This is a genomic window from Streptomyces sp. NBC_01551 (genome assembly GCF_026339935.1).
Classification (GTDB): Bacteria; Actinomycetota; Actinomycetes; order Streptomycetales; family Streptomycetaceae; genus Streptomyces.
The window spans coordinates 5,217,466-5,275,136 of sequence record NZ_JAPEPX010000001.1; the positions used below are offsets into that span (position 1 = coordinate 5,217,466).

Annotated in this window: 45 protein-coding genes and 1 pseudogene (2 of these 46 only partly in view); 25 read left to right on the forward strand and 21 right to left on the reverse strand. The window is 71.5% G+C overall.

The features are described 5' to 3' along the window. The 3 genes in view from OG982_RS23630 to OG982_RS23640 are tightly spaced (at most 56 nt apart) and all read left to right on the forward strand, a layout consistent with a single transcriptional unit that may run on beyond the window. A protein-coding gene (locus OG982_RS23630) for a proline racemase family protein (RefSeq protein WP_266783580.1) crosses the window boundary here: on the forward strand, positions 1-299 show its 3' end. 727 nt of this gene lie to the left of the window's left edge; only the last 299 of its 1,026 coding nucleotides appear in the window; its start codon lies beyond the left edge, outside the window; it ends in the stop codon at positions 297-299. After that, the gene (locus OG982_RS23635) at positions 296-1,240 is read left to right on the forward strand and encodes an ornithine cyclodeaminase family protein (RefSeq protein WP_323139274.1); all 945 of its coding nucleotides are present in this window, start codon (positions 296-298) and stop codon (positions 1,238-1,240) included. The genes OG982_RS23630 and OG982_RS23635 overlap by 4 nt, the downstream gene beginning before the upstream one ends. A 56-nt stretch (positions 1,241-1,296) precedes the next feature. Next, a complete protein-coding gene (locus tag OG982_RS23640; RefSeq protein ID WP_266783578.1) occupies positions 1,297-2,007 on the forward strand; it encodes a GntR family transcriptional regulator in 711 nt (236 codons plus the stop codon). A 42-nt stretch (positions 2,008-2,049) separates the two neighbouring features. Here OG982_RS23640 and OG982_RS23645 read toward each other — a convergent pair whose 3' ends face one another. Together OG982_RS23645 and OG982_RS23650 are read right to left on the reverse strand one after the other, a co-directional pair. Beyond that, entirely contained in the window at positions 2,050-2,409 is a 360-nt protein-coding gene (locus OG982_RS23645; protein ID WP_266783576.1) for a hypothetical protein, read from the reverse strand. Continuing rightward, on the reverse strand, positions 2,406-3,128 hold the full coding sequence (locus OG982_RS23650) for a DUF6232 family protein (RefSeq protein WP_266783574.1): 723 nt from the start codon (positions 3,126-3,128) through the stop codon (positions 2,406-2,408). The genes OG982_RS23645 and OG982_RS23650 overlap by 4 nt, the downstream gene beginning before the upstream one ends. A gap of 217 nt (positions 3,129-3,345) precedes the next feature. Between OG982_RS23650 and OG982_RS23655 the strand changes: the two genes are divergently transcribed. The 5 genes from OG982_RS23655 (at position 3,346) to OG982_RS23675 (ending at position 9,199) form a co-directional block, all read left to right on the forward strand. Next, positions 3,346-5,097, forward strand: a complete 1,752-nt coding sequence (locus OG982_RS23655; RefSeq protein ID WP_266783572.1) for an ABC transporter substrate-binding protein — start codon at positions 3,346-3,348, stop codon at positions 5,095-5,097. Between the two features lie 22 nt (positions 5,098-5,119). Beyond that, complete coding sequence (locus OG982_RS23660) at positions 5,120-6,124, forward strand: ABC transporter permease (protein WP_266783570.1); 1,005 nt, start codon at positions 5,120-5,122, stop codon at positions 6,122-6,124. Continuing rightward, on the forward strand, positions 6,121-7,107 hold the full coding sequence (locus tag OG982_RS23665) for an ABC transporter permease (protein WP_266783568.1): 987 nt from the start codon (positions 6,121-6,123) through the stop codon (positions 7,105-7,107). Before OG982_RS23660 ends, OG982_RS23665 begins: the two co-directional genes overlap by 4 nt. Next, the gene (locus OG982_RS23670) at positions 7,107-8,180 is read left to right on the forward strand and encodes an ABC transporter ATP-binding protein (protein ID WP_266783566.1); all 1,074 of its coding nucleotides are present in this window, start codon (positions 7,107-7,109) and stop codon (positions 8,178-8,180) included. Before OG982_RS23665 ends, OG982_RS23670 begins: the two co-directional genes overlap by 1 nt. A 101-nt stretch (positions 8,181-8,281) precedes the next feature. Further along, positions 8,282-9,199: an ABC transporter ATP-binding protein gene (locus OG982_RS23675; RefSeq protein ID WP_266791758.1), complete on the forward strand. Its 918-nt coding sequence runs from the start codon at positions 8,282-8,284 to the stop codon at positions 9,197-9,199. 77 nt (positions 9,200-9,276) lie between these two features. Here OG982_RS23675 and OG982_RS23680 read toward each other — a convergent pair whose 3' ends face one another. Beyond that, positions 9,277-11,352 carry a prolyl oligopeptidase family serine peptidase gene (locus OG982_RS23680; protein WP_266783564.1) on the reverse strand — a complete coding sequence of 692 codons (2,076 nt, stop codon included), beginning with the start codon at positions 11,350-11,352 and terminating at the stop codon, positions 9,277-9,279. 108 nt (positions 11,353-11,460) lie between these two features. On the opposite strand from OG982_RS23680, the gene OG982_RS23685 reads away from it, so the two are divergent. Continuing rightward, entirely contained in the window at positions 11,461-13,008 is a 1,548-nt protein-coding gene (locus OG982_RS23685; RefSeq protein ID WP_266949215.1) for an MFS transporter, read from the forward strand. On the opposite strand, the gene OG982_RS23690 is transcribed toward OG982_RS23685, so the two are convergent. The 7 genes from OG982_RS23690 to OG982_RS23720 all read right to left on the reverse strand — a co-directional run bounded on the left by OG982_RS23690 (position 12,944) and on the right by OG982_RS23720 (position 21,122). Continuing rightward, positions 12,944-13,579, reverse strand: a complete 636-nt coding sequence (locus OG982_RS23690) for a hypothetical protein (RefSeq protein WP_266783560.1) — start codon at positions 13,577-13,579, stop codon at positions 12,944-12,946. The two genes, OG982_RS23685 and OG982_RS23690, sit on opposite strands and share 65 nt — an antisense overlap. Positions 13,580-13,603: 24 nt before the next feature. Then, entirely contained in the window at positions 13,604-15,013 is a 1,410-nt protein-coding gene (locus tag OG982_RS23695; RefSeq protein WP_266783558.1) for a cytochrome P450, read from the reverse strand. A gap of 98 nt (positions 15,014-15,111) precedes the next feature. Next, positions 15,112-15,780: an excalibur calcium-binding domain-containing protein gene (locus OG982_RS23700; protein ID WP_266949217.1), complete on the reverse strand. Its 669-nt coding sequence runs from the start codon at positions 15,778-15,780 to the stop codon at positions 15,112-15,114. A 79-nt stretch (positions 15,781-15,859) separates the two neighbouring features. Next, positions 15,860-16,348, reverse strand: a complete 489-nt coding sequence (locus tag OG982_RS23705) for an NUDIX domain-containing protein (protein WP_266783554.1) — start codon at positions 16,346-16,348, stop codon at positions 15,860-15,862. 9 nt (positions 16,349-16,357) lie between these two features. After that, positions 16,358-17,176, reverse strand: a complete 819-nt coding sequence (locus OG982_RS23710; RefSeq protein WP_266783552.1) for a dienelactone hydrolase family protein — start codon at positions 17,174-17,176, stop codon at positions 16,358-16,360. A 156-nt stretch (positions 17,177-17,332) separates the two neighbouring features. Further along, entirely contained in the window at positions 17,333-18,862 is a 1,530-nt protein-coding gene (locus tag OG982_RS23715; protein ID WP_266783550.1) for a UDP-N-acetylglucosamine 1-carboxyvinyltransferase, read from the reverse strand. A 334-nt stretch (positions 18,863-19,196) separates the two neighbouring features. Further along, complete coding sequence (locus tag OG982_RS23720) at positions 19,197-21,122, reverse strand: amidohydrolase (RefSeq protein WP_266783548.1); 1,926 nt, start codon at positions 21,120-21,122, stop codon at positions 19,197-19,199. Between the two features lie 86 nt (positions 21,123-21,208). On the opposite strand from OG982_RS23720, the gene OG982_RS23725 reads away from it, so the two are divergent. The 5 genes from OG982_RS23725 (at position 21,209) to OG982_RS23745 (ending at position 28,879) form a co-directional block, all read left to right on the forward strand. Next, positions 21,209-22,225 (forward strand): LacI family DNA-binding transcriptional regulator, encoded by a 1,017-nt coding sequence (locus OG982_RS23725; RefSeq protein WP_266783546.1) that lies wholly within the window; start codon positions 21,209-21,211, stop codon positions 22,223-22,225. Between the two features lie 246 nt (positions 22,226-22,471). Next, the gene (gene acnA, locus OG982_RS23730) at positions 22,472-25,186 is read left to right on the forward strand and encodes an aconitate hydratase AcnA (protein ID WP_323139275.1); all 2,715 of its coding nucleotides are present in this window, start codon (positions 22,472-22,474) and stop codon (positions 25,184-25,186) included. 344 nt (positions 25,187-25,530) lie between these two features. Beyond that, positions 25,531-26,979: an N-acetylglucosamine/diacetylchitobiose ABC transporter substrate-binding protein gene (gene ngcE, locus OG982_RS23735; RefSeq protein ID WP_266783542.1), complete on the forward strand. Its 1,449-nt coding sequence runs from the start codon at positions 25,531-25,533 to the stop codon at positions 26,977-26,979. A 19-nt stretch (positions 26,980-26,998) separates the two neighbouring features. After that, complete coding sequence (locus tag OG982_RS23740) at positions 26,999-27,943, forward strand: carbohydrate ABC transporter permease (RefSeq protein ID WP_266783541.1); 945 nt, start codon at positions 26,999-27,001, stop codon at positions 27,941-27,943. Positions 27,944-27,955: 12 nt separating this feature from the next. Next, positions 27,956-28,879, forward strand: a complete 924-nt coding sequence (locus OG982_RS23745) for a carbohydrate ABC transporter permease (protein WP_266783540.1) — start codon at positions 27,956-27,958, stop codon at positions 28,877-28,879. A 48-nt stretch (positions 28,880-28,927) separates the two neighbouring features. On the opposite strand, the gene mgtA is transcribed toward OG982_RS23745, so the two are convergent. Next, positions 28,928-31,648, reverse strand: coding sequence for a magnesium-translocating P-type ATPase (gene mgtA / locus OG982_RS23750; RefSeq protein WP_266949220.1), 2,721 nt, complete (start codon positions 31,646-31,648; stop codon positions 28,928-28,930). A gap of 570 nt (positions 31,649-32,218) precedes the next feature. On the opposite strand from mgtA, the gene OG982_RS23755 reads away from it, so the two are divergent. From OG982_RS23755 to OG982_RS23780, 6 genes are all read left to right on the forward strand, one after another. Continuing rightward, positions 32,219-33,433: an ROK family transcriptional regulator gene (locus tag OG982_RS23755; RefSeq protein ID WP_266783536.1), complete on the forward strand. Its 1,215-nt coding sequence runs from the start codon at positions 32,219-32,221 to the stop codon at positions 33,431-33,433. 118 nt (positions 33,434-33,551) lie between these two features. Then, the gene (locus OG982_RS23760; RefSeq protein ID WP_266783534.1) at positions 33,552-34,664 is read left to right on the forward strand and encodes a sugar ABC transporter substrate-binding protein; all 1,113 of its coding nucleotides are present in this window, start codon (positions 33,552-33,554) and stop codon (positions 34,662-34,664) included. Between the two features lie 214 nt (positions 34,665-34,878). Next, positions 34,879-35,667: an ATP-binding cassette domain-containing protein gene (locus tag OG982_RS23765; protein ID WP_266783532.1), complete on the forward strand. Its 789-nt coding sequence runs from the start codon at positions 34,879-34,881 to the stop codon at positions 35,665-35,667. After that, positions 35,664-36,932: a sugar ABC transporter permease gene (locus OG982_RS23770; protein ID WP_266783530.1), complete on the forward strand. Its 1,269-nt coding sequence runs from the start codon at positions 35,664-35,666 to the stop codon at positions 36,930-36,932. The genes OG982_RS23765 and OG982_RS23770 overlap by 4 nt, the downstream gene beginning before the upstream one ends. A 241-nt stretch (positions 36,933-37,173) precedes the next feature. After that, positions 37,174-39,090: a 1-deoxy-D-xylulose-5-phosphate synthase gene (gene dxs, locus OG982_RS23775; protein WP_266783528.1), complete on the forward strand. Its 1,917-nt coding sequence runs from the start codon at positions 37,174-37,176 to the stop codon at positions 39,088-39,090. 128 nt (positions 39,091-39,218) lie between these two features. Further along, positions 39,219-40,706: an amino acid permease gene (locus OG982_RS23780; protein WP_266791756.1), complete on the forward strand. Its 1,488-nt coding sequence runs from the start codon at positions 39,219-39,221 to the stop codon at positions 40,704-40,706. 29 nt (positions 40,707-40,735) lie between these two features. On the opposite strand, the pseudogene OG982_RS23785 reads toward OG982_RS23780, so the two are convergent. Both OG982_RS23785 and OG982_RS23790 read right to left on the reverse strand, forming a co-directional pair. After that, positions 40,736-40,861: pseudogene (locus OG982_RS23785) on the reverse strand (LytR family transcriptional regulator); the annotation flags it as partial. Beyond that, positions 40,831-40,980 carry a hypothetical protein gene (locus OG982_RS23790; protein ID WP_266792352.1) on the reverse strand — a complete coding sequence of 50 codons (150 nt, stop codon included), beginning with the start codon at positions 40,978-40,980 and terminating at the stop codon, positions 40,831-40,833. The pseudogene OG982_RS23785 and the gene OG982_RS23790, both read right to left, overlap by 31 nt. Before the next feature lie 161 nt (positions 40,981-41,141). On the opposite strand from OG982_RS23790, the gene OG982_RS23795 reads away from it, so the two are divergent. Beyond that, complete coding sequence (locus tag OG982_RS23795; protein ID WP_266949221.1) at positions 41,142-42,269, forward strand: hypothetical protein; 1,128 nt, start codon at positions 41,142-41,144, stop codon at positions 42,267-42,269. A 79-nt stretch (positions 42,270-42,348) separates the two neighbouring features. On the opposite strand, the gene OG982_RS23800 is transcribed toward OG982_RS23795, so the two are convergent. The 5 genes from OG982_RS23800 to OG982_RS23820 all read right to left on the reverse strand — a co-directional run bounded on the left by OG982_RS23800 (position 42,349) and on the right by OG982_RS23820 (position 49,096). Then, positions 42,349-44,478, reverse strand: coding sequence for a 3-hydroxyacyl-CoA dehydrogenase NAD-binding domain-containing protein (locus tag OG982_RS23800; protein WP_266949223.1), 2,130 nt, complete (start codon positions 44,476-44,478; stop codon positions 42,349-42,351). Further along, a complete protein-coding gene (locus OG982_RS23805) occupies positions 44,475-45,701 on the reverse strand; it encodes an acetyl-CoA C-acyltransferase (protein ID WP_266783522.1) in 1,227 nt (408 codons plus the stop codon). Before OG982_RS23805 ends, OG982_RS23800 begins: the two co-directional genes overlap by 4 nt. Before the next feature lie 245 nt (positions 45,702-45,946). Beyond that, the gene (locus tag OG982_RS23810) at positions 45,947-47,227 is read right to left on the reverse strand and encodes a ribonuclease D (protein WP_266783520.1); all 1,281 of its coding nucleotides are present in this window, start codon (positions 47,225-47,227) and stop codon (positions 45,947-45,949) included. 123 nt (positions 47,228-47,350) lie between these two features. Next, complete coding sequence (locus tag OG982_RS23815) at positions 47,351-48,013, reverse strand: response regulator transcription factor (RefSeq protein ID WP_007267191.1); 663 nt, start codon at positions 48,011-48,013, stop codon at positions 47,351-47,353. A gap of 426 nt (positions 48,014-48,439) precedes the next feature. Next, positions 48,440-49,096 carry a DUF3000 domain-containing protein gene (locus OG982_RS23820; protein WP_266783518.1) on the reverse strand — a complete coding sequence of 219 codons (657 nt, stop codon included), beginning with the start codon at positions 49,094-49,096 and terminating at the stop codon, positions 48,440-48,442. Between the two features lie 91 nt (positions 49,097-49,187). Between OG982_RS23820 and hemE the strand changes: the two genes are divergently transcribed. Both hemE and OG982_RS23830 read left to right on the forward strand, forming a co-directional pair. Next, positions 49,188-50,252, forward strand: coding sequence for a uroporphyrinogen decarboxylase (hemE, locus tag OG982_RS23825; RefSeq protein WP_266783516.1), 1,065 nt, complete (start codon positions 49,188-49,190; stop codon positions 50,250-50,252). A gap of 358 nt (positions 50,253-50,610) precedes the next feature. Further along, the gene (locus OG982_RS23830; RefSeq protein ID WP_266783514.1) at positions 50,611-52,353 is read left to right on the forward strand and encodes a DnaB-like helicase C-terminal domain-containing protein; all 1,743 of its coding nucleotides are present in this window, start codon (positions 50,611-50,613) and stop codon (positions 52,351-52,353) included. Here the strand turns inward: OG982_RS23830 and OG982_RS23835 are convergent. Together OG982_RS23835 and OG982_RS23840 are read right to left on the reverse strand one after the other, a co-directional pair. Continuing rightward, entirely contained in the window at positions 52,350-53,732 is a 1,383-nt protein-coding gene (locus OG982_RS23835; RefSeq protein ID WP_266783512.1) for an FAD-dependent oxidoreductase, read from the reverse strand. The genes OG982_RS23830 and OG982_RS23835 overlap by 4 nt on opposite strands. Before the next feature lie 58 nt (positions 53,733-53,790). Further along, positions 53,791-54,828 (reverse strand): DUF4349 domain-containing protein, encoded by a 1,038-nt coding sequence (locus tag OG982_RS23840; protein ID WP_266783510.1) that lies wholly within the window; start codon positions 54,826-54,828, stop codon positions 53,791-53,793. A 137-nt stretch (positions 54,829-54,965) separates the two neighbouring features. Here OG982_RS23840 and hemG point away from each other — a divergent pair, with 137 nt between their 5' ends. Both hemG and hemQ read left to right on the forward strand, forming a co-directional pair. Beyond that, on the forward strand, positions 54,966-56,450 hold the full coding sequence (hemG, locus tag OG982_RS23845; RefSeq protein WP_266783508.1) for a protoporphyrinogen oxidase: 1,485 nt from the start codon (positions 54,966-54,968) through the stop codon (positions 56,448-56,450). A gap of 23 nt (positions 56,451-56,473) precedes the next feature. Next, positions 56,474-57,187: a hydrogen peroxide-dependent heme synthase gene (gene hemQ, locus OG982_RS23850; RefSeq protein WP_266783506.1), complete on the forward strand. Its 714-nt coding sequence runs from the start codon at positions 56,474-56,476 to the stop codon at positions 57,185-57,187. A gap of 98 nt (positions 57,188-57,285) precedes the next feature. On the opposite strand, the gene OG982_RS23855 is transcribed toward hemQ, so the two are convergent. Continuing rightward, positions 57,286-57,671, reverse strand: the 3' portion of a protein-coding gene (locus tag OG982_RS23855) for an alpha/beta hydrolase (protein WP_266783504.1). 1,363 nt of this gene lie beyond the right edge of the window; only the last 386 of its 1,749 coding nucleotides appear in the window; its start codon lies beyond the right edge, outside the window; its stop codon occupies positions 57,286-57,288.

Genomic DNA, 57,671 nt, shown 5'->3' on the forward strand with positions numbered 1-57,671 from the left:
CCCCGTTCGGGCCGCACCACCGCAACGTCACCGTCTTCGCCGACGGGCAGGTCGACCGCTCGCCCTGTGGATCCGGCACCTCGGCGCGGCTCGCGCTGCTCGCACAGGACGGCGCTCTCGCGGCGGGGGAGGACCTGCTGCACGAGTCGGTCGTGGGCACCGTCTTCACGGGCCGGGTGGTTCCCGGGGACTCCGCCGACGGGCTGGTCACGGAGGTCACCGGCACCGCGTACCGCACCGGCGAGCACGCCTTCGAGGTCGATCCGCACGACCCGCTCGGCACCGGGTTCCTGCTGTGATCCCGCAGCTGTCGGGCGAGGACATGGCCGGGCTCCTCACCCCGGCCGCGGCGGCCGACGCGCTGGCCGACGCCCTGCGGTCCGGGCTCGACCCGGAGGGCTGCCCGCAGCGCACCACCCTGGACGTGCCCGGCGGGCAGCTGCTGCTGATGCCGGCCGCGACGGGGGCGTACGCGGGCGTGAAGATCGCCGGGGTGGCGCCGGGGAACGCGGCCCTCGGGCTGCCGCGCATCACCGGCTCGTACCTGCTCCTGGACGGCCCCACCCTGCGTCCGCTGGCCCTCCTCGACGGGGCGGCCCTGACCACGCTGCGCACCCCGGCCGTCTCCGCGCTGGCCCTGCGCCACCTGGCTCCGGCCGGGCGGCCGCTGCGGCTGGTGCTGTTCGGGTCGGGGCCGCAGGCGTACGGCCACCTCGAAGCGGTCGCGGCCGTACGGCGGCTCGCCTCGGTCGTGGTGGTGGCCCGGGGCGGCGAGGGCGCGGAGAAACTGGCCGCCCACGCGCGCGGGATGGGCATCGAGGCCCGGGTCGGCGCGGCGGGGGACGTCGCGGACGCCGACCTGGTGGTCTGCTGCACCACGGCCCGCGAACCCCTCTTCGACGGGCGGCTCGTCGCTCCGGGCGCCACCGTCGTCGCCGTCGGCTCGCACGAGCCCGACGCGCGGGAGACGGACACGGCGCTGGTGCGGCGCTCGGCGGTGTACGTGGAGTCCCGCGCGGCCGCGCTGCGCGAGGCCGGTGATCTGCTGGTTCCGGAGGCGGAGGGGGCCATTGGGCCCGGTCATATCAACGGCACTCTCGCTGACCTGGTCGCCGGCCGAATGCCGGCGGGTGGGCCGCCGGGTTGTCCACAGCTCTTCAAGAGCGTGGGCATGGCCTGGGAAGATCTCGCTGTGGCGGTCGCGCTGTTCAAGGCCGCTGGAGCGAGCAGCGAAACGTGACATTGTACGCTGTTCCTCTGCTCGTCGGTGGTGTCGGGGGTGTCGGAGGAAATGCAATGGGTGACCTGAAGCAGCACAGTCTCATCAAGGCCCAGGAACGGCTCCGCGACCAGGTCGGCCACGCCCTCCGAGCAGCGCTGATAGCGGGTGAACTCCGCCCGGGCAACGTCTACTCGGCGCCGGGACTCGCCGCCGAGCTCGGGGTCTCGGCCACGCCGGTGCGCGAGGCCATGCTCGACCTCGCCCGCGAGGGCCTGGTCGAGCCGGTCCGCAACAAGGGCTTCCGGATCACCGAGGTCAGCGAGCGCGACCTGGACCAGTACACCGAACTGCGCACGATGATCGAGGTCCCGACCATCGGCCGGATCACCAAGATCGCCACGGTGGAGCAGCTGGAGGCCCTGCGCCCCATCGCCGAGGAGATCGTCACCAGCGCGCGCGAGCACAACCTCATCGGCTACCTGGAGGCGGACCGCCGCTTCCACCTCAGCCTGTTGGCCCTCGCCGGGAACGACCGCCTGGTCGAGACCGTCGGCGACCTGCGCAAGCGCTCCCGCCTCTACGGCCTGACCGGCCTGGACGAGGCGGGCAAGCTGGTGTCCTCGGCGGAGGAGCACGTCGAACTGCTGGACCTGATGCTGAGCGGCGACGCGGCGGCGGCCGAGGAGTGCATGACGCGCCACCTCGGCCACGTCCGCTCGCTGTGGGCCCAGGGCCGTGACGAACCGGTCGGCCGCACCCCCGGAGGCCTCGGCTCGGGCCTCTAGGGGTACGGCCGACCTCCGTCCGTCAGCCTCCGTCAGCCTCCGTCAGCCGCCGAGGAGCTGGAGCAGGGCGCGGGCGGCGGCGAGGGCGGGCGCGCCGATCTCTCCCATGAGGGCGGCGACGCCGGCGACGGTCCGCAGCGCGTTGCCCCGCTCCGCCGGGGCCGCGGCCGGGTCGGCCGTGATCGCGGGGAGGGCTTCGTCGATGCGCCGCACGTCCGCCTGTGGAGCGTGCGTGCGCAGGTCCGTCAGCAGGTCCACGAGCTCCCGGACGGCCCGCTCCAGCGCGGGGTCGGCCTGCCGGGGGCCGACGGACGTCCCGCCGTGGACGACCATGCCGGTGTTGCCCTCGCCGTCGTGCATGTTCACGACGTTGCCGTAGTAGGTGTTGCCGTCCCCGCTCACGCGTTGCTCATCCCCACGTTGCCGGTGCCGCCGTACATGTTGACGGCGTCGCCGAAGAAGTAGTTGCTCGGGTTGCTGATCGTCAGTCGCTGTACCTGGATGCGCAGTTCCGTGTCCGGGTGCTCGATCGCGTAGGCGATCTGGTGGACGGCCGTGTTGAGGTGCTCCGGCCGGCCGGTGACCAGGGCCGTCGACTGGCCGTTCGACTCGACGGCCAGGACGTAGTGCGAGGAGGCGGTCAGCACGGTGAGCATCTCCGCCACGAAGTAGACGCCGGCGCACACGGCGCCGAACCAGAGGAACGAGATCAGGTTGCTGCCGTAGTTCTGCTCTTCCGGCCTTCGGGCCAGCATCCCGGCGATGGCGGCGAAGAAGGTGAAGCCCATCACCACCAGCAGCGTGAGCGCCGTCCGCCGAACGAAGAGGAACACGGCGTCCTTGCGCCGGGGGTGGAGGACGAACGTGTAGATGCGCGCGACGTTTTCGAGCGGGTACGCCGCGCCCCCCACCCACAGCAGCCTCTTGGTGATGGTGACGTCGAGCGTGGTCGCCAGGCCCGCCCCCGTGGCCGGCGGTGACCCCGGCGGGCCCTGTGGAACGTGCGGCTGCGGCGGTGTCGCCGGCTGGCGCCCCTCCCACGGTCTGCGCGGCTGCGGCTGTGCCGGCGGTGGTGTCGGTGGCTCGGCGGGTGGCCCGGCCGGTGGCTCAGTAGTGTCCATGCTTCCCCCTGAGATGGAACCGCTTCCGAGTGGAGACTCATTAAGCGGCGGCCACCTCAGGCCCGCAAGGCGAAAACCGGCCCCGCGCCAACTCGATGCGGCCGATGGGGTTTTGGACACGGCTGGATAACGGCGTTACCAACCCCTTGTCAGTGCAATTTCACATTACTATGTTACCGGTCACATCATAAAGCGCGGCCCTTCACTGGAGTGACCCATGACCAAGCGCACCCAACTCGCCCTCGCCACCGGCCTGGTGGCGGCTCTCGCACTCGGTGCCTCCGGCTGCTCCGACCCCAAGAAGGGCTCCGCCAAGGGCAACGGCTCCGGTGCGAGCAACCCCGCCGCCGCCAACGACGGCAAGATCCTCGGCGGCACCCCGGTCAAGGGCGGGACCCTGACCGTCCTGTCCAACCAGGACTTCTCCCACCTCGACCCCGCCCGCAACTGGACGATGCCGACGATGGACTTCGGCACCCGCCTCCTCTACCGCACGCTCGTCACCTTCAAGGCCGAGCCCGGCAAGGCCGGCAGCGAGCTGGTCCCCGACCTCGCCACCGACCTCGGCACCTCCTCCGACGGCGGCAAGACCTGGACCTTCACCCTCAAGGAGGGCGTGAAGTACGAGGACGGCTCGCCCATCAAGGCGCAGGACATCAAGTACAACGTCGAGCGCTCCTTCGCCCCCGACCTCACCGGCGGCCCCGACTACGCCGCCCAGTACCTGGCCGGCGGCGAGGGCTACAAGGGCCCCCTCCAGGGGCAGCACCTCGACTCCGTGAAGACCCCCGACGACCGCACGATCGTCTTCGAACTGAAGCGGCCCGTCGCCGAGTTCTCCGCGACCGCCACCCTCCCCACCTTCGCGCCCGTGCCCCAGTCGCAGGAGAAGGGCACCCAGTACGACGCCCGCCCGTTCTCCTCCGGCCCGTACAAGATCGAGACGTACGACCGGGACAAGAAGCTCGTCCTGGTCCGCAACGAGCACTGGGACGCCAAGACCGACCCCGTCCGCAAGGCGTACCCGGACAAGTTCGTGGTCGTCATGGGCCTCAAGGGCGGCCAGATCGACGACCGGATCATCGCGGGCGAAGGCGCCGACGCCTCCGCCGTCCAGTACGCCGACATGCGCCCGGAGAGCGCGCCCAAGGTGCTCCCGAAGCCGGACGTCAAGTCTCGCCTGCTCGCCGAGTCCCAGGGCTGTACCGAGATGCTCCACCTCAACAACTCCCGCGCCCCCTTCGACGACCCCAAGGTCCGCGAGGCCATGCAGTACGCCGTCGACAAGGAGGCCGTGATCACCGCGGGCGGCGGTCCGGCCCTCAACGAGGTCGCCACCGCCTACCTGCCCCCGGCCCTCACCGGCGGCAAGCAGGCCGACACCCTGAAGATCGCGCCGTCGGGCGACCCGGCCAAGGCCAAAGAACTCCTCAAGGCCGCCGGCAAGGACAAGCTCAAGGTCTCCCTCGCCGTCTCCACCGGGGACAAGGGCAAGGCCGAGGCCATCCAGCAGGGCCTGTCCCGGGCCGGCGTCGAGGTCGTCATCGACACCGTCGACCCGGGCGCGTACTACGACGTCATCGGCGACCTCTCCACCACCCCCGACATGACCCTCACCGGCTGGTGCCCCGACTACCCCTCCGGCTCCACCTGGATCCCCTTCGTCTTCGACGGCCGCACCGTCAAGGACAAGGGCAACCAGGGCAACTACAGCCAGTTCCGCGACGACGCGACGATGAAGCGCATCGACGAGATCAACGCCATGGCCGACGCCCGGCAGGCCAACGAGGCCTGGATGAACCTCGACGCCGAGATCATGAAGAAGTCCCCGTCCATCCCGGTCCTGCTGGAGCGCAAGCCGCTGCTCGTCGGCCCCAACATCGCCGGCGCCTTCGGCCACCCGGTGTGGACCGGCACCGTCGACTACGGCACGGTCGGCCTCAAGGACCCCTCGAAGAGCCAGGGCTGAGGCATACGGGAACCCCGACACCATGACCACCACCGCATCCGGTGCCGGCGGCCGGCAGGCCCCGCCCCCGGCTCCGGGCGGGGCACCGGCCCCCGACGCCGTCAAGGGCGGTCGCGCGGAGGCGGCGACCGGCAGCAGCCCCTGGCGGCTCGCCCGGCGGGAACTGCGCCGCCGCCCCGCCGTCCGCGTCAGCCTCTGCGTCGTCCTCCTCTTCGTCCTGATGGCCGCCACCGCCCCCTGGCTGGGCGCGCTCGGCGGCTGGTCCCCCGAGGAGTTCGACAAGAGCGCCGTCGACCCCTACCTCGGGGGCCAGCCCCTCGGCTCCTTCGGCGGGATCAGCCCCGAGCACTGGCTCGGCGTCGAACCCGTCACCGGCCGCGACCTGTTCGCCCGCGTCGTCAGCGGAGCCCAGGTCTCCCTCCTGATCGCGTTCGCCGCCACCGCCATCGTCGTCCTCACCGGCACCGCCGCCGGAATCGCCGCCGGCTACTTCGGCGGCCGCACCGACGCCGCCCTGTCCCGGCTGATGGACCTGACCATGTCCTTCCCCTCGCTGATCTTCATGATCGCGATGCTGTCCGTGGCCAAGGACGTCAACCGGATCGCCCTCATGACCGCCGTCATCGGCGTCTTCGGCTGGCCCGGCGTCGCCCGCGTCGTCCGCGGCCAGACCCTCTCCCTCAAACACCGCGAATACGTCGACGCCGCCCGCGTCGGCGGATCGACCTCCTGGCGGATCCTCACCCGCGACATCCTCCCGGGCGTCAGCGGCCCGGTCATCGCCTACACCACCCTGCTGATCCCCGGCATGATCAGCACCGAGGCCGCGCTCAGCTACCTCGGCGTCGGAGTCCGCCCGCCCACCCCGTCCTGGGGCCAGATGATCGCCGAGTCCGTGGCCTACTACGAGACCGACCCCATGTACTTCGTCATCCCGAGCGTCTTCCTCTTCCTCGCCGTCCTCGCCTTCACCCTGCTCGGCGACGCCCTGCGCGACATCCTCGACCCGAGGGGCGGCCGCACGTGATCGTCTACCTCGCCCGCCGCCTGCTCGCCCTCGCCGGCGTGCTCCTCGCCATCGCCGCCGTCACGTTCCTCATCTTCTACGTCCTGCCCTCCGACCCGGCGGCCGCCGCCTGCGGCAAGACCTGCAGCGCCGAACGGCTGGCCGACGTACGCGAGTACCTCGGCCTCGACCAGCCGCTGTGGCGCCAGTTCGCCGACTTCCTCACCGGCATCTTCACCGGCCGCACCCTCGGCAGCGGCCAGTACGCCGTCCAGTGCGACTTCCCGTGCCTGGGCTACTCCTACGAGAACTCCCTGCCCGTCTGGGACCTGCTCATGGACCGCCTCCCGGTCTCCGCCTCCCTCGCCGTCGGGGCCGCCGCCCTCTGGCTGGTCCTCGGCCTCGGCGCCGGTGTCACCGCCGCCCTGCGCAAGGACACCGTCACCGACAAGGCCCTGATGGTCGGCGCCGTCGCCGCCGCCTCCCTGCCCGTCTACTTCACCTCCGTGATGCTCATCTACGGGGTGATCCGCATCGCCGGACTCCTGCCCTACCCCACCTACCAGGCCTTCACCGACAACCCGCTCGGCTGGGCTTCCAACCTCCTGCTGCCCTGGACCGCGCTCGCCCTGCTCTACGCCGCCATGTACGCCCGCCAGAGCCGGGGTTCGATGATCGAGGCGATGGCCGAGCCGTACATCCGCACCGCCCGCGCCAAGGGCATGCCCGAGCGCACCGTCGTCGTCAAACACGGGCTGCGCTCCGGGATGACCCCGATCCTGACCATCTTCGGCATGGACCTCGGCAGCCTGCTCGCCGGAGCCGTCATCACCGAGTCCATCTTCGGACTCCCCGGCATCGGGCGGCTGTTCTACGGGGCGCTGGTCAGCTCCGACCAGCCCGTCGTCCTCGGGGTGACCCTGCTCGCCGCCTTCTTCATCGTCGTCGCCAACCTCGCCGTCGACCTCCTGTACGCCGTCATCGACCCGAGGGTGAGGTACTGATGGCCGCCCTGCTCGAAGTACGCGATCTGCGCGTCACCTTCTCCACCCCGCGCGGCTCCGTACGGGCCGTCGACTCGCTCGGGTTCACCGTCGAGGCCGGGCGCACCCTCGGCATCGTCGGGGAATCCGGCTCCGGCAAGTCCGTCACCTCGCTCGCCGTCATGGGCCTGCACCGGGGCGCCGAGATCGGCGGCTCCATCGCCCTGGACGGCCAGGAGCTCACCGGCCTGTCCGAGAAGGAGCTGTCCCGGCTGCGCGGCCGGAAGATGGCCATGATCTTCCAGGACCCGCTCAGCAGCCTGCACCCCTATTACACGGTCGGCGAGCAGATCGCCGAGCACTTCCGGGTCCACTTCAAGGCCGGCCGGGCCGCCGCGCGCAAACGGGCCGTCGACATGCTCGGCGAGGTCGGCATCCCGCAGCCGGAACGCCGGGCGGGGGAGTACCCCCACCAGTTCTCCGGCGGCATGCGCCAGCGCGCCATGATCGCGATGGCGCTGGCCTGCGAGCCCGAGCTGCTGATCGCCGACGAGCCCACCACGGCCCTCGACGTCACCGTGCAGGCGCAGATCCTGGAGCTGATCGCCCGCCTCCAGCAGGAGCGCGGCCTCGGCGTCGTGATGATCACCCATGACCTGGGTGTCGTCGCCCGCGTCGCCCACGAGGTGCTGGTCATGTACGGGGGCCGGGCCGCCGAACAGGCCCCGGTCGACGAGCTGTTCGCCGACCCCGCCCACCCGTACACCCGGGGCCTGCTGGACTCGCTGCCCCGGCTCGACGACGCCGACGACGAACCCCTGCGGGCCATCCCCGGCTCCCCGCCGTCCTTGCTGGCCCCGGCCCCGGGCTGCGCGTTCGCCCCGCGCTGCCACGTCGCCGCCGCGGGCTCCCCCGAGCAGCGCCGCCGCTGTGCCACCGACCGCCCCGAGCTGCGGCCCCAGGGGACGGCCCGGCGCACCGCCGCATGCCATTTCGCGGGGCCCGGCGTCGCGCCGACCGCCTCGACCGCCTCGAACGCCTCGACCGCCCCGCGCGCCACGAGCGCTCCGACCGCCCCGGAGGCGTCCCGATGACCGTAGAGGCCCGCCCCCCGGACACCACCGCACGGCCCGACCGGGCCGGGACGGATCCGGCAACGCCGACCGAGCCGCTGCTGCGGGTGCGGGACCTCACCATGACCTTCCCCGGCAGGCGATCGGCGCCCGTGCGCGCCGTGGACGGGGTCTCCTTCGACCTGGCGGCCGGCGAAACCCTCGGCCTCGTCGGGGAATCGGGCTGCGGGAAGTCCACCACCGGCCGGATGCTGGTGCGGCTGTTGGAACCCACCTCCGGCAGCATCCGCTTCGACGGCCGGGACATCAGCCGGCTCTCCCAGCGCGCCCTGCGGCCGCTGCGGCGGAACATCCAGATGGTGTTCCAGGACCCGCACTCCTCCCTCAACCCCCGCCAGACGGTCGCCCGGATCATCTCCGACCCGCTGCTCGTGCGCGGTGTGAGCGCGGCCGACGCCCGCCGCCGGGCCGCCGAGCTGATGGAGCTCGTCGGACTGATCCCCGAACACATCGACCGCTACCCGCACGAGTTCTCCGGCGGCCAGGCACAGCGCATCGGCATCGCCCGCTCGCTCGCCACCAGCCCCCGGCTGATCGTCGCGGACGAACCGGTCTCCGCGCTCGACGTCTCCGTCCAGGCGCAGATCGTCAACCTGATGGAGCGGCTGCGCGCCGAACTGGGCCTGGCCTACGTGTTCATCGCGCACGACCTGTCCGTCGTCAAACGGGTCAGCGACCGCGTCGCCGTCATGTACCTCGGCCGGATCGTCGAGATCGGCGACAAGAAGTCGCTGTACGAGAACCCCCAGCACCCGTACACCCGGGCGCTGTTGTCCGCCGTACCGCTGCCGGATCCGGCGGCCGAGCGGCGGCGCGAGCGGATCGTGCTGCTCGGCGACCCGCCGAGCCCGGCCGCCCCGCCTCCGGGCTGCACCTTCCACCCGAGGTGCCCCAAGGCGCAGGACATCTGCCGCACGGAGCGCCCGCTGCTCCAGGTCACCGCCTCACGTGAGGTGGCATGTCACTTCCCCGGTGACTGACGGGGATCCAGGGGAAGGAAGAGGAGGACCCCGGAGCCGACACGATCGGCTCCGGGGTCCTTCGCGTGCGTGACGCCTCAGAGGGCGAGTTCGCGGCGGAAGAACTCCAGCTCCAGGGCCATCAGCTTCTCCCGCGTCCCGCCCGGGGTCATGTGCGTGACACCGGGCAGCGCCAGCAGCTGGTGCGGGCGGCCCGCGTCCGTCAGGGCCTGGGACAGCCGCAGGGTGTGCGAGGGGTGGACGTTGTCGTCGGCCAGACCCGTGACCAGCAGCAGCGGCCGGGTCAGACGCGGGGCGTCCGGCACGAGCGAGTCCCGCTCGTAGACCTCGGGGTGGTCCTGGGGCAGGCCCAGGTACCGCTCGGTGTACGCCGTGTCGTACTGCCGGAAGTCGGTCGGCGCGGCCCCGGCGGCCGCCGCGTGGAAGACGTCCGGGCGGCGCAGCACCGCGAGCGCGGACAGGTAACCGCCGTAGGACCAGCCGCGGATCCCGACCCGGCCGAGGTCCATGTCCGGGTGGCGGGCGGCGAGCGCGTGCAGCGCCGCGACCTGGTCCTCCAGGGTGACCTCGGAGAAGCCGCGGTACATGGCGTGGGTGAAGGCGGGCGAGACGTACGGGGTGCCGCGGTTGTCGACGGTGACCACCGCGAAGCCCTGGTCGGCCCACCACTGGCGGGCCTGCCAGCGGCGCGGCTCCGCGCACACGTCCTGGAAGCCGGGGCCCCCGTACCCGTCCACGAGCACCGGCAGCCGCTGCCCGGGCACGTGTCCGCGCGGCAGGACCAGCGCGGTCGGGATCCCGTGCTCGGTGACCCTCTCCAGCACCGGGACGACCCGGTAGGGCAGCGGCTCGCTCAGGTCGGCGGGAGCGGGCCGCTGCCGCCCGTCGGGGGCGCGCAGGGCGCGCCGTATCCCGTCCGCGTCGGCCGAGGTGAGCAGCAGCAGCTCCCCGGCGCAGGCGCTCACGGAGTGCACCCCGGGCCCGTCCGCGACCGGCGTCAGCGCACCGGTGCCGGGGTCCAGCAGCAGCACCTGCTGCTCGGCGGGGTCGCCCTGCCCGGCCTCGACCAGCAGCCCGCCCCGGTGGACGCCGGCCACGCGGCGGACCTGGATCCCGTTCCCGGTGCGCGGTTCGCCGTCCACGGCGAGGGCGCGGGCGGCCCCGCCCGGCGTGTCGGCGCTGGTGAGCATCCGCCCGTCGGGGAGCCGGGCCGGGGTGCCGGGCAGCGGGTCCACCCACTGGGGGTGCGTGGTGCGGGACAGCTCCCGGGTGCGCCCGGTGTCCGGGTCGGCGCTGAGCAGCAGCACGCTCCGCTGGAGCCGGTCCTGCACCGTCAGCAGGATCTCCCCGGCCGGTTCCCAGCTCACGTCGGAGACGTACGGGTGGCTCACCGCGTCCCAGTCGAGCCGGATCCGCCGCTCGCCGGGCCCGAGCACCCACAGCTGGACCTCGGCGTTCGGACCGCCCGCCTCGGGGTACGCGAAGTCCTCGGCCGGGAGCTCGGGGTGCGCCGGGTCGGCGAAATGGCGCCGCTGGAGGGCGGATTCGTCGACCCGGGCGGCCAGCAGCGCGGTCCCGTCGGGGGACCACCAGTGCCCCCGGGAGCGGCCCAGCTCCTCGGCCGCGGCGAACTCGGCGACGCCCCAGCGGGCCCCGTCGTCGGGGCTGACCCGGCCGCCCGGCGCGGTGTACAGCGCGTCCGCGCTGACGTAGGCGACGCGGCCGCCGTCGGCGTCGGGCCGGGGGTCGAAGACGGGTCCGGCGGCGGGGATCTCCTTGGGCTCCCCGACGGGCCGTCCGCTCCCGTCGCAGGTGACCGCGTACAGCAGCCCGTAGAGCGCGAAGACGGCGGTGCGGCCGTCGCCGGAGAGCGCGTACGAGCCGATGCCCGCGGCGACGAGCCGGATCCGCTCGCGCAGCCGCCGCTCGGCGACGGGCAGGGTGCCGGGCTCGGGGCACAGTTCGCGGGGGTCGGCAAGGCGGGTCTCGGTGCCGGTCGCGGTGTCGAGGACCCAGAGGCCGTCGAAAGCGTCGGTGGGACCGGTGGAGCGGAGGAACCAGAGCAGCCGGCCGTCGTCCCCGAAGGAGAACGCGCGAGGCGCGCCGTACGTGAAGCGGGCGGTGCTCGCGGAGAGCCTGAGGAAATCATCCATGACAGAAGTGTGACATGTGAAATAGCACACTGTACATATCGTACGGGCATGCCCGGCACTAGGCCGTTCGAGTGGTGACCCCCGGTGCACGGGCTTAGCGTCGAAAAGGTGGACCCGAACGCGACGCCGACCAGGAACGGGACCTCCGGCAAGGTCCGAGGAAGCGGCAAAGGGGTGGCCCTCTTCGTCCTCGCTTCCTGCCAGCTGATGGTCGTTCTCGACATCACCATCGTGAACATCGCGCTGCCGCACATCCAGACCGCCCTCGGCTTCTCCACCGAGAGCCTGTCCTGGGTCGTCAGCGCCTACACCCTGACCTTCGGCGGACTGCTGCTCCTCGGCGGCCGCTCCGGCGACATCCTCGGCCGCCGGCGCGTCTTCATGTTCGGCGTCCTGCTCTTCGGCCTGGCCTCGCTGCTGGGCGGACTCGCCCAGAACGAGGGCCAGTTGCTGGCGGCCCGCGCCCTCCAGGGCGTCGGCGGAGCCATCGCCTCCCCGACCGCCCTCGCCCTGATCACCACCACCTTCCCCGAAGGCCCCGAGCGCAACCGGGCCTTCGGCGTGTTCGCCGGCGTCTCGGCGGGCGGCGGCGCGATCGGGCTGCTCTTGGGCGGCGTCCTCGTCGAATGGCTCGACTGGCGCTGGGTGCTCTTCGTCAATGTCCCGATCGCCCTGCTGATCGCCCTGGCGACCCCGCGCGTCATCCGCGAGTCCGAACGCCACCCCGGACACTTCGACCTCGCCGGCGCGCTGCTGTCCACCGTCGGCATGGTCGCCCTCGTCTACGGATTCATCCGCGCCTCCCAGGAAGGCTGGAGCGATCCACTGACCCTGGTCTCCTTCGCCGTGGCCGTGGTCCTGCTGACCCTGTTCATCCTGAACGAGCGCCGCTCGCCGCAGCCGATCACCCCGCTGCACATGTTCGCCGACCGCAACCGGGCCGGGACCTACGCCATCATGCTGTTCTTCGCCTGCGCGATCTTCGGCATGTTCTTCTTCCTGACCCTGTTCGTGCAGAACGTGCTCGGCTTCAGCCCCCTCGAAGCCGGCCTCGCCTTCCTGCCGGTCAGCGCGATGATCGCGGTGATGGCCGGGATGACCTCCCAGCTCCTGCCGAGGTTCGGGCCGAAACCGTTCATGGTCACCGGCTCGCTGTGCGCGGCCGCCGGGCTCGGCTGGCTCACCCAGACCGACATCCACTCGACGTACCTGGGCAGCATCCTGGGGCCGATGCTCCTGTTCAGCGCGGGCATGGGCATGCAGTTCGTGTCCCTGACCCTGATGGCCCTCTCGAACGTCCCCGACCGGGAGTCCGGCGCGGCCTCCGGCCTGCTGAACTCGATGCAGCAGGTCGGCGGGTCCCTCGGCCTGTCCATCCTGGTCACCGTGTTCGGCACGGCCAGCCGCAACGAGGCCAAGGAGCAGCAGGGCCCCTTCCTGAGTTCCGCCACCCCGGACGAGAAGCTGCTCTTCGCGAAGACCCACCAGTTCCCGAAGCCGTGGAGCGATCAGATCCTCACCTCGGGCGTCAGCGCCTCCTTCGTCGCGGCGGCCGCGTTCACCCTGATCACGGCGCTGATCGCGCTGTTCGTCATCCAGGTCCGGCCCTCCGACCTCGCCCGCCTCCAGGGAAACCACACGCCGACGGCAGTCTGATCCCGGCCGCCGTCCTGGCCGGCCCCCTGGCCAGCGCCGCGCGCAGCCGAGCCGCGTCCTTGCGGGTGTTCATGCGCAGGGCCAGCCAGGAGCCGTCCGCGAAGGACAGGTCGACCCGCGCCCGGCGGCGGCGCGGGCGGGGGACGCGGCGCAGCATGCACGCGGCGGTGTACGAGGCGCGGTCCGGGGTCCCGCGCGCCCAGGCCGGGCGGACGGTGAGCTCGCCCTGCCGTGCGGCGAACGTCCCGTGCGGGCCCTCGGCCTCGGTCTGCCAGCGCGTCCAGTGGAACCCGTACAGGGCCAGCGCGAGCCGGCCCGCCTCGCTGTCCCAGCCGCCGGCGAGGGCCGGGCCGTGCGCGAGCCGCCCGAGCAGCCGGGCGGCCCGCTCGAACGGCTCGAACAGGGCGGCCGCCGCCTCCGCGAGATCGTCGGGCAGGGCGAGCAGGAACCGGACGAGGAAGAAGCCCCGGATCCGCGACCGCAGCCGCCTCCGGGGCGGGGAGCCGGGCAGCCGGGCGCGCGGTGGCCGACGTACGTACGGGGACAGCCTCCCCGGGAGTTCCTCGTCCATCACCCCATTTTGTCCGGAAATGCCCTACCCGGCCAAGCTCCGGAGCCGGCAGCGTGCCGGGCCGTTCGCCCGCAGGGTGATGCCGGTGCTGACCGGCACGTCGGCGTCGACGGCCTCGAACTCGTACGCCCGCAGTATCATCGCCAGCGCGATCACCGACTCCAGCATCGAGAAGTGCTGCCCGATGCAGGCGCGCGGGCCGCCGCCGAAGGGGAACCAGGCGTAGCGCGGGCGGGCGGCCTCGGCCTCCGGGGTGAAGCGGTCGGGGTCGAAGCGGTCGGGATCCGGCCAGTGGAGCGGGTGGCGGTGCGTCACCCACGGGGCGATGATCACGTCAGCGCCCGCCGGGACGCCGTGCCCGTCGATCCGGGTCTCGGCCACGGCCTGCCGCCCGATGACGGGCGCCGCCGGATAGAGCCGCATCGCTTCCTTGAGCACCCGCGTGAGGTACGGGAGCCGGTCGAGGTCGGCGGCCTCGGGCGTACGGTCGCCCAGCACGCGGGAGACCTCCTCGCGGGCCCGCCCCTGCTGCTCGGGGTGGCGGGCGAGCAGGTGCAGGGCGAAGGCCAGGGAGGTGGCGGTCGTCTCGTGGCCCGCGAGCAGGAAGATCAGCACCTGCTCGCGCAGCTCGACGGCGTCGAACTCGGCGTCGTCCGCGCTCTTGGCCCCGGCGAGCAGGCTCAGCAGGTCGTCGCCCGCCGCGGCCCGCGCGCCCCGGGCGTCCTCGCTGCTGCTGCTGCCGCCGCTGCCGAGCCGCTCCGCCACGATCCTGTCGCACACCGCGTACAGCTCGTCCAGGGCGGCGGCCGCCCGCTTGTTCGCCGGGGTCGGCCAGGTGCGCGGCAGGTTGGCGGGGGAGTAGCCGCGGCGCAGCACGTACTCGGTGATGACCGGAAAGCACCGGTCGACGACGTCGACGGCGGTGTCCCCGTCGGTGCCGAAGAGGATCCGGGTCACCGCGCGGAGCGCGAGGTGCGTCATCTCGTCGCAGACGTCGACGACTTCGGCCTCCCGCCAGGCGCACAGCGTCAGCTCCGTCTCGGCTGCGACCGCGCCGGCGTACCCGTCCACCCGGCGTTTGGTGAACAGCGGCTGGACCAGCCGGCGCTGGCGCAGGTAGTCCTCGTCCTGGCTGGTCAGCAGGCCGTTGCCGAAGGACTCGCGGACCTCCTGGTAGAAGGAGTTGTCCTTGCGGAAGTTGGCCGCCTGCGAACCGAGGACCTGCTGGGCGCCCTCCGGGGAGAACACGCAGTACAGCTCGGCGCGCAGCCCGGGCGGGCCGGCGGTGATCCGTACGACGTCGCCGTGCCGCTGCTGGGCCCGCAGATAGGTGCCGAGCGAGTCCGACTTGAGGTCGAGAAGCGACCCGAGCAGCGGGACTCCCGCGAGCTCGGGGACCTCCCTGCCGGCCCCTGCGTGTGATCCGACTGTCATGGCTCCCCCTCGACCGTGCCGACGCGCCGATTGTGCCGGGTGGTCCCCACGGGCGGCGAGACCCGTCCCCCATTGGGCCTAAAGCCGCCGGTCCGGCGCTACTTGTCGCAGGCGATGCCGTCCTTGTCGCGGTCCAGGGCGTCGCGGTAGCCGGGCTGGCCGCGCCGGATGGGTGCCTTGCCGGCGGCCTTCGCGGCGTCGCAGTTCTTGAAGTAGACGGGCTCGTCGTTGGCCGGGGGCGGCGTCTGGGGCTTCTTGGGCTTCGGCGGGACCGGGGTCGGCACCTTCACCGGGTTCGAGCCAGGCTTGGCCGTCGGAGTCGGAGTCGGGGCCGGGGTCTTGGAGGCGCGCAGGGCGGTGCCGGCCCGCTCCGGGCACTGCGTACCGGGCGCGACGAGCGAGAGCTCGACGGAGGTGGCCGGCGTGACGGGGCTGTCAGCCGCCGGCGTCTGGAAGCACACCGTCCACGCCATGGGGTCGGCGGGGAGCGTGACGTCGCCGTACGCGCTCTCCAGGTCGACCGGCGCCTTGGTCACCTTCTGGACCATGACGGTGGCGTCGAGGAGTCGCTCGCCTACCACCTTCGGCATCATGCTCTGCCCGGCGGACGCCGACGGGGAGGCGCTGGGCGAGGGCGCCGCCGAGGCCGCGCCGGCGGCGGCCTTGTCCGAGCCGGTCTTCTTGGCGCCGGTGTCCTCACACCCCGCGCCCAGCAGGACGACGACGCCTATGACGCCGGCCACGGCGAATCCCCGACGGTGGAACATGGACGTACCCCCAAGAGCAGCAGTGCGCGGAACCGCCGCAGCATATGCCCAGCGCCGCCCGCGCGCCCCGGAAATCGGGTTATCGCTCCAGGTAGGCGACCGTGCCCGCGCGCCGGGCGGCGTCGACCTCCCGGAGCCGGTCGAAGTTGACGGGCGTCATGATCGCCTGCCACTGCGCCACCGTGTGGACCTGGACCTCGGTGTGCTCCGCCGGGTCGAGGACGAAGGAGGCGATCTGCTCGTCGGTGAGCGTGCCGCCGTCGAAGATGAACCCGATGTGGTTGGCGGGCCAGGCGGCGCCCTGGTGCCGGATGAAGTGCGTGCCGAGCAGCCTCGGTTCGCCCCGGAAGACCATGCCGGTCTCCTCCCGGCACTCGCGGACCGCGCACTGCCAGGGGCTCTCGCCGGGGTCCATGTTCCCGCCCGGCCACTGCCAGGGCTCGGCCGCGCGGGTGGCCCGCAGCTGGACGGGGCGCCCGGCGGTGTCGGTGAAGTAGAGGCAGGCGTAACTGGTCGCCTGGGCAATCGTCTTGATGTACTCCGCGGGCGGGAGCCAGGTGCCGGTCATACGGCGACGCTACCCGGCAGCCGCGACGCCCAGTCGCTCGCGGAGGAAGGCCGTGACGTCCTCGCGGGCCCGGAACGCGGGATGGTCCGGGCTCTCACGGACCTCCAGGGTCAGGACCGAATGGGCGAGGCGGCCGAACCCGTCGGGGTTGCCCGCTGCGGAGTCGAGCCGGATGAACCGGAACGCGTCGCCGAGCCGGGCCCGCAGGGTGGCGAACCGGTCCTCCGGCGACAGCGGGTCCCCGCTGAAGCGCAGGCCCAGCACGCACAGCCCCTCGTCCCGGGTGCGGTCGACGACCCGGCGCAGCTCGTCCTGCGAGACCCCCGCGTCCGCGCGGCGGGCGGCGCCGACGGGGACGGGGACCGAGGGCTGGCTCAGGACGGGCGCCAGCACGGAGTCGTCCACGGCGGCGGCCAGCGCGAAACCGCCGGTGAAGCAGAGGCCGATGACACCGACCCCGGCGGCGGGGGTCCGCGCCGCGAGGTCGCGGGCGAGCGCCCGCAGGTAATCGGCGATGGGCCTGCGGGCGTTGGTCGCGAAGGCCCGGAACTCCGAGGAGACGCACACGCGGGCGCTGACGAGCGCCGTCCGGGCGAGCGTGCCGGGCCGGCCCGGCACGCCGAACAGCGAGGGCATCACGACGGTGAACCCCGCGCCCACCAGGTGCTCCCCGAGCCCGATCACCTCGGGCGTGATCCCGGGCACCTCGGGCATCAGCACCACACCGGGCCCGTCCCCCTTCTCGTAACAGTCGTGGGCGAGTCCCCCGGCCGCGAAGCGCGCCCGGCGCCATCCGTCAAGGGTCGATACCGGTGCCGTGCCGCTCATATGCCCCTGCCCCAGGTCGAGTTGAGGAACCCAGTCTGCCCCACCCGACCTGCCTGCCCGCCCGCCCCCCGCCGGGCCGTTTCGGGGAAACACGGAACCCCGGCGTCCTCGGTGGAGGGCGCCGGGGTCCGTCGGCCGGGGTGGGCCGGAGCGGGGCTAGATGTCGCGGAAGATCTCGATCTGGGCGCCCACCGAGTTGAGGCGTTCGGCGAGTTCCTCGTAGCCGCGGTTGATGACGTACACGTTGCGCAGGACCGAGGTGCCCTCGGCCGCCATCATCGCGAGGAGGACGACCACCGCCGGGCGCAGGGCCGGCGGGCACATCATTTCCGCCGCGCGCCAGCGCGTGGGGCCCTCGACCAGGACGCGGTGCGGGTCCAGGAGCTGGAGGCGGCCGCCGAGGCGGTTCAGGTCCGTCAGGTAGATGGCCCGGTTGTCGTACACCCAGTCGTGGATCAGGGTCTGGCCCTGGGCCGTGGCCGCGATCGCCGCGAAGAACGGGACGTTGTCGATGTTCAGCCCGGGGAACGGCATCGGGTGGATCTTGTCGATCGGCGCTTCGAGCTTCGACGGGCGGACCGTGAGGTCCACCAGCCGGGTGCGGCCGTTGTCGGCCACGTACTCCGGCGAGCGGTCGTGGTCGAGGCCCATCTCCTCCAGGACCGCGAGCTCGATCTCCATGAACTCGATCGGGACCCGGCGGATCGTCAGCTCCGACTCCGTGACCACCGCGGCCGCCAGCAGGCTCATCGCCTCGACCGGGTCCTCGGAGGGGGAGTAGTCCACGTCCACGTCGATGTTCGGGACGCCGTGGACGGTCAGGGTCGTCGTGCCGATGCCGTCCACGCGGACGCCGAGCGCCTCCAGGAAGAAGCACAGGTCCTGGACCATGTAGTTGGAGGACGCGTTGCGGATGACGGTCGCGCCGTCGTGCCGGGCGGCGGCCAGCAGCGCGTTCTCGGTGACCGTGTCCCCGCGCTCGGTCAGCACGATGGGGCGGTCGGGGGAGACCCCGGTCGCGACCTTCGCGTGGTAGATGCCCTCGGTCGCGGTGATGTCCAGGCCGAAGCGGCGCAGGGCGATCATGTGCGGCTCGATGGTGCGGGTGCCGAGGTCGCAGCCGCCGGCGTACGGAAGCCGGAACTGGTCCATCCGGTGCAGCAGCGGGCCCAGGAACATGATGATGCTCCGGGTCCGGCGGGCCGCCTCCGCGTCCATGGCGTCCATGTCGAGGCTGGCCGGCGGGACGATCTCCAGGTCGACGCCGTCGTTGATCCAACGGGTGCGTACGCCGATCGAGTTGAGGACTTCGAGGAGGCGGTAGACCTCCTCGATGCGGGCGACCCGGCGCAGGACCGTGCGGCCCTTGTTCAGCAGCGACGCGCACAGCAGCGCCACGCAGGCGTTCTTGCTCGTCTTGACGTCGATGGCACCGGAGAGCCGGCGGCCGCCGACGACGCGCAGGTGCATCGGGCCGGCGTAGCCCAGAGAGACGATCTCGCTGTCGAGCGCTTCGCCGATTCGGGCGATCATCTCAAGGCTGATGTTCTGGTTGCCGCGCTCGATCCGGTTCACGGCGCTCTGGCTGGTGCCGAGCGCGTCCGCGAGCTGACTCTGTGTCCAGCCCCGGTGCTGACGGGCGTCACGGATGAGCTTGCCGATGCGTACGAGGTAGTCGTCTGCCATGGGTGCACCGTATCTCAGATATGAGATGACGCCTGCGTCGGGTGTGGCAAACGGGTGTTACCGACCGTCAGATTCCATCCCCGGGGCGGTGCGCGCGCGGTGGGCCGGCCCGGAGGGGCCGGGGTGACAAGTACCCTGTAACGCCATTTGTCCGAATCTGCAATTCCTGGCGGAAGGCCCTGCGTACGGGACCCGCGTACGGCCCCTGCTGCACAGGCCCGCGTACGGGGTCCGCGCACGGCCCCCGCGTGCGGGTGCGCGCAGGGGCACTGACGGCCCCCGCGCACGGCCCCCGCGTACGGGACCCGCACGCGGGTCCCGCTCCCCGCCGCCGTCAGTGCCCCTGCGCGCACCCGCACGCGCGGTGCCGCCCGCCGTGCACCGCGCTGTACGAGGCCGGGCGCGGCCCCGCCGCCCCGCGGGCCACGCGACCCGCGGCCGCCCGGCCCGCCGCCGAGTCCGCGTCGTGCACCACGCGCCCGCCGACCAGGGTCATCCGTACGCCCGTCCCGCTGATGTCGGCCACCGGGCAGCGGGTCACGTCCCGGTCCAGCAGCACCAGGTCCGCCGCCTTGCCCGCCTCCACCGTCCCCGTCAGGGACTCCTGCCGCAGCTGCCACGCCGTCCCGGCGGTGTGCATCCGCAGAGCCGAGCCCCGGCTCAGCCCCTCCAGCTCCCGGTACAGCTCGCCCGCGCCGAACACGCCCTGCCTGTCGACCGCCGTCCGCAGCTGGTTCCACACCTGGAGGGCGTCCACCGGCCAGTCGGAGCCGCCCGTCAGCCGCGCGCCCGCCTTCTCCAGGCTGCGTGCCGGGTACATCCACCGGTGCCGCTCCGGGCCGATGTACGGGAGCAGCGCCTCCACGGTCCAGGTGTCGCGCGCCGCCCACTGGAGCTGCATGCAGGCCGCCACCCCGAGCTGTGCGAAGCGCCGCAGGTCCGCCGGGTCCACGATCTGCAAGTGGGCGATCGCGTTGCGCGGGTCCCGCTGCCCGGTCGCCCGCCGGGCGTACGCGTATCCGTCCAGGGCCGTCCGTACCGCCCGGTCTCCGAGTCCGTGGGCGTGCATCTGCCAGCCGGCCTTGTTGAACGCCGCCGTCAGCCGGCCGTAGTCGGTCGCCGAGGTGTACAGCTCGCCCCGGTTCGCGGTCGGCTTGCCGTTGCCGTCCAGATAGGGCTTCAGCAGCGCGGCCGTCTGCGCGGGGTACTCGATGACCCCGTCCAGGAACACCTTGACCATCCCGAACCGCAGGCCCCGTACGCCCTCGAACTCCCGCCGCAGCCCGCGCGCGTACGCCAGCGCGGCCGCCGGGTCCTTGGCCTGCTCCGCGTCGAGCCGGATCGCCGGGACTATGCGCTGCGGCAGTCCGCCCTGCGCCGCCAGGGCCTGGTACAGCTCCAGCTCGTGCCGCCCGACCAGGGCGTCCATCATCGTGGTCACCCCGGACGCGGCCGCGAGCCCCAGCACCTTCGCGCAGGCCGCGACGAGTTCGGCCCGCGAGGGCTCCGGGATGTGCCGCTTCAGCAGTTCCTGCGCGTCGTCCTTGAGCACGCCGGTGGGCCGGCCGTCGGCGCCCTTGACGATCTTGCCGCCGACCGGGTCGGGCGTGGCCGCGGTGATCCCGGCGATGTCCAGGGCCCGCCCGTTCGCCCACAGGTTGTGCCCGTCGCCGCCGACCAGCGCGATGGGTCGCCGGGTCGCCAGCGCGTCCAGCATCGAGTGGTGCGCCGCGGTGCCGGTCGGCAGCAGGCCGACCGGATTCCAGTCCTCCACCACCAGCCAGCCGTCCGGCTCCGCGCCGGCGCCCCCGGTGTCGGCGAGGAACCCGGTCAGGATCTCCCGGAGTTCCGCCACGGTGGTCTCCGCCCCCTCCAGCGAGGGCCGCAGGGACCGGTCCCCGGCGCCCAGCGGGTGGACGTGGCCGTCGTGGATGCCGCTCATCAGGGTGTTCCCGCGCGCGTCGACCACCTCGGTGTCCCGGCCGACGCACCGGCGCAGCGCCGCGTCGCTTCCGGTGGCCAGGATCTTCCCGTCCCGCCCGACGGCGACCGCCGAGACCGGTGCCCCGCCCGGCAGCCCGGTGAACACCCTGGCGCCCCGGAACACCAGCGCGGCCGAACCGCGCCCGCCACCACCCGCGGAAGCGGCCGACGGGGCCGCCGCCGCGGAGCCGGCGCCCAGCAGGCCCGCCGCACCGGCGGCCCCGGCCGCCGCGAGCAGCCCGCGCCGGGACAGGGAGAACGGAGAAGAAGAGGTCATGGCCACTCCAAAGGTTTCGGTGTGGCCTGGAGACTGTGTGATTAACCCCTTAACCGGAACCCGCCGCCACCGACGGAATCCGTAGGATGTGCCGCGTGTCCGGACCGACGATCGCCGACATCGCGCGCGCCGCCGAGGTGTCCACCGCGACGGTCTCGCACGCCCTCAACGGCACCGGCCGGCTCGCCGAGTCCACCCGGCGCCGGGTCCGGGAGATCGCGACCGGGCTCGGATACGGGTCGTACCGCGCGCCCCGCACCCGCAACCTGGGCCTGGCCGTCACCACCTTCGCCGGATCCGCCTGGAACTTCGTCGCGGTCCACTACTTCTCCCAGTGGCTCACCGCCGCCACCTCCGCCGCCCACGCCCGCGGCTACGCGCTGACCACCCTGCCGGCCGACCGCGGGGCCGGAACGCCGTGGCACACCCTCTCCGTCGACGGGATGCTGCTGCTCGACAGCCCGAGGGGCGATCCGGTGCTGCGCGCGCTGCGGGCCCGCGGCATCCCGGTGGTCTTCGACGGCCGGCCCGCCGATCCGCGCCCCGGAGACATCTGGGTGGACAACGACCACGCCGCAACCACCCGCGAGGTGCTCGACCACCTCGCCGAGGCCGGCGCCCGCCGGATCGCGCTGCACGGCGGCCTCGGGGACGAGTACTACACGTACGCCGTGACGCGGGCGTACGAGCAGTGGTGCGCGGAACGCGGCCACCCGCCGCTGCTGATCCCCTGCGACCCCGACGACGCCCCCGGCCACGCCTTCGACCGGGCCTTCGACCGCGCCCCCGGCGCACGCGCCGACGCCGACGCCGTCGATGCCGTCTACTCCCTCTACGAGCCGGGCGGCCGCCAGGTCCTGGCCGCCGCGGCGCGGCACGGTCTGCGGGTCCCGGACGAGCTGCTGCTCGTCTGCGCGAGCGAGGACCCGGCGTACGCGCAGGGCGATCCGGCGGTGAGCACGGTGACGCTGCGCCCCGGGGTGATCGGCGAGAACGCCGTCGCCGCCCTGGTCGCGCTGCTGGAATCCCCGCGGGACACGGTGCCCGGCCAGCTCACGGTCCCGGCCGGCCTGACGGTACGCGCGTCCTCCGGCGGGTTCTGAGAGGGCCGGCGGCGCGGCCGTACGGGCGAAGCACGCCCGAATCGGGCCCGCGCCCACGCCGCGCATGACCCAGGCGCGGCCATGCACTAGAGTTATCTCGACATCGAGATAACTGCCGAAGGCGTACCGCAGCCGCCCCAGCTGGTAAGGATTGCCTAACTTAGCCTTACCTTAGCGGATTGGCCACAGGGCGTGGCGGCAGGATTGCGGTTATACGCGCGAATTTCATGCATGAAGGAGACTGTCGTGTCGGCGAACAGCTTCGACGCCCGCAGCACGCTGCAGGTGGGCGACGAGTCGTACGAGATCTTCCGGCTGGACAAGGTTGAGGGCGCTGCCCGCCTTCCCTACAGCCTGAAGGTGCTGCTGGAGAACCTGCTTCGCACCGAGGACGGCGCGAACATCACCGCCGACCACATCCGGTCGCTCGGTAACTGGGACTCGCAGGCCCAGCCCAGCGAGGAGATCCAGTTCACGCCGGCCCGCGTGATCATGCAGGACTTCACCGGCGTCCCCTGCGTCGTGGACCTCGCCACCATGCGTGAGGCCGTCAAGGCCCTCGGCGGCGACCCGGCGAAGATCAACCCGCTCTCGCCCGCCGAGATGGTCATCGACCACTCGGTCATCGCCGACAAGTTCGGCACGAAGGACGCCTTCGCGCAGAACGTCGAGCTGGAGTACGGCCGCAACAAGGAGCGCTACCAGTTCCTGCGCTGGGGCCAGACCGCCTTCGACGACTTCAAGGTCGTCCCCCCGGGCACCGGCATCGTGCACCAGGTCAACATCGAGCACCTGGCCCGCACGGTCATGGTCCGTAACGGTCAGGCGTACCCCGACACCCTCGTCGGCACCGACTCGCACACCACCATGGTCAACGGCCTGGGCGTGCTGGGCTGGGGCGTCGGCGGCATCGAGGCCGAGGCCGCGATGCTCGGCCAGCCGGTCTCCATGCTGATCCCGCGCGTCGTGGGCTTCAAGCTGACCGGCGAGCTGCCCACCGGCACCACCGCCACCGACCTGGTGCTGACCATCACCGAGATGCTGCGCAAGCATGGTGTCGTCGGCAAGTTCGTCGAGTTCTACGGTGAGGGCGTCGCCGCCACCTCCCTCGCGAACCGCGCCACCATCGGCAACATGTCGCCGGAGTTCGGCTCCACCGCCGCGATCTTCCCGATCGACGACGAGACCCTGAAGTACCTGCGCCTGACCGGCCGCGACGCCCAGCAGGTCGCCCTCGTCGAGGCGTACGCCAAGGAGCAGGGCCTGTGGCTGGACCCGGCCGCCGAGCCTGACTTCTCCGAGAAGCTGGAGCTCGACCTCTCCACGGTCGTCCCCTCCATCGCCGGCCCGAAGCGCCCGCAGGACCGCATCGTCCTGGCCAACGCCGCCGAGCAGTTCGCCCTGGACGTGCGCAACTACGTCAGCGACGACGAGGAGGCCGGCAAGGAGTCCTTCCCGGCGTCCGACGCCCCGGCGTCCTCCAACGGTGTGCCCACCAAGCCCACCCTGGTGACCCTGGCCGACGGGACCTCCTTCGAGATCGACCACGGCGCCGTCACCGTCGCCGCGATCACCTCCTGCACCAACACCTCGAACCCCTACGTCATGGTCGCCGCGGCGCTCGTGGCCAAGAAGGCGGCCGAGAAGGGCCTGACCCGCAAGCCCTGGGTCAAGACCACCCTGGCCCCGGGCTCGAAGGTCGTCACCGACTACTTCGACAAGGCCGGCCTGACCCCGTACCTGGACAAGCTGGGCTTCAACCTGGTCGGCTACGGCTGCACCACCTGCATCGGCAACTCCGGTCCGCTGGACGAGGAGATCTCGAAGGCGATCAACGAGGCCGACCTCGCGGTCACCTCGGTGCTCTCGGGCAACCGCAACTTCGAGGGTCGCATCAACCCCGACGTCAAGATGAACTACCTGGCCTCCCCGCCGCTGGTCGTCGCGTACGCCATCGCGGGCTCCATGAAGGTGGACATCACCAAGGACGCCATCGGCACCGACACCGAGGGCAAGCCGGTCTTCCTCCAGGACATCTGGCCGTCCGAGGCCGAGGTCAACGACGTCGTGGCGAACGCCATCGGCGAGGACATGTTCAGCAAGTCCTACCAGGACGTCTTCGCGGGCGACGCCCAGTGGCAGGCGCTCTCGATCCCGACCGGCAACACGTTCGAGTGGGACCCGCAGTCCACCTACGTGCGCAAGCCCCCTTACTTCGAGGGCATGACGATGGAGACCACCCCGGTCTCCGACATCGCCGGCGCCCGCGTGCTGGCGAAGCTGGGCGACTCGGTCACCACCGACCACATCTCCCCGGCCGGTGCGATCAAGGCCGACACCCCGGCCGGCAAGTACCTCACCGAGCACGGCGTCGAGCGCCGCGACTTCAACTCGTACGGTTCCCGCCGCGGCAACCACGAGGTCATGATCCGCGGTACCTTCGCCAACATCCGCCTGCGCAACCAGATCGCGCCGGGCACCGAGGGCGGCTTCACCCGCGACTTCACCGTCGAGGGCGCGCCGGTCTCCTTCATCTACGACGCCTCGCAGAACTACCAGGCCGCCGGCGTCCCGCTGGTCATCCTGGCGGGCAAGGAGTACGGCTCGGGCTCGTCCCGCGACTGGGCCGCCAAGGGCACCGCGCTGCTCGGCGTCAAGGCCGTCATCGCCGAGTCCTACGAGCGCATCCACCGCTCCAACCTGATCGGCATGGGCGTCCTGCCGCTGCAGTTCCCGGAGGGTGCCTCGGCCGCCTCCCTGGGCCTGACCGGCGAGGAGACCTTCTCCTTCACCGGTGTGGAGGAGCTGAACAACGGCACCACCCCCCGTACGGTCAAGGTGACCACCGACTCCGGCGCGGAGTTCGACGCGGTCGTCCGCATCGACACCCCCGGTGAGGCGGACTACTACCGCAACGGCGGCATCATGCAGTACGTGCTCCGCAACCTCATCCGAGGCTAAGGGCGCGCCCGGCGGAGCCGAATCATTCGGCTCCGCCCCGCTTTTCGGCACCATAGGGCCGTATCCCCGACAAGGGGGTACGGCCCTTCCGCTTATCCGGGCCATCGTTTATCGGCCAGGCAGGTGACGGTGAGGTCTCAACTCGGAAAAGCCGGGGCAGATACTTGTGCACGATCTTGCTCACCCGAGCGGAAGTGGACTATACCTGTGGCCGTCCGGACCGCCGCGACACGAGCGGCCCCGGACCGGGGGACGGCGGGGACCTGCGGTGATGCCCGCGTGCACGGCAACTGCCGTGCGATTCCTTCCTCCTTCACACTCCTGACGAAGGCGAGGACTTGAGCATGGGATCCACCTCCGCCCACGGCGAGAACAGCACCGGTGACGGCCTCGGCCGCCGGGATCTGATCAAGCGCTCCGCGGCACTCGGCCTGATTTCCGTCCCGACCATGAGCTTCCTGTCCGCGTGCGCCTCCGGCGGGGACGCGCCCAAGAGCAACGGCGCCAAGGCCGCCATCACCAAGGAGAACCCCTTCGGCGTCGCCAAGGGCACCAAGCTGGAGGTCGTCGTCTTCAAGGGCGGGTTCGGCGACGACTACGCCAAGGCGTGGGAGGCCGCCTTCGACAAGAAGTGGGGCACCACCAGCTCCCACCTGGGCACCCAGGAGATCACCGGAAAACTCCAGGTGCGCTTCAACGGCGGCAACCCGCCGGACGTCGTGGACGACTCCGGCGCCCAGAAGATCAAGCTGGACGTGCTCTTCAAGAGCAACCAGCTCGCCGACCTCACCCCGGTGCTCGACGCCCCCTCGCTGGACGACCCGAACAAGAAGGTCCGGGACCTGCTCATCCCCGGCACCGTCGAACAGGGCACGCAGGGCGGCAAGTGCGTCTCGCTCAACTACGTCTACACCGTGTTCGGCTTCTGGTACTCCGGCAAGCTCTTCAAGGAGAAGGGCTGGGCCCCGCCGAAGACCTGGGACGAGTTCCTCGACGTCTGCACCAAGGCCAAGGACGCCGGCATCGGCGGCCTCGCCCACCAGGGCAAGTACCCGTACTACATCAACGTCGTCATCATGGACCTGATCGCCAAGAAGGGCGGTCTGGAGGCCATGAAGGCGATCGACAACCTGGAGCCGAACGCCTTCGAGGGCAGCGCGGCCGCGCTCGCCGCCGTCGAGGCGCTCTACGAGGTCGTCGAGAAGGGCCTGCTCCTGCCGGGCACCAACGGCCTGACGCACACCGAGTCCCAGACGGCCTGGAACCAGTACAAGGCGGCCTTCATCCCCTCCGGCTCCTGGCTGGAGAACGAGCAGATCAAGCAGACGCCGGACGACTTCGACATGCAGTTCCTGCCGATGCCGCTGCTCCCGGACAGCAAGCTGCCCTTCGAGGCCATCCGGGCCGGCGCCGGCGAGCCCTTCATCGTCCCGGAACAGGCCGCCAACAAGCCCGGCGGCCTGGAGTTCATCCGTTCGATGCTGTCCCGCGAATGGTCGACCATCTTCGCCCAGCAGGCCAACTCGCTGACCGTGGTCAAGGACGGCGTCGACCCGAGCGTGAAACTGCGGCCCGGCACCCAGTCGGCGGTCACCGCGCTGAAGGCCGCCGGGGAGAACACCTTCAACTACCTGTACCCCGACTGGTACAGCGAGATGGACACCGCCATCCAGGACGCGTCCAATGAGCTCATGGCCAAGCGCATCCAGCCCAAGGAGTGGATCAAGCGGGCCCAGGCGGCCGTGAACAAGGCCGCCCAGGACCCGAACGCCAAGAACAACCGTCGCAGCTGACGCCACCGGGACGGACACCATGAGCCACGTAGCCCAGGGCAGGGGGCGGGGCGGCTTCATCGCCGGCTTCCTCTTCGCACCCCTCGCGCTGTACCTGACCTTCGTCATCTGGCCGTACGTGCAGACGTTCGGTTACTCCTTCACCAACTGGACGGGCCAGTCACCGACCTTCGACTTCGTCGGACTGGACAACTACTCGGCCCTGACGAAGGACGAGGTCTTCCGCGGCGCCCTGTGGCACAACGTGCTGCTCCTGGTGTTCGTCCCGACCATCACCATCCTGCTCGCCCTCTTCTTCGCCTTCATGGTGAACGCGGGCGGGCGCGGCGGCGCCGGCGGGGTGCAAGGCGTACGGGGATCGGCCTTCTACAAGATCGTCTACTTCTTCCCGCAGGTCCTCTCGCTCGCGATCCTCGCCGTCCTCTTCGGCGCCGTGTACCGCAGCGACGAGGGCGGACTCCTCAACGGGGTCCTCACCCGGCTGGGCCTGGTCGACCCGCAGACGCCCGTCGAATGGCTCAACGAACCCAGGTTCGTGCTGTGGTGCCTGCTGCTGGTGGTCGTCTGGCACGGGGTCGGCTTCTACCTCGTCCTCTTCTCCGCGGCCATGCAGTCCATCCCGAAGGACATCTACGAGGCGGCCCTGCTCGACGGCGCGGGGCGCGCCCAGACCTTCTTCAAGGTCACGCTGCCGCTGCTGTGGGACTCCGTACAGACCTCCGCGGTCTACCTGGGCATCGCCGCGATGGACATGTTCGTCCTGGTCTCGACGATGACATCGGGCCAGTTCGGCGGCGGCCCCGACCACCACAGCGAGGTCATGGCGACGGTGCTGATGCGCAACTTCCTGTACTTCGGCAAGAGCGGCTACGCCTGTGCCATGGGCGTCGTCATGCTCGCCCTGACCATGATCCTTTCCCTCGTCACGCTGCGCGCCACCCGCCGCGAGCGCATCGAGTTCTGAGCGGGAGACCCCATGACCACAGTCATCAAGGCACCGGGCGAGGCGGCAGCCGAGCGGTCCGGCGCCGGCAGGCCGGCGGACCGCGACAAGCGCGGCTCCGACGGCATGGTCCTCAACGTCTTCTCCCACGGCTTCCTCGCCGTGTGGGCCGTACTCATCATCCTGCCCCTGGTCTGGCTGGCCCTCGGCTCCTTCAAGACCGACGCGCAGATCGGCGGCTCGGCGCTCAGCTGGCCCTCGAACTGGCACCTCGACGCCTTCGGCCGGGCCTGGGACAAGGGCATCGGCGACTACTTCGCCAACACGCTGATCGTGATGGTGTTCTCGGTCCCGCTGACCATGCTGTTCGGCTCGATGGCGGCATACGTGCTGGCCCGCTACCCCTTCCCGGGGAACCGGTTCATCTACTACTTCTTCGTCAGCGGGGCGATGTTCCCGGTGTTCCTGGCGCTGGTCCCGCTGTTCTTCATGGTCAAGCGGTTCGACATGCTGAACACTTACCAGGGCCTGATCCTCGTGTACGTCGCCTACTCGATGCCGTTCACCGTCTTCTTCATGCACTCCTTCTTCCGCACGCTGCCGACGGCGGTCCACGAGGCGGCGGTGATCGACGGGGCCTCCGACACCAGGATCTTCTTCCAGGTGATGGTGCCGATGGCCAAGCCCGGCCTGATCAGCGTCGGGATATTCAATGTCCTCGGCCAGTGGAACCAGTACATCCTGCCGTCGGTGCTGATGCAGCCGCAGACCGGTTCCGATCCGGAGCGGTACCTGCTCACCCAGGGCCTGATCCAGCTCCAGCAGCAGCAGGGCTACGCCACCGACCTGCCGGTCCTGTTCGCCGGCGTGACGATCGCGATGATCCCGATGCTGGTGGTCTACCTCTCCTTCCAGCGGCAGATCCAGGCGGGCCTGACCTCCGCCACGCTCAAGTAGCGGCCGCGGGGTGCGGGCGATCGCCCGCACCCCGGTACGGCGCCTGGCTTACAGCCAGGTCCCGAAGCGGCGGATGTACCAGGTCTTCACGAGCTGCGTGAGGGTGCAGTACGCGAGGAGCACGCCGATCAGCCACGGGAAGTAGCTCGCCGGCAGGGCCACGAAGCCCAGCGAGGGGGCCAGCGGCGAGAACGGCAGGTACAGCCCGGTCAGCACCGCGAGGACCGTCATCACCATCACCGGCCAGGAGGCGCGGGACTGGACGAACGGGATCTTCCGGGTGCGGATCATGTGGACGATCAGGGTCTGCGAGAGCAGGCCCTCGATGAACCAGCCGGACTGGAAGAGCGACTGGCTCGCCTCGCTGTCGGCACCGAACACGTTCCACATGATCAGGAACATCGAGATGTCGAAGACCGAGCTGACCGGGCCGATGGTGACCATGAACCGGCCGATGCCCTTGGCGTCCCAGTTGCGCGGCTTGCGGAGGTACTCCTCGTCCATCCGGTCCCACGGCGTCGCCAGCTGGGAGATGTCGTAGACCAGGTTCTGCACCAGCAGCATGATCGCGAGCATCGGCTGGAAGGGGATGAACGCGCTCGCCACCAGCACCGAGAAGACATTGCCGAAGTTCGACGACGCCGTCATCTTGATGTACTTGATCGTGTTGCCGAAGGTGGTCCGACCCTGGACCACGCCCTGCTCCAGGACGGTCAGGTCCTTCTCCAGCAAGATGATGTCCGCCGACTCCTTGGCGATGTCCACGGCCGTGTCGACCGAGATGCCGACGTCGGCGTCCCGCAGCGCGGCCGCGTCGTTGATGCCGTCCCCGAGGAAGCCGACCGTGTGGCCCTGCGCCTGGAGCGCCCGGACGATCCGGGCCTTCTGGACCGGGTTGACCTTGGCGAAGACCGTCGTACGGGCGGCCAGCCGGCGCAGCGCCGGGTCGTCGAGGGTGTCGATCTCGGTGCCGTTCACGACGTGGCCGACGTCGATGCCCACGTCCGCGCACACCCGGGCGGCGACGAGTTCGTTGTCGCCGGTGACCACCTTCACCGCGATGCCCTTGTCGGCCAGGCCCCGCAGGGCCCGGGCGGCGTCGGCCTTCGGCGGGTCGAGGAAGGCGAGGAAGCCGACCAGCGTGAGCCGGTCCTCGTCCGCCACGCCGTAGGTGTCTTGCGGGGTGGCGACCGTACGGGTGGCGACGGCCAGGACCCGCAGGCCCCGCCGGTTGTTGTCCTCGGCGATCCGGATGACGTGCCGGCGCAGCTCCTCGGTCAGCTCGACCCGCTGCCCGCGGTCCCTCGTGTGGGTGCACAGGGCGAGGACCTCCTCCACCGCGCCCTTGGTGATCATGACGTGTTCGGCCCGGCCGGCGGAGCCGACCACGCTGGTGCGGACCAGGACCACGGACATCCGGCGCCGGGCGAAGTCGAAGGGGATCTCGTCGACCATCGAGAAACGTGCGTCGACGACAACCTCCTCGGCCTCGCCCACGCGGTCGATGACCGCCTGGTCCATCAGGTTCTTCAGGCCGGTCTGGAAGTGCGAGTTCAGGTACCCGTACTCCAGGACCTCGTCGTCCTCGTCGCCGTGCACGTCCAGGTAGCGGTCCAGGACGATCCGGTCCTCGGTCAGGGTGCCGGTCTTGTCCGTGCAGAGCACGTCCATGGCGCCCAGGTTCTGGATCGCGTTGAGCCGCTTGACGACGACCTTGCGCCGGGACATGGCGACCGCGCCGCGCGCCAGGTTCGCGGAGACCACCATCGGCAGCATCTCGGGGGTCAGCCCCACCGCGACGGCGATGCCGAACAGGAAGGCCTCGTCCCAGTCGCCCTTGGTGAACCCGTTGATCATGAAGACGACGGGGACCATGACCAGCATGAACCGGATCAGCAGGAAGCTGACCCTGCGCACGCCCGTGTCGAAGTTGGTCTGCGGGCGCTCACCGACCAGCGAGCCGGCCATCGAGCCGAAGTAGGTGCCGGAGCCGGTGGCGACGACGACCCCGGTGGCGGTCCCGGAGGTCACCGACGTGCCCATCAGGACCAGGTTGTCGGCCTCGACCGGGTCGGTGGTCTCGAACTGGCCGAGGTCGTCGGTGCGCGTGTCGGCCTTGGCGACCGGCAACGACTCGCCGGACAGCGCCGCCTGGCTGACCATCAGGTCCTTGGAGGTGACGACCCGCAGGTCGGCGGGGATCAGGTCGCCGGCGGCCAGCTTGACCAGGTCGCCCGGGACGACCCGGTCCATCGGCACCTCGACGGTGACCGGGCCCGAGCCGCCGCCGGCCCGGCGCTGCACCGCGCAGGTGGTGGTGACGAGCCGCTTCAGCGCGTCGGCGGCGCGCCCCGAGCGGAACTCCTGCCAGAAGCGCAGCAGTCCGCTGATCCCCACCATCACGGAGAGGATCACGACGCCGGGGTCGGCCGGGTCCTGCCACCACATGACGGCGGCCAGGAACACCAGGACGCCGATGAAGGGGTTCCAGTACGCCTTCGCCAGCTGGGCCCACCAGCGCGGGGCGCGCTCGTGGGCGACGACGTTGGCGCCGTGCCGCTCCAGGCGCAGCGCGGCCTCGGCGTCCGTGAGGCCGTCGCGGGTGGCGGACAGCTTCCGCAGGACCTCGGCGCGCGGAGCGGCGCTGTACTCGGCGAGCCGGTCGCCGGCGAGCCGGGTACGGGTCTCCAGCTCGGCGGCCCTGCGCTCGCGGCGGGTTCGGCCCGGCGGCGCGAGCTTCGTCGGGGTACGGGGGGTGAGCATGGTCATGACGAATACCTCCCTCCACGGTGTCCGGGCAGCGCGAAGCCGCGCGGTCACGTGGAGTGGTCATGGGTCGGCGCGCGGCGACGCGGTGCGGTCGCGGGACACGCCGGCGGGCATGGTGCCGCAGGCCCGGGCAAAAGGTGCAGGGCATGCGGAAGGAATGAAAAAATGCACGGAGACAGCGGTGACCCGCAGCCGTGCGCACGAAAGGTCAGCTGGTCAGCGCGGAACGGGTGCGCGGGTCAGCGAACGAGAGCGCTGCAAGGACTTCGATCGGGACTCATCCCGAACACCTCCTCGCGTAGCGCCGTCAGAACAGGGCGCGGTCCGGCCTCGAAGGCCGCAGAGGACCGGCGCCTCAGCGACCGTAGCACGATCACGGAGGTCCTTCTCTCCGCCTTATGACCGATAGAGACCGATTCGCTCCTCGTCAGCCTCTTGACGTGTGGAGGCCCAAAGGCTCGACTTAAGGTTCACAAGTTGGAGAGACGCCGGAGTCTCGGAGCACCAAGCCGCGACTGCCGGCCGGGGGGCGACGGCCGGCCGTCGCTTATGGGCAGGAGTGGATGAGTCGTGCAGACTCCCGGATCGCAGTCCTCGCTGCATCGTGCGAATCTCGAACGGGTCGTACGCGCCGTGCGGCTCGCCGGGTCGCTGACCCAGGCGGAGATCGCCCGCGCCACCGGACTGTCGGCGGCCACGGTCTCCAACATCGTCCGTGAGCTCAAGGAAGCCGGGACCGTCGAGGTCACCGACACCTCGGCCGGCGGCCGCCGGGCGCGCAGCGTCTCGCTCAGCGGGGACGCGGGCATCGTGATCGGCGTGGACTTCGGCCACACCCATCTACGGGTGGCCGTCGGCAACCTCGCCCACCAGGTCCTGGCGGAGGAGTCCGAGCCGCTGGACGTGGACGCCTCCTGGGTGGAGGGCTTCGACCGGGCGGAAGCGCTGGTCGGCCGGCTGATCGCGGGCATCGGGGTCGGCCGCGAGAAGGTCATCGGCGTCGGCCTCGGCGTCCCCGGCCCGATCGACGTCGAGTCCGGAACCCTCGGCTCGACCGCCATCCTGCCGGGCTGGGCGGGGATCAACCCCCGCCAGGAACTCTCGCAGCGCCTCGGCGTGCCCGTCTACGTGGACAACGACGCGAACCTCGGGGCGCTCGGCGAACTCGTCTGGGGGAGCGGCCGGGGGGTCAAGGACCTCGCGTACATCAAGGTGGCCAGCGGTGTCGGCGCGGGCCTGGTGATCAACGGCCAGATCTACCGCGGGCCGGGGGGCACCGCCGGCGAGATCGGGCACATCACGCTGGACGAGTCGGGCCCGGTCTGCCGCTGCGGCAACCGCGGCTGCCTGGAAACCTTCGCCGCCGCGCGCTACGTCCTGCCGCTCCTGCAGGGCAGCCACGGGCCGGAGTTGACGATGGAGCGGGTGGTCGAACTGGCCCGCGAGGGGGATCCCGGCTGCCGCCGGGTGATCGCCGACGTGGGCCGCCACGTCGGCAGCGGCGTGGCCAGTCTCTGCAACCTTCTGAACCCCAGCCGGGTGGTGCTGGGCGGTTCGCTCGCGGACGCCGGTGAACTCGTCCTGGCACCCATCCGTGAATCCGTGGGGAGGTACGCGATCCCGAGCGCGGCCCGGCAGTTGTCGGTGCTGACGGGGTCCCTGGGCGGCCGTGCCGAGGTGCTGGGCGCGCTGGCCCTCGTGCTCAGTGAAATGGGCGATTCGACGCTTTTGGCGGAAAATAGCAGTGGAGTGCGAGCGCCCGCCGTCGTGTCTTCAGTTAGATAACGGATGGCACCGTTGTCATCTCGTTAAGGATTCACTCCTTGACGGCAAACTTGCGGCCGGGGTTGACTCACATCCACCTCGGCCGCAACGTTGCGGCCTCGTCAGGGAGGTTCAAGTAATGAACACGCGTATGCGTAGAGCCGCCGTAGCCGTCGCCGCTGGTGCCATGGCCGTATCGCTTGCCGCTTGTGGCAGCGCGAAGGAGTCCGGCAGCGGCTCCAAGGAGTCGGGCGCCGCCAAGGGCGACGCGATCAAGGTCGGCCTTCTCCTGCCGGAGAACCAGACCGCGCGCTACGAGAAGTTCGACAAGCCGCTGATCGAGAAGAAGGTCGCCGACCTCACGGGCGGCAAGGCCGAGGTCGTCTACGCCAACGCCAAGCAGGACGCGACCACGCAGAACTCGCAGGTCGACACGATGATCACCAACAAGGTGGACGTCCTGATCGTCGACGCGGTCGACTCCAAGGCCATCGCGGGCGCGGTCAAGCGGGCCAAGGACGCCGGCATCCCGGTCGTCGCCTACGACCGTCTGGCCGAGGGCCCGATCGACGCCTACACCTCCTTCGACAACGAAGAGGTCGGCAAGGTCCAGGGCAAGGCGCTCCTCGACGCGCTGGGCGACAAGGCCAAGGACGGCCAGATCGTCATGATGAACGGTTCGGTCACCGACCCGAACGCCAAGCTCTTCAAGTCCGGTGCGCACTCCGTCCTCGACGGCAAGGTGAACATCGGCAAGGAGTACGACACCGTCGAGTGGAAGCCGGAGAACGCCAACACCAACATGGCGGGCGCCCTCTCCGCGCTCGGCAAGGACAAGGTCATCGGCGTCTACTCCGCCAACGACGGCATGGCGGGCGGCATCATCACCGCCCTCAAGGCCGCCGGCATGAACCCCCTGCCGCCGGTCACCGGCCAGGACGCCGAACTCGCCGGTGTGCAGCGCATCGTCGCGGGCGAGCAGTTCATGAGCGTCTACAAGCCGTACGCGCCGGAGGCCACCGCCGCGGCCGAGATGGCCGTCGCCCTCGCCAAGGGCGAGAAGATCGACGACATCATCAACCAGAAGGTCGACAGCCCGACCGCCAAGGGCGTCCCGTCCGTGCTGATCCCGGTCGTCTCCCTGACCAAGGCCAACATCAAGGACACCGTCGTCAAGGACGGCGTCTACAAGGTCGAAGAGATCTGCACCGACAAGTACGCGGCCGCCTGCGCCACCATCGGCCTGAAGTAAGGCCCCGCGAAGCAGGGCCCTCTTGCCAGAGGTGACCCCCCGCGCCTGCCCGGCGCCCCGCCCACTCTTCCCCGCCATCCGCGGGGCGCCGGGCAGAAACGGTTCCCCTGCTTCCCCGCTTCCCCCGCTCGCCGGGGCAAGCCCGCTCTTCCCCCCCATTCGCCCCGCTCCTGCTCTTTTGCACGACATCCCCGCCGGTCAGGCGGCGAAGGAGATGGTTCATGTGTCCGCTGCGCCCGTGCTGGCGTTGCGAGGGGTCTCGAAGCGGTTCGGTGCCGTTCAGGCCCTGACCGACGTAGAACTCGAGGTCCACTCCGGTGAGGTGGTCGCCCTGGTCGGCGACAACGGCGCCGGCAAGTCCACGCTGGTCAAGACGATCGCCGGCGTGCACCCCATCGATGACGGCGTCATCGAGTGGGAGGGCCGCCCGGTCTCCATCACCAAGCCCCACGACGCCCAGAACCTGGGCATCGCGACGGTCTACCAGGACCTCGCGCTGTGCGACAACATCGACGTCGTCGGCAACCTCTTCCTCGGCCGCGAGCTCAAGCGCCGCGGTGTCCTCGACGAGGTGGAGATGGAGCGCCGCGCCCGCGAGCTCCTGACCACCCTGTCCATCCGGATCCCCAGTGTCCGGATCCCGATCGCCTCGCTCTCCGGCGGACAGCGCCAGACCGTGGCGATCGCCCGCTCGATGCTGGGCGAGCCCCAGCTCGTCATCCTCGACGAGCCCACCGCCGCCCTCGGCGTCGAGCAGACCGCACAGGTGCTCGACCTCGTGGAGCGGCTGCGCGAGCGCGGCCACGCCGTCATCCTCATCAGCCACAACATGGCCGATGTGAAGGCCGTCGCCGACAAGGTGGCGGTCCTGCGGCTGGGCCGCAACAACGGTGTCTTCAACGTCGCCGACACCTCGCAGGAAGAGATCATCTCCGCCATCACCGGGGCCACGGACAACGCCGTGACCCGCCGGGCGGCGCGCACCGGGGAGGCCCAGAAGTGAGCACCCACATCGACCCGGTCAACCCGGCCGCCGCGCACGACGCGATCCCGGCCGTTGACCCGCGCCTGCTCGTACGGGAGCAGGGCTTCGCCGGCTACCTGAACGAGTTCGGCCGCAAGATGAAGGCCGGCGACCTGGGATCCATACCGGTCGTCATCGGCCTGATCATCATCTGGAGCATCTTCCAGGGGCTGAACTCGAACTTCCTCTCCCCGGAGAACCTGACCAACATCGCGATCACGATGGTCGCCACCGGCATGATCGCCGTCGGCATCATCTTCGTGCTGCTGCTCGGCGAGATCGACCTCTCGGTCGGCTCGGTCAGCGGCGTCTCCGGCGCGATCGTCGCCGTCCTCGCCGTCACCCACGGCGTGAACGAGTGGCTGGCCATCCTCGCCGCCGTCGCCGGCGGCGCCCTGATCGGCGCCATCCACGGCTTCTTCTTCGCCCGGATCGGCGCACCCGCCTTCGCCGTCACCCTGTCGGGCCTGCTGTTCTGGTCCGGCGCGATGCTGCAGATCCTCGGCAGCAACGGCACGATCAACCTCGACTCCGAGGGTGTCGTCGGCAAGCTCACCACGTACTACTTCTCGGACGTGGCGGCCGGCTACGGCCTCGCGGCCGTCGCCACGGTGGCGTACTTCCTCGCCTCCTACTTCGACAACCAGCGCCGCCAGGCGGCGGGCGTCCCCTCCCGGCCGCTCGGCGAGATCCTGCTGCGCACCGGCCTGCTCGCGCTGTTCACCTTCGGCCCCGCCGCGGTGTTCAACCAGTACAAGGGCCTGCCGCTCGCGGTGGTGCTGTTCGTGGTGGTCCTGGTCGGTACGGACTTCGTGCTGCGCCGTACCTCCTTCGGCCGCAACGTCTTCGCCCTCGGCGGCAGCGTCGAGGCCTCCCGCCGGGCCGGCATCAACGTCACCGGGATCCGCATCGCGGTCTTCTCGATCTCCGGCACCTTCGCCGCCGTCGGCGGGCTCTTCTGGGCCTCCAAGATCGCGGCGGCCAACCAGAGCGCCGGCGCCGGCGACCTGCTGATGAACGTGATCGCGGCGGCCGTGATCGGCGGCACCAGCCTCTTCGGCGGCCGGGGCCGTACCTGGAACGCCCTCCTCGGCGTCATGGTCATCACCTCGATCCAGTACGGTCTGGCCCTGGAGGGAATCGCGACGCCGATCCAGTACATGATCACCGGAGCGGTGCTGCTGGCCACCGTGGTGATCGACTCGGTCACGCGCAAGACCCAGAAGACGGCCGGACGCGCCTGAGCGGCGCCCCGGCACGGTAAGACCGGTCACAGTGCCCGGCGCCACTTCGCGTGGCGCCGGGCACCTGTGCGTACATGTGTGCGTACAGCTGTGCGGGTATACGCCCGTTTGTGATGTGTGACCTCGCGACGGTGTGTTCATGTATGACAAAGGTGTGACTCACCAGGGGCCGCCCGATGACCGCCGCCGCGAGCGGAACATTAGACTCGACAGACCAGCAAGCAACTGCAAGGAGGCACGGGTGCTGCTGACCCGCATCAAGGGACCGCGCGATCTGGACCGGCTCAGCCAGGAGGAGCTCACTCAGCTCGCCGCCGAGATCAGGTCCTTCCTCGTCGACGCCGTCTCCAAGACCGGCGGGCACCTCGGCCCCAACCTCGGTGTGGTCGAGCTGACGATCGCCCTGCACCGGGTCTTCGACTCGCCGAAGGACAAGGTCCTCTTCGACACCGGCCACCAGGCCTACGTCCACAAGCTCCTCACGGGCCGCCAGGACTTCGGCAACCTGCGCTCCAAGGGCGGCCTGTCGGGCTACCCCTCGCGCGCCGAGTCCGAGCACGACGTGATCGAGAACTCCCACGCCTCCACCGTGCTGGGCTGGGCCGACGGCCTCGCCAAGGCCAACGAGGTGCTGGGCCGCGAGGACCACCACGTCGCCGCCGTCATCGGCGACGGCGCGCTCACCGGCGGCATGGCCTGGGAGGCGCTGAACAACATCGCCGCCGCCAAGGACCGCCCGCTGGTGATCGTCGTCAACGACAACGAGCGCTCGTACGGCCCCACCATCGGCGGCCTCGCGAACCACCTGGCGACCCTGCGCACCACCGACGGCTACGAGCGATTCCTCGCCCGTGGCAAGGAGATCCTGGAGCGCACCCCGGTCGTCGGGAAGCCGCTCTTCGAGACCCTGCACGGCGCCAAGAAGGGCCTCAAGGACTTCATCGCCCCGCAGGGCATGTTCGAGGACCTCGGCCTGAAGTACATCGGCCCCATCGACGGCCACGACATGGAGGCCCTGGAGTCCGCGCTGCAGCGCGCCAAGCGCTTCAGCGGCCCGGTCATCGTGCACTGCCTCACCCAGAAGGGCCGCGGCTACACCCCGGCCCTGGAGCACGAGGCGGACCGCTTCCACGCGGTCGGCGTGATCCACCCGGACACCGGCCTGCCGGTGAAGACCGCCGCCGCCAGCTGGACCTCCGTCTTCGCCGACGAGATGGTCAAGATCGGCCACGACCGGCCGGACGTCGTCGGCATCACGGCCGCGATGCTCCACCCGGTCGGCCTCAACAAGTTCGCCGAGGCCTTCCCGGACCGGATCTACGACGTCGGCATCGCCGAGCAGCACGGAGCCACCTCGGCCGCCGGCCTCGCCACGGGCGGCGTCCACCCGGTCTTCGCGGTCTACGCGACCTTCCTCAACCGTGCCTTCGACCAGGTTCTGATGGACGTCGCCCTGCACAAGTGCGGGGTCACCTTCGTCCTGGACCGGGCCGGTGTCACCGGTGACGACGGCGCCTCGCACAACGGCATGTGGGACATGTCGATCATGCAGGTCGTCCCCGGCCTGCGGCTCGCCGCCCCGCGCGACGCCGAGCAGCTGCGCGCGCAGCTGCGCGAGGCCGTCGAGGTCAAGGACGCGCCGACCGTCGTGCGCTACTCCAAGGGCGTCGTCGGCCCGGCCGTCCCGGCCGTCGGCCGGATCGGCGGCATGGACGTCCTGCGCACCCCGGCCCCCGAGGTCACCCGTCCGGACGTACTGCTCGTCTCGGTCGGCGCGCTCGCCCCGATGTGCCTGGAGGTCGCCGACCTCCTCGACAAGCAGGGCATCTCCACGACCGTCGTCGACCCCCGCTGGGTCAAGCCCGTGGACGAGGCCCTGGCCCCGCTCGCGGAGCGGCACCGGGTCGTCGTCACCGTCGAGGACAACGGCCGCACCGGCGGTGTCGGCGCCGCCGTCTCGCAGGCCCTGCGGGACGCGGGTGTCGACGTACCGCTGCGCGACTTCGGCATCCCGCAGCGCTTCCTCGACCACGCGCTGCGCAAGGAGATCCTGGCCGAGATCGGCCTGACCGCGCCGGACATCGCCCGGCAGGTCACGGGCCTGGTCGCCAAGCTGGACGGTCGCTACGACAGCGAGCCGGCCGCCACCGTCGACTAGTCGGGGCGCCCGTCGTAGATCACCGCGCGGTTGCACGTCACGGGCCGGGAGAACACTCTTGAGGAGTGGGCCTCCCGGCCCGTTCGTGTGCGTCGTCACCTGTCGGAGGTGCGTCGGTGAGCAAGGATATGAACAGTCCCTTCCGCACCAAGACGGTGGAGCAGTCCATCCGCGACACGGAGGAGCCGGAACACGCGCTCCGGAAGTCGCTCTCCGCCTGGGACCTGACGGTCTTCGGTGTCGGCGTGATCATCGGTACCGGCATCTTCGTCCTCACGGGCATCGCAGCCCGGAACAACGCCGGACCCGCCACCGCCCTCGCCTTCGTGGCGGCGGGCATCGTCTGCGCCCTCGCGGCGCTCTGCTACGCCGAGTTCGCTTCCACCGTGCCGGTGGCCGGCTCGGCGTACACCTTCTCGTACGCCTCGATCGGTGAGCTGCCCGCCTGGATCATCGGCTGGGACCTGGTGCTGGAGTTCGCACTCGGCACCGCCGTCGTGGCGGTCGGCTGGTCCGGCTACGTGCGCCACCTCATGGACACCAACCTCGGCTGGACCCTGCCGACCTCCCTGTCCGGACCCGACGCAGGCGGTCACTTCGACCTGCTGGCCTTCCTGCTGATCCTGGCGCTGACCGCGATCCTGGTCGTCGGGACGAAGCTCTCGGCGCGGATCACCGCGATCGTGGTCGCCATCAAGGTCTTCGTGGTCCTGCTGGTCATCGTCGCGGGCCTGTTCTTCATCAAGGCCGACAACTACTCGCCGTTCATCCCCCCGGCCCAGCCACAGGCCGAGGGCGTCAGCGGCTGGCACGCGCCACTGGTCCAGCTGCTCTTCGGCTACGAGCCCACCAACTTCGGCGTCATGGGCATCTTCACCGCGGCCTCCCTCATCTTCTTCGCCTTCATCGGCTTCGACGTCGTGGCCACGGCGGCCGAGGAGACCAAGAACCCCCAGCGGGACATGCCGCGCGGCATCCTCGGCTCGCTGCTGATCTGCACCGTGCTCTACGTCGCCGTGACGCTGGTGGTCACCGGCATGCAGAAGTACACGGAGATGTCGCCGACCGCGCCACTGGCCGAAGCCTTCAAATCGGTGAACCAGCCCTTCTTCTCCGGCGCCATCAGCCTCGGCGCGGCCGTCGGTCTGATCACCGTGAGCATGATCCTGCTGCTCGGCCAGACCCGCGTGTTCTTCGCGATGAGCCGTGACGGACTGCTGCCGCGCGTCTTCTCCGTCACCCACCCCAAGTACCGCACCCCCTACCGGGCGACCATCCTGCTCGGCTGCGTCATCGCCGTCGTGGCGGGCTTCACCAGCCTGGAGAAGCTCGCGGAACTGGTGAACATCGGCACCCTGTTCGCCTTCGTGCTCGTCGCCCTCGGCGTGATCATCCTGCGCCGGACCCGTCCCGACCTGCACCGGGCCTTCCGTACCCCGTGGGTGCCGCTGATCCCGATCCTGTCGATCGCGGCCTCGTTCTGGCTGATGCTCAACCTGCCGGCCGAGACCTGGGTCCGCTTCGGCGTCTGGATGGCGATCGGCATCGTCGTCTACTTCGCCTACGGACGCTCGCACAGCCGCCTCGGCCAGGTCGGCGCGGACGCGAAGTTCTAGAGACGGGTCCTGGGACGCGGCCTCCTCCGTCAGCCCTTGGCGGAGGAGGCCTTCGCGGACGCCGGGATCTTCTGGTCGGTCCGCAGCGCCTCCCACAACCGGCCCGCCTGCGGCTGCGCGACGATCACGCGGTTCGGGTCCACCTTGTCGTACGCCCCTCGCCGAACGCGAGGAGCAGGACCAGCGAGCCCACCAGGATGCCGCGCAGGACGCGCTGCCCGCGCGTCCGGCGGCGGGCGGGGGACTGGTCCGGGGCCGTGGCGTCCTGGCTCATCCTGCCGTGGGTCCTCGTCTGTGGAGCCGATGCCGAGCGTGCACTGTAGACAGCTATTCCTACTGGTGTACGCCTGGAGGTCAACCCCTGTTACCCGAACCTTCGAACTAGAATCCGCATGACGCGGTGGACAGGACCGCGACGAGTGCGGGAGGACGAGCATGAGGATCAGGCCGGGGGGTGCGGCGCGGCGCGATGCGGCCCGGGGCACCGGGGACACCGCCGAGGACCAGGCCGGAGCGGCCCCGCGCAGGGCCGAGTCCGCGGTCGACGGCCGCTGGCTGATGCTCGGGCTGGACGGCCGGCTCACGGCGTACGCGCGGACTACCGGCGGTCTGCTGCGCTGGACCGAGTCCCACCCCGGCGGACCCGACTGGGAGGGGCCGGTGTTCTTCCCCGCGGCCTCGGTCACGAGCCTGGCCGTCGCCCAAGGGGCCGACGGCTTCGCCCACTTCGTGGGCCGGCGCACCGTCCGCAAGAACGGCGCCGAGGTCGTCGACGTCGCGCACGCGATCCAGTACCAGAGCGGCCGTCCGCTGAGCGAGTGGCACTCGCTGGGCAACCCGCGCCGCGACCCGGCCCGGGGCGCGCGGGTCGGCAACCCGGTCGTCGCCGTCGCGCCGAGCGGCTCGACGTACGTGTTCATGGAGAACTCCTCCGGCTCCCTGGCCGTGCGCCGGGAGTCCGAGGCGGGCAAGTGGCAGCCCTGGCAGGGCATCAAGGGCGAGGGCGTCCGGGACGGCATGGCCCCGGTCGCGCTGGAGTCCGGCCTGGTGGAGGTCCTGTCGCCGGCGGAGGGCGCCGCGTTCTACTGCCACCAGCCCAAGCGGGACACCGACCTGGTGAGCGGCCAGGACGTCCCGATCGCCCCGGCCGGGCACAGCCTGGCCGGCCTGGAGACGGCGCCGGACCGCGTCACGTACTACTGGACCGACGCGGCGACCCACGGGGTGCTGGCGCACCGCGCGGGCCGGGTGATCCCGCTCGGGGGCAGCGCGGCCGAGGGCCGGATCGCCGTCCTGCGGGCCGTGATCGACGGCCTCGACCACACGGTGACGGCCCACCGGAGCACCGACGGCCAAGTCGTCGTCGGCGTGTGCGGCACCGAGAACGAGGACGCCGGCGTGCACTGGATCCCGACCGGCGAGCGCTGCGCGGAGTCGCCCGCCCTCGCCCTCGACCACCGGGGCCGCGTGGTCGTCGCCTTCCTCGACGCGCAGGGCGGGCTGCGGATCGCCCGCCAGACGGGCCGCGGCGGCTTCGCCCTGGCCCCGTCCGTCCGGGTCTGAGCGGGCGGGAGGACAACGGGAAGGCCCCGCACACCGGGTGTGCGGGGCCTTCCGTGTCCCTACGGGCTGCGCCGGCGGACTAGGCCGGGACGCTCGCCACGCCCGGGGCGAGGAACTTCTTGCCGTTCACGCGCTCCGAGACACCCTCGCGGTCCAGGTACGGCGTGATGCCGCCCAGGTGGAAGGGCCAGCCGGCGCCCGTGATGAGGCAGAGGTCGATGTCCTGGGCCTCGGCCACGACACCCTCCTCCAGCATCAGGCCGATCTCCTGCGCCACCGCGTCCAGGACGCGGTCGCGGACCTGCTCCTCCGTCAGGACGGAGTCGCCCTGCACCAGGAGGGCGGCGACCTCGGGGTCCAGCTCCGGCTTGCCGGAATCGTAGACGTAGAAGCCGCGCTTGCCGGCCTTGACGACCGCAGCCAGGTTCGGGGAGACGGTGAAGCGCTCCGGGAAGGCGCGGTTCAGGGTCTCGGAGACGTGCAGACCGATCGCGGGTCCCACGAGCTCCAGCAGCACCAGCGGGGACATCGGCAGGCCGAGCGGCTCGATGGCCTTCTCCGCCGTGACGACCGGGGTGCCCTCGTCGATGACGTTCTGGATCTCGCCCATGAAGCGGGTCAGGATGCGGTTCACGACGAACGCCGGGGCGTCCTTGGTGAGGACCGCGGTCTTCTTCAGCTTCCGCGCGACACCGAAGGCCGTGGCCAGCGAGGCGTCGTCGGTCTGCTCCCCGCGGACGATCTCCAGCAGCGGGAGGATCGCGACCGGGTTGAAGAAGTGGAAGCCGACCACGCGCCCCGGGTGCTGGAGCTTGGAGGCCATCTCCGACACCGACAGCGAGGAGGTGTTGGTGGCGAGGATCGCGTGCGCCGGGGCGACCGCCTCGACCTCCGCGAACACCTTCTGCTTGACGGACATCTCCTCGAACACGGCCTCGATGATGAAGTCCGCGTCCGCGAAGCCCTCGGCCTTGTCGAGCACACCGGTCACCAGGGCGGTCAGGCGGTTGGCCTTGTCCTGGTTGATGCGGCCCTTGCCGAGCAGCTTCTGGATCTCGGCGTGGACGTAGCCCACACCCTTGTCCACGCGCTCCTGGTCGATGTCGGTGAGGACCACCGGCACCTCCAGGCGGCGCAGGAACAGCAGCGCCAGCTGCGAGGCCATCAGGCCCGCGCCGACGACGCCGACCTTGGTGACCGGACGGGCCAGGGACTTGTCCGGGGCGCCGGCCGGGCGCTTGGCGCGCTTCTGGACCAGGTTGAAGGCGTAGATGCCCGAGCGCAGCTCGCCGCCCATGATGAGGTCCGCCAGCGCGGTGTCCTCGGCGTCGAAGCCGGCCTGGAGGTCGCCGTCCTTGGCCGCGGCGATGATGTCCAGCGCGCGGTAGGCGGCCGGAGCGGCGCCGTGCACCTTGGAGTCCGCGATGAAGCGGCCCTTGGCGACGGCCGCGTCCCAGGCCTCGCCGCGGTCGACCTCGGCGCGTACGACCTCGGTCTCGCCCTTGAGGACCTGAGCGGTCCAGATGAGGGACTGCTCCAGGAAGTCGGCGCCCTCGAAGAGCGCGTCGGCGATGCCGAGCTCGAAGACCTGCTTGCCCTTGAGCTGGCGGTTCTGGTTGAGCGAGTTCTCGATGATCACCGAGACCGCGCGCTCCGCGCCGATCAGGTTCGGCAGGAGGGCGCAGCCGCCCCAGCCCGGAACCAGGCCGAGGAAGACCTCGGGCAGGGAGAAGGCCGGGATGGCCTTCGAGACGGTGCGGTAGGTGCAGTGCAGACCGACCTCGACACCGCCGCCCATCGCCGCGCCGTTGTAGTACGCGAAGGTGGGGACGGCCAGCGAGGCCAGGCGCTTGAAGACGTCGTGGCCGCCCTTGCCGATGGCGAGCGCCTCGTCGTGCTTCTTCAGCAGCTCGACGCCCTTGAGGTCGGCGCCGACCGCGAAGATGAACGGCTTGCCGGTGATGCCCGCGCCGACGATGGAGCCCGCGAGGGCCTCCTGCTCGACCTGGTCGATCGCCGCGTTCAGGTTGGCGAGGGACTGCGGGCCGAAGGTGGTCGGCTTGGTGTGGTCGAAGCCGTTGTCCAGCGTGACGAGCGCGAAGCGCCCGGCGCCGAACGGCAGGTCCAGGTGGCGGACGTGCGCGGACGTGACGACCTCGTCCGGGAACAGCTCGGCCGCGCCCTTCAGGAGCTCAGCGGTGGTGCTCACTTGGAGTCTCCCTCGGCGTTGAAGTTCGGGTTCTCCCAGATGACCGTGGCGCCCATGCCGAAGCCGACGCACATGGTGGTCAGGCCGTAGCGGACGTGCGGCTGCTCCTCGAACTGGCGGGCCAGCTGCGTCATCAGGCGCACGCCCGAGGAGGCGAGCGGGTGGCCGAATGCGATGGCGCCGCCGTACTGGTTCACGCGGGCGTCGTCGTCGGCGATGCCGTAGTGCTCCAGGAACGCGAGGACCTGGACCGCGAAGGCCTCGTTGATCTCGAACAGGCCGATGTCCTCGATGGACAGGCCGGCCTGGGCGAGGGCCTTCTCGGTGGCCGGGATCGGGCCGTAGCCCATGACCTCCGGCTCGACACCCGCGAAGGAGTACGAGACGAGGCGCATCTTGACCGGGAGGTTGTTCTCGCGGGCGAAGTCCTCGGACGCGATGATCGCGGCGGTGGCACCGTCGTTGAGACCGGCGGCGTTGCCCGCGGTGACCCGGCCGTGGGTACGGAACGGGGTCTTCAGGTTCGCCAGGTTCTCCAGCGTGGTGCCCGGGCGCATCGGCTCGTCGGTGGTGACCAGGCCCCAGCCCGTCTCACCGACCTCCGCGTTGGTGTTGCGCACCGAGATCGGGACCAGGTCCTGCTGGATCTTGCCGTCGGCGTACGCCTTGGCGGCCTTCTCCTGCGAGCGCACGGCGTACTCGTCGGCGCGGAGCTTGGTGATCGTCGGGTACCGGTCGTGCAGGTTCTCGGCGGTCATGCCCATGAACAGGGCGGACTCGTCGACCAGCTTCTCGGAGACGAAGCGCGGGTTCGGGTCGACGCCCTCGCCCATGGGGTGGCGGCCCATGTGCTCGACACCGCCGGCGAGGGCGACGTCGTACGCACCGAAGGCCACGCCGCCCGCGACGGCGGTCACGGCGGTCAGCGCGCCGGCGCACATGCGGTCGATGGAGTAGCCCGGGACGGACTGCGGGAGGCCCGCGAGGATGCCGGCCGTGCGGCCCAGCGTGAGGCCCTGGTCGCCGATCTGCGTGGTCGCGGCGATGGCGACCTCGTCGATCTTCTTGGGGTCCAGGTCCGGGTTGCGGCGCAGCAGCTCCCGGATCGCCTTCACGACGAGGTCGTCGGCGCGGGTCTCGTGGTAGATGCCCTTCGGGCCCGCCTTGCCGAACGGGGTGCGGACGCCGTCGACGAAGACGACGTCCCTGACGGTACGAGGCACGTTGGCTCTCCTCCAGGTGCGGGTGTGCACTGCTGCGCGGGGGCGCGTTCGGCCGGTGTGGCTGAGCGCCCGCTCACCCGGCCCATGCTACTTGCGGGTAACCAATGTGCACACCCCCTCCCGGAGGAGCGGCGAACGTCACACCGCCGGGGGCGGGGCCGCTCCGGCCGCACTGCCCCGAGAACCGGGACACGGCAGAGCCCCCGGCCGGGGTCGGGCGGGGGCTCTTGCTCGGAAGGCGTGCGTCAGGCGGTCGCGGCCAGGGCCTCGACCAGCGCCGGGGTCACCTGCTCGATCTGCCAGGGGCGGGCGCCGTAGCCCGCCAGGGCCTGGGCCACCGCGTCCGCGTCGAGCCGCTGCGGCGGCTCCCAGCACAGCCGGCGGACGGTGTCCGGGGTGATGAGGTTCTCCTGGGGCAGGTTCAGCCCCTCCGCCAGCGCGGTGACGGCCGTGCGGGCCGCCGCCAGCCGGGCCGCGGCCACCGGGTCCTTGTCCGCCCAGGAACGCGGCGGCGGAGGGCCGGCCGGGGTCGCCCCCGGCTGCGGCAGCTCGTTCTCGGGCAGGGCCTTCGCCCGCTCCACGGCCGCCATCCACTGGTCCAGCTGGCGCCGTCCCATCCGCTGCCCGTACCCGGGCAGGGCCGACAGCGCGTGCACGTTCAACGGCATCGCCAGCGCGGCCTCGACGATCGCCGCGTCACCCAGCACCTTGCCCGGTGACACGTCGCGCCGCTGCGCGATCCGGTCCCGGGACTCCCACAGCTCCCGTACGACGGCCATCTGACGGCGCCGGCGCACCTTGTGCATGCCGGAGGTACGGCGCCACGGGTCCTTGCGCGGCGGGGCGGGCGGGGCGGCGGCGATGGCGTCGAACTCCTGGCGGGCCCATTCCAGCTTGCCCTGCCGGTCCAGCTCCTTCTCCAGCGCGTCCCGCAGGTCCACCAGGAGCTCCACGTCCAGGGCGGCGTAGCGCAGCCACGGCTCGGGCAGCGGCCGGGTCGACCAGTCGACGGCGGAGTGGCCCTTCTCCAGTACGTAGCCCAGCACGCTCTCGACCATCGCGCCGAGGCCGACGCGCGGGAAGCCCGCGAGGCGGCCGGCCAGCTCGGTGTCGAACAGCGAGGTGGGCTCCATGCCTATTTCGCGCAGGCACGGCAGGTCCTGGGTGGCGGCGTGCAGGATCCACTCGGTGCCGGACAGGGCTTCGCCCAGCGAGGAGAGGTCGGGGCAGCCCACCGGGTCGATCAGCGCGGAACCCGCGCCCTCGCGCCGGAGCTGCACCAGGTAGGCGCGCTGGCCGTAGCGGTATCCGGAGGCGCGTTCGGCGTCGACGGCGACGGGCCCGGTGCCCGCGGCGAAGGCCGCGACCACCCGGGCGAGCGCCTCCGCGTCGGCGACGACCGGAGGAATGCCCTCACGGGGTTCGAGCAGGGGAATGGGCAGCCCATCGGACGAAACCTTGTCGTCCGGGGGGCCGCCCCCGGTGGTGGTGCGCAGGTCTGCTGCGGTCTCTTGGGCGTCGGTCACCGGTCAAGGGTATCCGTGGATACGAGGCGCCCGTCGCCGGAACGTTCCGTCGACGGGCGCGAGGTGGAAGTACGGACGTTTCCCCGAGTTCCCCGGCAGTTCTCCGGGGCCCTCGGGCGGGGGTCAGTGGATGATCCCCGTCCGCAGGGCGACGGCGACCATTCCGGCCCGGTCGCCGGTGCCCAGCTTGCGGGCGATGCGGGCGAGGTGGGACTTGACGGTCAGGGCGGACAGGCCCATCGAGACGCCGATGGCCTTGTTGGACTGGCCCTCCGCGACGAGGCGCAGGACCTCGACCTCGCGGCCGGAGAGCTCTCGGTAGCCGCCCGGGTGGCTCGGGGCACCCGGGGGGCGGCGGTGCATGCGGGCGGCGGCGGCGCCGATGGGGGCGGCGCCGGGCCGGGTGGGGAGCCCGATGTTGGTCCGCGTGCCGGTGACGACGTAACCCTTCACGCCGCCCGCGAGGGCGTTGCGCACGGCGCCGATGTCATCGGCGGCGGACAGGGCCAGGCCGTTCGGCCAGCCCGCGGCGCGGGTCTCGGAGAGCAGGGTGAGACCGGAACCGTCGGGCAGGTGTACGTCGGCCACGCAGATGTCGCGCGGGCTGCCGACGCGGGGGCGGGCCTCCGCGATGGACGACGCCTCGATCACGTCGCGTACTCCGAGGGCCCACAGGTGGCGGGTCACGGTGGAGCGGACGCGCGGGTCGGCCACGACGACCATGGCCGTCGGCTTGTTCGGGCGGTAGGCGACCAGGCTTGCGGGCTGCTCGAGAAGAACGGACACCTAGGCCTCCTGGGGGAGTGGCGGGACGGCCGGCTCGGGGAAGGAAGCCGGTGCGAACCGTGCGGATGGTCACTGGTTCCTTCGGCACGTCACCCGCCCGGCTTTAGGGAATGATCACGATTTGGTGAGTAACAATTCGGGCAATTCGGACGCACGATCGATCATCGGGTGATCAGAAGCCGCCCCGGATGCTCCGATCTGGCACGCGGATGCGGGTCGGATCGGTCGTGACGTGCGCGAAAGCCGGCGACGCGCCCCGCCGCGGCCTCCCGGGAGGCCGTACGGCGCCCCGCCGGGCTCCGCTCGTACGGGTGCTGCCGCGGCCGCTCTAACGGGTGGTGCGCCGACCGCTCATACGGGTGGCGCGGCGGTCACCCCCACGGGTGGTGCGGGCGGCCACCCTCACGGGTGGTGCGGCGCCCACCCTCACGGGTGGTGCGGGCCGCGCCGCTGCGGCAGCGTGACCACGCCCGTGCCCGCGTCCGTCGGCCCGGCCGGCGGCAGCCCCGCGATCTGGCACAGCAGCTCGCACCACGCGGACAGGTGCGCCGAGGTGTCCGGGACCCCGCCCACGCCCTCGCGCGGCGTCCAGGAGGCCCTGATCTCGATCTGGGTGGCCGGCCGGCGTTCCGCCAGCCCGCCGAAGTAGTGCGAGCTCGCCATGGTGACGGTCCCGCTCGGCTCCCCGTACGCGAGCCCCCGCGCCTCCATCGCGCCGGTCAGCCAGGACCAGCACACCTCGGGGAGCAGCGGGTCCGCGGCCATCTCCGGTTCGAGCTCCGCCCGTACCAGCGTCACCAGGCGGAACGTGCCCTGCCAGGCGTCGTGCCCGGCCGGGTCGTGGAGCAGGATGAGCCGGCCGTCGGCGAGGTCGTCCTCCCCGTCCACGACCGCGGCCTCCAGGGCGTACGCGTGCGGGGCGAGTCTCTGGGGCGGTTTGGTGGGGTCGATCTCGATCCCCGGTCGCAGCCGCGCCTTCTTCAAGCCGTCGACCGCCCGCCGGAACGGGAGCGGGACCGAGCTCTCCTTCGCGCTGTCCATACCGTCAGCGCCATCTGAAAATCGTCCCTGAGCCGCAGCCATGCGGGGAAGACTAGGCGGTATGTGCGCCCGTACGGCGCAGGGACACCCGCGCCGGGCCGGGCACTTCTTCATACGTGCGAAGATTTGGGTCGTGAGCGCCAACGACCGCCCCAAGGGCCAGCCGAGTCAGACGTACGATTCCGCCTTCCTGAAGGCGTGCCGACGCGAGCCGGTACCGCACACCCCCGTGTGGTTCATGCGGCAGGCCGGGCGCTCGCTCCCCGAGTACCGCAAGGTCCGCGAGGGCACGCAGATGCTGGAATCCTGCATGCGCCCCGACCTGGTCACGGAGATCACGCTGCAGCCCGTGCGCCGCCACAACGTGGACGCGGCGATCTTCTTCTCCGACATCGTGGTCCCGCTGAAGGCCATCGGCGTCGACCTGGACATCAAGCCGGGCATCGGCCCGGTCGTCGCCCAGCCGATCCGCCGCCGCGAGGACCTCGCACAGCTGCGCGACCTCACTCCGCAGGACGTCCCGTACGTCACCGAGGCGATCGGCATGCTCACGGGTGAACTGGGCTCCACGCCGTTGATCGGTTTCGCCGGCGCGCCCTTCACCCTCGCGAGCTACCTGGTCGAGGGCGGCCCGTCGAAGAACCACGAGCACACCAAGGCCCTGATGTACGGGGACCCGGAGCTGTGGGCGGACCTGCTCGACCGCCTCGCGGAGATCACCTCCGCCTTCCTGAAGGTGCAGATCGAGGCGGGCGTCTCGGCGGTCCAGCTCTTCGACTCCTGGGTCGGCGCGCTGGCCCCGGCGGACTACCGCCGCTCGGTCATGCCCGCCTCCGCGAAGGTCCTGGAGTCCGTCGCCTCCTACGGAGTCCCGCGGATCCACTTCGGCGTGGGCACGGGCGAGCTCCTCGGCCTCATGGGCGAGGCCGGAGCGGACGTCATGGGCGTTGACTACCGGGTCCCGCTGGACGAGGCCGTCCGCCGGGTCGGCCCCGGCAAGGCGCTCCAGGGCAACCTGGACCCGGCCGTCCTCTTCTCCACCCCGGAGGCCGTCGAGACCAAGACCCGCGAGGTCCTGGACGCGGCCGCCGGCCTGGAGGGCCACGTCTTCAACCTCGGCCACGGCGTCCTCCCGACGACCGACCCCGACGCCCTGACCCGCCTGGTGGACTACGTCCACACCCAGACGGCCCGCTGAGCGGCGGCTCCGCGCCCGGTCACCTGGCGCGGAGCCACCACAGCACGGCGGCGACGGCCGCGCTTCCGAGTGTGGTCGAGGCACCTCGGGCGAACCCGAGGAGAACGGTGCGCCGCAGGACAAGCATCCTGCGCCGAGGTACCGGGACCCTTGCGGCGCCCTCTGTCGTGGGGGACACCTCTGTCGTGGGCATGACGCTCCTTTCCTTGCTGCTCACACCAGCTTCCGTGCCCCGAGGCCATAGGCGATCACTTCTCGACGGAACCCGACGCCTTTCTCTCGCCCGTTGCCGATGACCTGCGATGACGCCGACGGCCGAGAAGCGGCGGGACGCTTCGCGACACTTTGGGGGACGGGGATGACAGCGGTCCGGGGCAAGCGCGGCATCCCGATGCCCGACGAGTCGACGGTGGCGCCGGGGCCTCACCGTGATCTCCTCGTGGCGCTCCACGAGGTGTACGCGGCCGCCGGCAGGCCCGGGCTGAGGACGATCGCCCGCGGGGTCACGGCCGACGACCGGCTCCCCAGCACCCTGACGCACCACGCCATAGGCCGGGTGCTCGGCGGGTCCGCCATCCCGTCACCCCGCCAGGCCCACGCGCTCGCCGCGTGGCTCGCGGAGGAGGCTGCCGCGGGCGCCGGTACGGAGGCCGAGGTAGAGCAGACCGTCGAGCGGCTGGTGAACCTCTGCCGCGCCGTGGGCCCCGCCGCGCACGCTCCTTCGTCGGCGCACATGACGGCCGGACGCGCCACACCGAGCAGCCGACGGGACGGCGGCACCGACACCGCGACCGGCGTGGACTCCGGGGCGGTCGAGGCCGAGCGCAGGCTCCTCGGCGCCATGCTCGCCTCGGGCGACGCGGTGGCCGACGTCGTGGATTACCTCGATGCCGACGACTTCACGCTCCCCGTGCACCAGGGCCTGTACGAAGCCGTCCTCGGACTGTACGAGGGTGGCGTCGAGACCACCCTGGCCGCCTTGTCTCCGCGACTGGCGTCGCTTGTGGACGACCTCGGTCCAGCCGCCGCGCAGGCGTGGATGTCGGAGCTGAGCGCGCTGCGTCCGCATCCCACCCGGGAATACGTCGAGGACGCGCTCGAAGTCGTCTACCGGCGGGCACAGCTACGCAGGCTGACCCGGGCCGGGCAGCGGATCGCCGACCTGGGTGCCGCCGCCCTCTCCGGCGGGGCGGACGACGCCGTGGCGTGCATGCGTACCGCCGAAGCGGAATTCCAGGCCGTCTTCCACGACCTGGACAGCGATACCGCGCCGCAGTCCGAGCATCCCCTCGAACTCACCCTCGACCGCATCGAAGGGGTCGGAGCCGACACCTCGGTGTACACCGGCTTCGGCGATCTGGACTCCCTCCTGAACGGCCTTCGGCCAGGGCACGTGCTGGTCCTCGCCGGTGCGTCGGGGCTGGGCAAGTCCACGCTCGCCCTGGGCCTCATCCGCAGCGGCGCCATCGCCCAGGGCGTCGCCACTCTGTACGTCACACCGGATACCGACCAGCAGGAGGTCCTGCTGCGGCTCCTGTCCGCGCAATCGGGCGTGCCGCTCCAGCACATGCGCTCCCGGACGATGACCGACGACGGCTGGACCCGGCTGGCCCGCTGCATGCCGGAAGTCTCGGCGGCACCCCTGACCGTCCACGACCGTGCCCACGTCACGGTGGCCGGAATCCGCAGACTGTGCCGACGACTCCAGCGGGGCAGCGGCCTGGGACTCGTCGTCATCGACCCTGTGCACTGGATCCGGCCGGACACCCCGCCGGGGCGAGGCAGCCGCGGCGAGGTCGTGCGGGAACTGGCCGTGATGGCGAAGGAACTGCGCGTCCCGCTCGTCCTGGTGGCCCCCCTGCAGCCGGAGCCGGGCCGGGAAGACCGCAGCCCCGTCCTGGGGGACGTGGCGAACGAGCTGGTGGAGAACGCCGACACGGTGATCCTGCTGCACCGGGAGGACGCGTACGAGCGCCATTCGCCCCGCGCGGGCGAAGCGGACCTGGTCGTCGCGAAGCACCGGTTCGGGCCGACCGCGACTGTGACCGTCGCCTTTCAGGGCCACTGCGCCCGGTTCGTGGACATCGCGCCGTCGGGCTAGGCCCCCGCCGTGCGGACGGCGGTGACCGCCTTGCGGGCCGCCACCAGGACCGGGTCCCAGACGGGGGAGAAGGGCGGGGCATAGCCCAGGTCCAGCGAGACCATCTGCTCCACCGTCATGCCGGCGGTCAGGGCCACCGCCGCGATGTCCACGCGCTTCGCGGAGCCCGCGCCGCCGACGATCTGGACGCCCAGCAGGCGGCCCGTGCGCAGCTCGGCCAGCATCTTCACCGTCATCTCCTCGGCGCCCGGGTAGTAGCCCGCCGTGTTGGTCGACGTGATGGTCGCCGTCACGAACCGCAGGCCCGCCGCCCGCGCGTCCCGCTCGCGCAGGCCCGTCCGGGCGATCTCCAGCTCGCAGACCTTGCTCACCGCCGTGCCGACCACTCCCGGGAAGGTCGCGTACCCGCCGCCCACGCCCGAGCCGATCACCTGGCCGTGCTTGTTGGCGTGCGTGCCCAGCGGGATGTGCCGGGTGCGGCCGGAGACGAGGTCCAGGACCTCCACGCAGTCGCCGCCCGACCAGATGTCCTCGTGGCCCCGGACCCGCATCGACAGGTCGGTGAGGATGCCGCCCGACTCGCCGAGCGGCAGCCCCGCCGCGCGAGCCAACGCCGTGCGGGGCTCCACGCCGATGCCGAGGACGACGACGTCCGCCGGGTACTCCTCGCCCGTCGCCGTGGCCACCGCGACGGCCCGCCCCTCCTCGTCCGTCAGGATCTTCGTCACCTCGGCGCCCGCCACCGTGCGGATGCCCATGGCGTTCATCGCGCGGTGCACGAGGGCGCCCATGTCCGGGTCGAGCGTGGCCATCGGCTGCGCGCCGCGGTGCAGCACCGTGACCTCGTACCCCCGCGCGACCAGCGCCTCCGCCATCTCGACGCCGATGTAGCCCGCGCCCACCACGACCGCCCGGCGGATCCCGCCGCGCTCCAGGGTGTCCATCAGGCGCTGCCCGTCGTCCAGGGTCTGGACCCCGTGCACCCCGTGCGCCCCGATGCCCGGCAGCCGGGGGCGGACCGGGCGGGCGCCGGTGGCCAGCACGAGCCGGTCGTAGCCCGTCCAGGACTCGGCGCCCGAGTCGAGGTCGCGGGCGCGGACCCGCTGCCCGGCGACGTCGAGCTCGACGACCTCCGTCCGCGTGCGCAGGTCGATGTCCCGGGCCCGGTGCTCCTGCGGGGTACGGGCGATCAGGTCGTCCCGCTCGGCCACCCGGCCGCCGATCCAGTACGGGATCCCGCACGCGGAGTACGAGGTGAAGTGGCCCCGCTCGAACGCGACGATCTCCAGCTCCGCCGGGCCCTTCATCCGCCGGGCCTGTGACGCGGCGGACATCCCCGCCGCGTCACCGCCGACCACCACCAGTCGTTCCGCCGCCATCGTCCGCCCCGTCCTGTGCAGCCTTCGCCTGGGGAACACGCTACGGGCGAATGGCCGTTCAGTCCCTGTGGTCGTCCGTGTCCGCGTCCGGGGCGGGTTCGGCGGGCGCCCGCCGCGCCGCCGGGACGACCGGGACCCGCCGGGGGACCAGGCCGGTCTTCGGCTTCGCCGGACGGTAGCGCCGGTAGACCCGGAAGCCCACGACGGCCAGCAGGGCCGTCACCGCGAACGGCAGCACCGCGCCCACCGCCAGGGCCAGCATGCCCAGCAGGCTCGTGAAGACGTCCCAGCCGCCGCGCAGGGCGTCCAGGAAGCCCTTCGGCTCGCGCTTCTCCTCCTGTGGCGCCTTCGGCTTCACCGGCGGCTCCGAGACCTCCATCGCGATGGTGCCCATCGAGGTCTGGTCCTTCAGCGCCGTCTGCTGCGCCAGCAGCGACTCCAGGTCGGACTGGCGCTTGCTCAGCTCGCTCTCCAGCATCACCACGTCGCTGAGCGCCGAGGCCTTGTCCATCATCTCCCGCACCCGGGCCACGCTCGCCTGCTGCGACTTGACCCGGCTGTCGACGTCCGCGACCTTCTCGGTCACGTCCTGCGCCTCGACCTTGCGGCTGAGGAGCTTCCCGCTGCCCTCCATCGCGCCGAGCACCGCGTCGAAACGCTCGCCCGGCACCCGCAGGGTCAGCGTCGAGGTCATCCGGCCGTCCTCGCCGCGCCTGGTCGACTCGTTGCCGACGTACCCGCCCGCGCCCTCGGCCGCCGTACGGGCCGCGGCCAGCGCCCGCTGCGCGTCCGGCGTCTCGATGGCCAGCGTCGCCGTCCGGATGACGTGCGGCCGCACCGCCGCCGGCTGCTGGGCGTCCTTCGGCGCCGCCGGCGCCGCCGCCCCGGCCCCGGCCTTGCCCTGCGCGGGGGCGGCCGCGCCCTCCTTCGGCCGGGCGGCCGCCTCGCCCACCGCCGCCTTGTCCGACGAGCTGTCGCCCGCACCCGCCGAGCAGCCGGTGACCGCGAGGGCCCCGGCCAGCGAGAGGGCGGCCAGGGCCGCCGCCGAACGGTGTCCGTACGGCGCGTACGCGCCGCGCCGGTTCTGCTTCGTCACGTGGAACCCCCCGAAGATCGGCTGATGTCGCCGGTGTGACGTTCAGGGTCCCGCCGCGGGTTTCGCTTCCGCGGTCCCGAGCCGATCCCGATGCGGTCACGGTCCGGCCTCGATGATCGGTCTGAGACGATGTGTCCATGCACGAAGCGGACACGCGTACGGACAGGCGTACGGACGGGCGTACGGCCACGGCGGGCCGGCCGGGCCACCACCCCGGCCACGTGGTCGTGATCGGCGGCGGCATCGCCGGCCTCGCCGCGGCCCACCGGCTGCTCGCCGACGGCGCCCGGGTCACCCTGCTGGAGGCCGGCCCCCGGCTCGGCGGCAAGCTGCGCGCCGGCGAACTCGCCGGCGCCCCCGTCGACCTCGGCGCCGAATCCGTGCTCGCCCGCCGCCCCGAGGCCGTGGCGCTCGCCAGGGCCGTCGGCCTCGGCGAGGCCCTCCAGCCGCCCGCCACCGCCACCGCCCACCTGTGGACCCGGGGCGCCCTGCGGCCCATGCCGCGCGGCCATGTCATGGGCGTCCCCGGCGACTTGGGGCCGCTCGCCGCCTCCGGGGTGCTCTCCGCCGAGGGCCTGGCCCGGATCGAGGCCGAACACGCGCTGCCGCCCGCCGAGATCGGCGAGGACGTCGCCGTCGGCGAGTACGTCGCCGCCCGGCTCGGCCACGAGGTCGTCGACCGGCTCGTCGAACCGCTGCTCGGCGGCGTCTACGCGGGCAACGCCTACCGCATCTCGATGCGGGCCGCCGTACCCCAGCTCTTCGAGGCCGCCCGGACGCACGCGCTGCTGGGCCAGGGAGTACGGGACCTCCAGCGCCGCGCGGCGGAGCAGCCCCAGGCGGCCGGTCCCGTCTTCGCCGGGATCGACGGCGGCATCGGCCGCCTCCCGCTCGCCGTGGCCGAGGCTTGCCGCCGGGCCGGGGCACGGATCAGCACCGGGACCCCGGTGCGCGAGGTCCACCGAGGCGCGCACGGCTGGAAGGTCGTCGCCGACGGCGAGGTCATCGACGCCGACGCGGTCGTCCTGGCCACCCCGGCCGGACCCGCCGCCCGGCTGCTGGACGGGCTCGCCCCGGCCGCGGCCGCCGAGCTGCGCGCGGTCGAGTACGCCTCGATGGCCCTGGTCACGATGGCCTTCCGGCGCTCCGAACTGCCCGATGCGATCGCCGGGGGCGGCGCCAGCGGATTCCTCGTACCGCCCGTGGACGGCCGCACGATCAAGGCGTCCACCTTCTCCAGCAACAAGTGGGCCTGGGCCGGCGCCGATCCCGGGCTGTTCCTGCTGCGCACCTCGGTGGGCCGCCACGGCGACGAGAAGGACCTCGAACGCGAGGACGCCGACCTGGTGGACGTCTCGCTGCGCGACCTCGGCGAGGCCGTCGGCCTCGCGGCCCGGCCGGTCGCCTCCACCGTGACCCGCTGGGACGGCGGACTGCCCCAGTACCCCGTCGGACACCTCGCCCGCGTCGAGCGGATCCGGGCCGCCGTCGCGGCCCTGCCCGGCCTCGCCGTGTGCGGCGCGCTCTACGACGGCGTGGGCATCCCGGCGTGCGTGGCGAGTGCCACACGGGCCGCCGACGTGGTGATGGCCACGTTGGGCACCCCTGGCACCGACCACTGATCAGCACACGGGACAATGGACACATGACTGCACCAGAGAAGATTCCCAACGCGGGGAAGAAGGCGAAGGACCTCAACGAGGTCATCCGCTACACCCTGTGGTCCGTCTTCAAGCTGAAGGACGTTCTCCCGGAGGACCGCGCCGGCTACGCCGACGAGGTCCAGGAACTCTTCGACCAGCTGGCCGCCAAGGACATCACCGTCCGCGGCACCTATGACGTCTCCGGCCTGCGCGCCGACGCGGACATCATGATCTGGTGGCACGCCGAGACCTCGGACGAGCTGCAGACCGCGTACAACCTGTTCCGCCGCACCAGGCTCGGCCGCGCGCTGGAGCCGGTGTGGTCGAACATGGCCCTGCACCGCCCGGCCGAGTTCAACAAGTCGCACATCCCGGCCTTCCTGGCCGACGAGGTCGCGCGCGACTACGTCAGCGTCTACCCGTTCGTGCGCTCGTACGACTGGTACCTGCTGCCCGACGAGGACCGCCGCCGCATGCTCGCCGACCACGGCAAGATGGCCCGCGGCTACCCGGACGTGCGTGCCAACACCGTCGCGTCCTTCTCGCTGGGCGACTACGAGTGGATGCTGGCCTTCGAGGCCGACGAGCTCTACCGCATCGTGGACCTCATGCGTCACCTGCGTGCCTCCGAGGCCCGGATGCACGTCCGCGAAGAGGTGCCCTTCTACACCGGGCGCCGCAAGTCCGTCGCCGATCTGGTGGACGGGCTGGCCTGAGACCTCCCCTGGGGGGAAGGACCGGAAGACTGACCTCTTCCGGTGGATCGGGAGGCCTTGCCCCCGAAACGACGCAGCCGGAGATCCCGCCCGGAAGTTCAGACGACTGGCGGCAGCGGCACCCTGAGGGTGCCCGCTGCCCGGTCGTCCAGCGACACCGGTGCGGGCTCCGGATGCGGCGCGCACGTGACACTCCTGCCCGGGGTGTCACCCGTCAGGATGTACCGCTCCACGTGAAGGTCCACGCACTCGTTGCGTCCGCCGGCCACTCCGTGGGTGCCCGCTTCCGCCTCCGTGACCAGCGCGGCCGCCGGGCCGAGCCGCCGCAGCAACTCCAGCGCACCCGGGTACGGGGTCGCCCCGTCCCGTTCCGCCGCGACGATCAGCGTCGGCGGCAGGGGCGTCGGCTGTGAGCCCACGTCGACCGGGCGCTGCCGCAGCCGCCCGGCCACCGGCCAGTACGCGCACGGCAGGTTCGTGAACG

Coding starts and splice junctions, on each gene's coding strand:
- hemG (WP_266783508.1), top strand. CDS start 54,966: ATGCACGAAGCGGACACGCGTACGGACAGGCGTACGGACGGGCGTACG.
- OG982_RS23760 (WP_266783534.1), top strand. CDS start 33,552: ATGAACACGCGTATGCGTAGAGCCGCCGTAGCCGTCGCCGCTGGTGCC.
- OG982_RS23650 (WP_266783574.1), bottom strand. CDS start 3,128: ATGGACACTACTGAGCCACCGGCCGGGCCACCCGCCGAGCCACCGACA.
- OG982_RS23740 (WP_266783541.1), top strand. CDS start 26,999: ATGAGCCACGTAGCCCAGGGCAGGGGGCGGGGCGGCTTCATCGCCGGC.
- OG982_RS23835 (WP_266783512.1), bottom strand. CDS start 53,732: ATGGCGGCGGAACGACTGGTGGTGGTCGGCGGTGACGCGGCGGGGATG.
- OG982_RS23640 (WP_266783578.1), top strand. CDS start 1,297: ATGGGTGACCTGAAGCAGCACAGTCTCATCAAGGCCCAGGAACGGCTC.
- OG982_RS23830 (WP_266783514.1), top strand. CDS start 50,611: ATGACAGCGGTCCGGGGCAAGCGCGGCATCCCGATGCCCGACGAGTCG.
- OG982_RS23695 (WP_266783558.1), bottom strand. CDS start 15,013: ATGACAGTCGGATCACACGCAGGGGCCGGCAGGGAGGTCCCCGAGCTC.
- OG982_RS23820 (WP_266783518.1), bottom strand. CDS start 49,096: ATGGCTGCGGCTCAGGGACGATTTTCAGATGGCGCTGACGGTATGGAC.
- OG982_RS23745 (WP_266783540.1), top strand. CDS start 27,956: ATGACCACAGTCATCAAGGCACCGGGCGAGGCGGCAGCCGAGCGGTCC.
- mgtA (WP_266949220.1), bottom strand. CDS start 31,648: ATGACCATGCTCACCCCCCGTACCCCGACGAAGCTCGCGCCGCCGGGC.
- OG982_RS23725 (WP_266783546.1), top strand. CDS start 21,209: ATGTGCCGCGTGTCCGGACCGACGATCGCCGACATCGCGCGCGCCGCC.
- OG982_RS23720 (WP_266783548.1), bottom strand. CDS start 21,122: ATGACCTCTTCTTCTCCGTTCTCCCTGTCCCGGCGCGGGCTGCTCGCG.
- hemQ (WP_266783506.1), top strand. CDS start 56,474: ATGACTGCACCAGAGAAGATTCCCAACGCGGGGAAGAAGGCGAAGGAC.
- OG982_RS23715 (WP_266783550.1), bottom strand. CDS start 18,862: ATGGCAGACGACTACCTCGTACGCATCGGCAAGCTCATCCGTGACGCC.
- OG982_RS23780 (WP_266791756.1), top strand. CDS start 39,219: ATGAACAGTCCCTTCCGCACCAAGACGGTGGAGCAGTCCATCCGCGAC.
- OG982_RS23675 (WP_266791758.1), top strand. CDS start 8,282: ATGACCTTCCCCGGCAGGCGATCGGCGCCCGTGCGCGCCGTGGACGGG.
- OG982_RS23795 (WP_266949221.1), top strand. CDS start 41,142: ATGAGGATCAGGCCGGGGGGTGCGGCGCGGCGCGATGCGGCCCGGGGC.
- OG982_RS23710 (WP_266783552.1), bottom strand. CDS start 17,176: ATGAGCGGCACGGCACCGGTATCGACCCTTGACGGATGGCGCCGGGCG.
- OG982_RS23660 (WP_266783570.1), top strand. CDS start 5,120: ATGACCACCACCGCATCCGGTGCCGGCGGCCGGCAGGCCCCGCCCCCG.
- OG982_RS23705 (WP_266783554.1), bottom strand. CDS start 16,348: ATGACCGGCACCTGGCTCCCGCCCGCGGAGTACATCAAGACGATTGCC.
- OG982_RS23700 (WP_266949217.1), bottom strand. CDS start 15,780: ATGTTCCACCGTCGGGGATTCGCCGTGGCCGGCGTCATAGGCGTCGTC.
- OG982_RS23690 (WP_266783560.1), bottom strand. CDS start 13,579: ATGGACGAGGAACTCCCGGGGAGGCTGTCCCCGTACGTACGTCGGCCA.
- OG982_RS23790 (WP_266792352.1), bottom strand. CDS start 40,980: ATGAGCCAGGACGCCACGGCCCCGGACCAGTCCCCCGCCCGCCGCCGG.
- OG982_RS23680 (WP_266783564.1), bottom strand. CDS start 11,352: ATGGATGATTTCCTCAGGCTCTCCGCGAGCACCGCCCGCTTCACGTAC.
- ngcE (WP_266783542.1), top strand. CDS start 25,531: ATGGGATCCACCTCCGCCCACGGCGAGAACAGCACCGGTGACGGCCTC.
- OG982_RS23670 (WP_266783566.1), top strand. CDS start 7,107: ATGGCCGCCCTGCTCGAAGTACGCGATCTGCGCGTCACCTTCTCCACC.
- OG982_RS23765 (WP_266783532.1), top strand. CDS start 34,879: ATGGTTCATGTGTCCGCTGCGCCCGTGCTGGCGTTGCGAGGGGTCTCG.
- OG982_RS23655 (WP_266783572.1), top strand. CDS start 3,346: ATGACCAAGCGCACCCAACTCGCCCTCGCCACCGGCCTGGTGGCGGCT.